General features: G+C 69.5%; 55 protein-coding genes (2 of these 55 cut by a window edge). 37 read left to right on the plus strand and 18 right to left on the minus strand.

Features of this window, described 5'->3' with window-relative positions; all coding sequences use genetic code 11:
* Together OG254_RS30965 and OG254_RS30970 are read left to right on the plus strand one after the other, a co-directional pair.
* Positions 1-586: the final stretch of a glycosyltransferase gene (locus OG254_RS30965; RefSeq protein WP_405588139.1), read on the plus strand. Its footprint begins 596 nt before the window's first position; 586 of the gene's 1,182 nt are visible here — the last part of the coding sequence; the start codon falls outside the window, past its left edge; it ends in the stop codon at positions 584-586.
* Positions 583-2,982, plus strand: coding sequence for a galactose oxidase-like domain-containing protein (locus tag OG254_RS30970; protein WP_405588141.1), 2,400 nt, complete (start codon positions 583-585; stop codon positions 2,980-2,982). Before OG254_RS30965 ends, OG254_RS30970 begins: the two co-directional genes overlap by 4 nt.
* Before the next feature lie 240 nt (positions 2,983-3,222).
* On the opposite strand, the gene OG254_RS30975 is transcribed toward OG254_RS30970, so the two are convergent.
* The 4 genes from OG254_RS30975 to OG254_RS30990 form a co-directional block, all read right to left on the minus strand.
* Entirely contained in the window at positions 3,223-3,951 is a 729-nt protein-coding gene (locus OG254_RS30975; protein ID WP_405588144.1) for a Mut7-C RNAse domain-containing protein, read from the minus strand.
* Between the two features lie 33 nt (positions 3,952-3,984).
* Positions 3,985-4,623: a TetR/AcrR family transcriptional regulator gene (locus tag OG254_RS30980; protein WP_405588146.1), complete on the minus strand. Its 639-nt coding sequence runs from the start codon at positions 4,621-4,623 to the stop codon at positions 3,985-3,987.
* Positions 4,620-6,191 carry an MFS transporter gene (locus OG254_RS30985; protein ID WP_405588149.1) on the minus strand — a complete coding sequence of 524 codons (1,572 nt, stop codon included), beginning with the start codon at positions 6,189-6,191 and terminating at the stop codon, positions 4,620-4,622. Before OG254_RS30985 ends, OG254_RS30980 begins: the two co-directional genes overlap by 4 nt.
* Before the next feature lie 113 nt (positions 6,192-6,304).
* Positions 6,305-7,051, minus strand: coding sequence for a hemolysin III family protein (locus OG254_RS30990; protein ID WP_405588151.1), 747 nt, complete (start codon positions 7,049-7,051; stop codon positions 6,305-6,307).
* Positions 7,052-7,393: 342 nt separating this feature from the next.
* On the opposite strand from OG254_RS30990, the gene OG254_RS30995 reads away from it, so the two are divergent.
* Complete coding sequence (locus tag OG254_RS30995) at positions 7,394-9,217, plus strand: phosphoenolpyruvate carboxykinase (GTP) (RefSeq protein ID WP_405588153.1); 1,824 nt, start codon at positions 7,394-7,396, stop codon at positions 9,215-9,217.
* A 327-nt stretch (positions 9,218-9,544) separates the two neighbouring features.
* Positions 9,545-11,278 carry an Ig-like domain repeat protein gene (locus OG254_RS31000; protein WP_405588155.1) on the plus strand — a complete coding sequence of 578 codons (1,734 nt, stop codon included), beginning with the start codon at positions 9,545-9,547 and terminating at the stop codon, positions 11,276-11,278.
* Here the strand turns inward: OG254_RS31000 and OG254_RS31005 are convergent.
* The 6 genes from OG254_RS31005 to OG254_RS31030 form a co-directional block, all read right to left on the minus strand.
* A complete protein-coding gene (locus OG254_RS31005) occupies positions 11,268-11,873 on the minus strand; it encodes a hypothetical protein (RefSeq protein WP_405595283.1) in 606 nt (201 codons plus the stop codon). The two genes, OG254_RS31000 and OG254_RS31005, sit on opposite strands and share 11 nt — an antisense overlap.
* Positions 11,874-11,892: 19 nt before the next feature.
* Positions 11,893-13,431: a substrate-binding and vWA domain-containing protein gene (locus OG254_RS31010; protein ID WP_405588157.1), complete on the minus strand. Its 1,539-nt coding sequence runs from the start codon at positions 13,429-13,431 to the stop codon at positions 11,893-11,895.
* Positions 13,428-14,597 (minus strand): toxic anion resistance protein, encoded by a 1,170-nt coding sequence (locus tag OG254_RS31015; protein ID WP_405588159.1) that lies wholly within the window; start codon positions 14,595-14,597, stop codon positions 13,428-13,430. Before OG254_RS31015 ends, OG254_RS31010 begins: the two co-directional genes overlap by 4 nt.
* Before the next feature lie 15 nt (positions 14,598-14,612).
* The gene (locus tag OG254_RS31020; RefSeq protein ID WP_405588161.1) at positions 14,613-15,677 is read right to left on the minus strand and encodes a hypothetical protein; all 1,065 of its coding nucleotides are present in this window, start codon (positions 15,675-15,677) and stop codon (positions 14,613-14,615) included.
* 263 nt (positions 15,678-15,940) lie between these two features.
* Positions 15,941-16,354, minus strand: a complete 414-nt coding sequence (locus OG254_RS31025; protein ID WP_405588163.1) for a hypothetical protein — start codon at positions 16,352-16,354, stop codon at positions 15,941-15,943.
* Between the two features lie 101 nt (positions 16,355-16,455).
* Positions 16,456-17,667: a pyridoxal phosphate-dependent aminotransferase gene (locus OG254_RS31030; protein WP_405588165.1), complete on the minus strand. Its 1,212-nt coding sequence runs from the start codon at positions 17,665-17,667 to the stop codon at positions 16,456-16,458.
* A 126-nt stretch (positions 17,668-17,793) separates the two neighbouring features.
* On the opposite strand from OG254_RS31030, the gene OG254_RS31035 reads away from it, so the two are divergent.
* Positions 17,794-18,630 (plus strand): hypothetical protein, encoded by an 837-nt coding sequence (locus OG254_RS31035; RefSeq protein WP_405588168.1) that lies wholly within the window; start codon positions 17,794-17,796, stop codon positions 18,628-18,630.
* Between the two features lie 231 nt (positions 18,631-18,861).
* Complete coding sequence (locus tag OG254_RS31040) at positions 18,862-19,791, plus strand: serine protease (protein WP_405588170.1); 930 nt, start codon at positions 18,862-18,864, stop codon at positions 19,789-19,791.
* A gap of 24 nt (positions 19,792-19,815) precedes the next feature.
* Here the strand turns inward: OG254_RS31040 and OG254_RS31045 are convergent, their stop codons facing one another.
* Both OG254_RS31045 and OG254_RS31050 read right to left on the minus strand, forming a co-directional pair.
* Positions 19,816-21,426, minus strand: a complete 1,611-nt coding sequence (locus tag OG254_RS31045) for an amidohydrolase family protein (protein WP_405588173.1) — start codon at positions 21,424-21,426, stop codon at positions 19,816-19,818.
* A 12-nt stretch (positions 21,427-21,438) separates the two neighbouring features.
* Positions 21,439-22,710 carry an amino acid deaminase gene (locus OG254_RS31050; RefSeq protein ID WP_405588175.1) on the minus strand — a complete coding sequence of 424 codons (1,272 nt, stop codon included), beginning with the start codon at positions 22,708-22,710 and terminating at the stop codon, positions 21,439-21,441.
* 139 nt (positions 22,711-22,849) lie between these two features.
* Here OG254_RS31050 and OG254_RS31055 point away from each other — a divergent pair, with 139 nt between their 5' ends.
* The 5 genes from OG254_RS31055 (at position 22,850) to OG254_RS31075 (ending at position 27,530) form a co-directional block, all read left to right on the plus strand.
* Complete coding sequence (locus OG254_RS31055; RefSeq protein WP_405588178.1) at positions 22,850-24,115, plus strand: sugar kinase; 1,266 nt, start codon at positions 22,850-22,852, stop codon at positions 24,113-24,115.
* Positions 24,112-24,873 carry an IclR family transcriptional regulator gene (locus tag OG254_RS31060; RefSeq protein WP_405588180.1) on the plus strand — a complete coding sequence of 254 codons (762 nt, stop codon included), beginning with the start codon at positions 24,112-24,114 and terminating at the stop codon, positions 24,871-24,873. The genes OG254_RS31055 and OG254_RS31060 overlap by 4 nt, the downstream gene beginning before the upstream one ends.
* Complete coding sequence (locus tag OG254_RS31065) at positions 24,870-25,280, plus strand: RidA family protein (protein ID WP_405588183.1); 411 nt, start codon at positions 24,870-24,872, stop codon at positions 25,278-25,280. Before OG254_RS31060 ends, OG254_RS31065 begins: the two co-directional genes overlap by 4 nt.
* 123 nt (positions 25,281-25,403) lie before the next feature.
* Entirely contained in the window at positions 25,404-26,882 is a 1,479-nt protein-coding gene (locus OG254_RS31070; protein ID WP_405595285.1) for a GntP family permease, read from the plus strand.
* 54 nt (positions 26,883-26,936) lie between these two features.
* The gene (locus OG254_RS31075; RefSeq protein ID WP_405588186.1) at positions 26,937-27,530 is read left to right on the plus strand and encodes a hypothetical protein; all 594 of its coding nucleotides are present in this window, start codon (positions 26,937-26,939) and stop codon (positions 27,528-27,530) included.
* Here OG254_RS31075 and OG254_RS31080 read toward each other — a convergent pair.
* Positions 27,527-28,876 carry a M14 family metallopeptidase gene (locus tag OG254_RS31080; RefSeq protein ID WP_405588189.1) on the minus strand — a complete coding sequence of 450 codons (1,350 nt, stop codon included), beginning with the start codon at positions 28,874-28,876 and terminating at the stop codon, positions 27,527-27,529. The two genes, OG254_RS31075 and OG254_RS31080, sit on opposite strands and share 4 nt — an antisense overlap.
* Before the next feature lie 354 nt (positions 28,877-29,230).
* Here OG254_RS31080 and OG254_RS31085 point away from each other — a divergent pair, with 354 nt between their 5' ends.
* The 5 genes from OG254_RS31085 to OG254_RS31105 all read left to right on the plus strand — a co-directional run bounded on the left by OG254_RS31085 (position 29,231) and on the right by OG254_RS31105 (position 35,796).
* Positions 29,231-31,612, plus strand: coding sequence for an ATP-binding protein (locus tag OG254_RS31085; RefSeq protein ID WP_405595287.1), 2,382 nt, complete (start codon positions 29,231-29,233; stop codon positions 31,610-31,612).
* 65 nt (positions 31,613-31,677) lie between these two features.
* Positions 31,678-32,601: an anti-sigma factor RsbA family regulatory protein gene (locus tag OG254_RS31090; RefSeq protein WP_405588192.1), complete on the plus strand. Its 924-nt coding sequence runs from the start codon at positions 31,678-31,680 to the stop codon at positions 32,599-32,601.
* 77 nt (positions 32,602-32,678) lie between these two features.
* Positions 32,679-33,029, plus strand: a complete 351-nt coding sequence (locus OG254_RS31095; RefSeq protein WP_147993421.1) for a hypothetical protein — start codon at positions 32,679-32,681, stop codon at positions 33,027-33,029.
* Between the two features lie 55 nt (positions 33,030-33,084).
* A complete protein-coding gene (locus tag OG254_RS31100; protein WP_405588195.1) occupies positions 33,085-34,407 on the plus strand; it encodes an Nramp family divalent metal transporter in 1,323 nt (440 codons plus the stop codon).
* A gap of 45 nt (positions 34,408-34,452) precedes the next feature.
* Complete coding sequence (locus OG254_RS31105; RefSeq protein WP_405580318.1) at positions 34,453-35,796, plus strand: IS630 family transposase; 1,344 nt, start codon at positions 34,453-34,455, stop codon at positions 35,794-35,796.
* 35 nt (positions 35,797-35,831) lie between these two features.
* Here OG254_RS31105 and OG254_RS31110 read toward each other — a convergent pair whose 3' ends face one another.
* The gene (locus OG254_RS31110; RefSeq protein ID WP_405588198.1) at positions 35,832-36,851 is read right to left on the minus strand and encodes a hypothetical protein; all 1,020 of its coding nucleotides are present in this window, start codon (positions 36,849-36,851) and stop codon (positions 35,832-35,834) included.
* 66 nt (positions 36,852-36,917) lie between these two features.
* Here OG254_RS31110 and OG254_RS31115 point away from each other — a divergent pair, with 66 nt between their 5' ends.
* Positions 36,918-37,313, plus strand: coding sequence for a hypothetical protein (locus OG254_RS31115; RefSeq protein WP_405588200.1), 396 nt, complete (start codon positions 36,918-36,920; stop codon positions 37,311-37,313).
* 1 nt (position 37,314) lies between these two features.
* On the opposite strand, the gene OG254_RS31120 is transcribed toward OG254_RS31115, so the two are convergent.
* Positions 37,315-39,018 (minus strand): chitinase, encoded by a 1,704-nt coding sequence (locus tag OG254_RS31120; protein WP_405588203.1) that lies wholly within the window; start codon positions 39,016-39,018, stop codon positions 37,315-37,317.
* 275 nt (positions 39,019-39,293) lie between these two features.
* Between OG254_RS31120 and OG254_RS31125 the strand changes: the two genes are divergently transcribed.
* The 17 genes from OG254_RS31125 (at position 39,294) to OG254_RS31205 (ending at position 52,711) form a co-directional block, all read left to right on the plus strand.
* Entirely contained in the window at positions 39,294-40,103 is an 810-nt protein-coding gene (locus tag OG254_RS31125) for a hypothetical protein (protein WP_351189573.1), read from the plus strand.
* 60 nt (positions 40,104-40,163) lie between these two features.
* Positions 40,164-40,871, plus strand: coding sequence for a Flp pilus assembly protein CpaB (gene cpaB, locus OG254_RS31130; RefSeq protein WP_405588205.1), 708 nt, complete (start codon positions 40,164-40,166; stop codon positions 40,869-40,871).
* A 9-nt stretch (positions 40,872-40,880) separates the two neighbouring features.
* Complete coding sequence (locus tag OG254_RS31135; protein ID WP_405588207.1) at positions 40,881-42,152, plus strand: CpaE family protein; 1,272 nt, start codon at positions 40,881-40,883, stop codon at positions 42,150-42,152.
* 50 nt (positions 42,153-42,202) lie between these two features.
* Positions 42,203-42,523, plus strand: coding sequence for a pilus assembly protein (locus OG254_RS31140; protein WP_405595290.1), 321 nt, complete (start codon positions 42,203-42,205; stop codon positions 42,521-42,523).
* A gap of 1 nt (position 42,524) precedes the next feature.
* Positions 42,525-42,908, plus strand: coding sequence for a TadE/TadG family type IV pilus assembly protein (locus tag OG254_RS31145; protein ID WP_405588210.1), 384 nt, complete (start codon positions 42,525-42,527; stop codon positions 42,906-42,908).
* Between the two features lie 12 nt (positions 42,909-42,920).
* Complete coding sequence (locus tag OG254_RS31150; RefSeq protein WP_405588213.1) at positions 42,921-44,258, plus strand: CpaF family protein; 1,338 nt, start codon at positions 42,921-42,923, stop codon at positions 44,256-44,258.
* Between the two features lie 33 nt (positions 44,259-44,291).
* Positions 44,292-45,239 carry a type II secretion system F family protein gene (locus tag OG254_RS31155; protein WP_405595293.1) on the plus strand — a complete coding sequence of 316 codons (948 nt, stop codon included), beginning with the start codon at positions 44,292-44,294 and terminating at the stop codon, positions 45,237-45,239.
* Between the two features lie 13 nt (positions 45,240-45,252).
* A complete protein-coding gene (locus OG254_RS31160; RefSeq protein WP_351189060.1) occupies positions 45,253-46,149 on the plus strand; it encodes a DUF5936 domain-containing protein in 897 nt (298 codons plus the stop codon).
* A gap of 21 nt (positions 46,150-46,170) precedes the next feature.
* Positions 46,171-47,544, plus strand: coding sequence for a sensor histidine kinase (locus tag OG254_RS31165; protein ID WP_405595295.1), 1,374 nt, complete (start codon positions 46,171-46,173; stop codon positions 47,542-47,544).
* Complete coding sequence (locus OG254_RS31170; RefSeq protein ID WP_405588215.1) at positions 47,541-48,290, plus strand: response regulator; 750 nt, start codon at positions 47,541-47,543, stop codon at positions 48,288-48,290. The genes OG254_RS31165 and OG254_RS31170 overlap by 4 nt, the downstream gene beginning before the upstream one ends.
* 133 nt (positions 48,291-48,423) lie before the next feature.
* Positions 48,424-48,621 (plus strand): Flp family type IVb pilin, encoded by a 198-nt coding sequence (locus OG254_RS31175; protein WP_405588218.1) that lies wholly within the window; start codon positions 48,424-48,426, stop codon positions 48,619-48,621.
* Positions 48,618-49,235 (plus strand): pilus assembly protein TadG-related protein, encoded by a 618-nt coding sequence (locus tag OG254_RS31180; RefSeq protein ID WP_405595297.1) that lies wholly within the window; start codon positions 48,618-48,620, stop codon positions 49,233-49,235. Before OG254_RS31175 ends, OG254_RS31180 begins: the two co-directional genes overlap by 4 nt.
* A 16-nt stretch (positions 49,236-49,251) precedes the next feature.
* The gene (locus OG254_RS31185) at positions 49,252-49,833 is read left to right on the plus strand and encodes a hypothetical protein (RefSeq protein ID WP_405588220.1); all 582 of its coding nucleotides are present in this window, start codon (positions 49,252-49,254) and stop codon (positions 49,831-49,833) included.
* A gap of 7 nt (positions 49,834-49,840) precedes the next feature.
* The gene (locus OG254_RS31190) at positions 49,841-50,464 is read left to right on the plus strand and encodes an OmpA family protein (protein WP_405588222.1); all 624 of its coding nucleotides are present in this window, start codon (positions 49,841-49,843) and stop codon (positions 50,462-50,464) included.
* A 141-nt stretch (positions 50,465-50,605) separates the two neighbouring features.
* Positions 50,606-51,556, plus strand: coding sequence for a sugar-binding transcriptional regulator (locus OG254_RS31195; RefSeq protein WP_405588225.1), 951 nt, complete (start codon positions 50,606-50,608; stop codon positions 51,554-51,556).
* Between the two features lie 263 nt (positions 51,557-51,819).
* Positions 51,820-52,182 carry an ATP-binding protein gene (locus OG254_RS31200; RefSeq protein WP_405588228.1) on the plus strand — a complete coding sequence of 121 codons (363 nt, stop codon included), beginning with the start codon at positions 51,820-51,822 and terminating at the stop codon, positions 52,180-52,182.
* 235 nt (positions 52,183-52,417) lie between these two features.
* Positions 52,418-52,711 (plus strand): hypothetical protein, encoded by a 294-nt coding sequence (locus OG254_RS31205; protein WP_405588230.1) that lies wholly within the window; start codon positions 52,418-52,420, stop codon positions 52,709-52,711.
* A 78-nt stretch (positions 52,712-52,789) separates the two neighbouring features.
* On the opposite strand, the gene OG254_RS31210 is transcribed toward OG254_RS31205, so the two are convergent.
* From OG254_RS31210 to OG254_RS31220, 3 genes are read right to left on the minus strand one after another with little or no spacing between them, the layout of a single operon-like run.
* Positions 52,790-53,227, minus strand: a complete 438-nt coding sequence (locus OG254_RS31210; protein ID WP_405588232.1) for a VOC family protein — start codon at positions 53,225-53,227, stop codon at positions 52,790-52,792.
* A 44-nt stretch (positions 53,228-53,271) separates the two neighbouring features.
* Positions 53,272-53,715, minus strand: a complete 444-nt coding sequence (locus OG254_RS31215) for a helix-turn-helix transcriptional regulator (RefSeq protein ID WP_405588235.1) — start codon at positions 53,713-53,715, stop codon at positions 53,272-53,274.
* Between the two features lie 7 nt (positions 53,716-53,722).
* Positions 53,723-54,151, minus strand: coding sequence for an ATP-binding protein (locus tag OG254_RS31220; protein WP_405588238.1), 429 nt, complete (start codon positions 54,149-54,151; stop codon positions 53,723-53,725).
* 261 nt (positions 54,152-54,412) lie between these two features.
* On the opposite strand from OG254_RS31220, the gene OG254_RS31225 reads away from it, so the two are divergent.
* From OG254_RS31225 to OG254_RS31235, 3 genes are all read left to right on the plus strand, one after another.
* The gene (locus tag OG254_RS31225) at positions 54,413-55,264 is read left to right on the plus strand and encodes a helix-turn-helix domain-containing protein (protein WP_405588241.1); all 852 of its coding nucleotides are present in this window, start codon (positions 54,413-54,415) and stop codon (positions 55,262-55,264) included.
* A gap of 11 nt (positions 55,265-55,275) precedes the next feature.
* The gene (locus OG254_RS31230) at positions 55,276-55,479 is read left to right on the plus strand and encodes a hypothetical protein (protein ID WP_405588244.1); all 204 of its coding nucleotides are present in this window, start codon (positions 55,276-55,278) and stop codon (positions 55,477-55,479) included.
* 265 nt (positions 55,480-55,744) lie between these two features.
* Positions 55,745-56,310, plus strand: partial view of a hypothetical protein gene (locus OG254_RS31235; RefSeq protein ID WP_405588247.1) — the 5' portion only. It continues 25 nt past the right edge of the window; only the first 566 of its 591 coding nucleotides appear in the window; its start codon is at positions 55,745-55,747; its stop codon lies off the right edge, out of view.

The raw sequence follows: 56,310 nt of genomic DNA on the forward strand, positions 1-56,310 counted from the left end.
TCAGGCCCTGAAGCCGCTCGGCTACAAGATCCTGCTGGAGCTGGCGGTGCGGAGCCGCCCGCGCGCGGTCACCGAGGTGCCGTTCGTGTTCCAGGAGCGGTTCGCGGGGGAGTCCAAGTCCACGGCGGCCGAGGGGCGGCGCTTCCTTCGGCACCTCGCCGGGCTGCGGACGGCCGACCCGCTGTCCCGGATGGTGGTGTTCGGGCTGATCGGGCTCACCGGGTTCGTGCCGAACCTGGGCGCGCTGTGGGCGATGACCGAGGCGGGGCTGCACTACCTGCCCGCCGAGATCGTCGCCAACCAGTTCGGCGTGGCCTGGAACTTCCTGCTCATCGAGAAGCTGCTGTTCCGCGACCGGCGGCAGCACCGCCACTGGGCCGACCGGACCGTACGGTTCGCGCTGCTCGCCAACGCCGACCTGGTGCTGCGCATCCCGCTGATCGCGCTGCTCGTCGGCCAGTTCGGGCTGGCCGTGCTGCCCGCCACCGCGCTGGCCCTGGTCATCACCTTCGTCCTGCGCTTCGTCGGTACCGAAGCGCTGGTCTATCTGCCGCGCAGGAGCCGCACAGCAAGGAGTACTGCATGAGATCGAGACCAAGAACGGCCTTGCTGGCCGTGTTGGGCCTCACCGGAGGTCTCCTCCTCACCTCGCCCCAGTCCGCCTCCGCCGCCAACCTCATCAAGAACCCCGGCTTCGAGACCGCCGGCACCGACGACATGCCCTACTGCTGGAAGAAGTCCGGCTGGGGCGACAACGACTTCACCTTCGAGACGACGGCGGATGCCCACAGCGGCTCCAAGGCGATGAAGGTGTCGCTCACCCGCCGCGTCGACGGCGACCGCAAGGCGCTCATCACCGAGTCCGCCGAGTGCGCGCCGGTCGTCACGCCGGGCAAGCAGTACGACCTGGGGCTCTGGTACAGGTCGACCACCCCCGACACCTCGGTCACCCTGTTCCGGCACGACGCCACGGCGGGCTGGCAGTACTGGACCGACCTCAAGACGCTGGAGATGGCGGGCAGTTGGACCGAGGCGACGGTCCGCACGCCCGAGGTCCCCGCAGGCACCGACCGGATCGCCTGGGGCGTCTCCGTCTACGGCACCGGCTCGGTCACCACCGACGACTACACGATGGACCAGGTCGCCGAGCCCGTCCCCGACCCGGTGTGCACGGGCACCGCCGAGGAGTGCGCGAACGGCCGCTGGGACGTGCTGCCCACCGAGAACCCGGTCCGCTCCATGCACTCCGTCGTCCTCAACAACGGCAAGGTGCTGCTGATCGCCGGCTCCGGCAACAGCGAGGAGATGTTCGAGGCGGGCACGTTCACCAGCGCGGTCTACGACCCCGAGAACGGCACGTACCAGCAGATCCCCACGCCCAAGGACATGTTCTGCGCCGGGCACGTCCAGCTCGACGACGGGCGGGTGCTCGTGATGAGCGGCAACAAGGCGTATCCGGTGCCGGGCGGGCACGGCTACGAGGGGTACAAGGACTCGTACATCTTCGACCCGGTCACCGAGACGTACAGCAAGACCAACGACATGAACGACGGCCACTGGTACCCGTCGGCCACCGTCCTCGGCAACGGTGACGTGATCTCCTTCGGCGGTCTGAAGGAGGACTCGACCGGTTCGGTGACCGCCGAGCTGTGGTCGGACGCCGAGCAGAAGTGGCTGGAGCTGTGGAAGGTCAACCAGACCTGGTCGTACTGGGGCCTGTACCCGTCGATGATCCTGATGCAGGACGGCCGCCTCTTCTACTCCGGCAGCCATGTCTTCGGCAACAACATCCCGGGCACCGGTTCGGCGGTCTACGACTACGACGCCAACACGGTCACCCAGATCCCGGGTCTGCAGAACAAGGACGAGCGCGACCAGTCCGCGAGCGTGCTGCTGCCCCCGGCCCAGGACCAGAAGGTCCTCACCATCGGCGGCGGCAACATCGACTCCAACCCGGACGCGAACCGCCTCACCGACCTCATCGACCTCAAGCAGCCGAGCCCCTCCTACGTCGCAGGACCGCCGCTCCCGCAGGGCACCGTCGACCTCGGAGGCGGCAAGGTCCCGCAGACCGGCAGCCAGGGCAAGATGTACGTCTCCGCCGTACTCCTGCCCGACGGCAAGGTCCTGGAGACCGGCGGCGCGCTGCACAACCGGGCCGACCCGGTGTACGAGTCGTCGCTCTACGACCCGGCGACCAACACCTTCGACCCGGTGGCGGCGGACCCGGAGGAGCGCGGCTACCACTCCTCGGCGTTCCTGCTGCCCGACGGCCGCGTGATGGCGACCGGCGACAACCCGGGCAACGGCTCCTGGAACCACGACGTGTCGATCTACACCCCGCCCTATCTCCTCAAGGGCGAGCGCCCGACGATCACCTCGGTCATCGACTCCGAGTGGACGTACGGCGACACGCAGCGGATCACCGTCGACCGGCCGATCGCCAAGGCCGAGCTGATCCGCCCGGCGGCGGTGACGCACTCGTCGGATCCCAACCAGCGGTTCGTGGATCTTCCGCTGTCCGTCGACGGCAACAACGTCGACCTGAACGTGACGAGCAACCCCAACCTGGCCCCGCCCGGCTGGTACATGCTCTTCGCGGTGGATGCCAATGGCGTGCCGTCGGTTGCCAAGTGGGTCCATCTGCAAGGCCCTTCGGCCCTGAGCGCCACGGACTCCTCCGCGCACGTCCACGACTTCGCGGACGACCTCAAGGGCAAGGTCACGGGCCCCGGCAAGAAGCGCACGTCACAGAAGGTCAGCCCGACCGTCTCCGGCTGCGACCGGCACTACGGCTCCGCCAACGTGTGCGTCCCGACGGACTTCCCGCCGACGGTGAAGCCGACGACGAAGTCCCGCTGCGACTGGCTGAAGAAGAACGACTACGGCCGTCTGAAGGTCAACGGCAGGGACGACCCGCTGCGGCTGGACACGAACAGGGACGGGGTCGCCTGCGGGAAGGGTGATGTGACCCGGCGCTAGGCCCTGTCGTTTGGATCAGGCCGGCTGTGAGGTGCAGTACCTTGCAGCCGACCCGAGCGGGGTCTGGTGCGTGCAGCTGCAAGGCGGAGGAGGAAGTCGACGCGGTGGGGGCACCTCCCGGCCGAAGGCTGGGGGACGTCGGCGAGTGACGACAACGCGGCTGGGGGTCCCCCCTGCTCGAAGAGCTTGGGGGAGTGCGTGCCAGGGCCCGCGACGCCGGGATGATCCAAACGACAGGGCCTAGTTCCCGTAATCCGCGAGGGCGCGCTCCACGATGGCCACCAGCTGCTCGTGGTGCGCGCCCTTCCAGTACGCGCGCTTGCAGTCGGTGCACTGCGCGAAGACGTCGTACGACCGCTGCGTCCCGCCCTGAAGCTGGTCCGCCACCTCTTCCTTCGTGGCCTCCTTGAGCAGGCCGTTGCAGGCGGTGCAGCGGGTCCAGGGACGCAGCTCGGGGCGGAACCGGTCGAGGATGTCGCGGAGTTGGTCCTCGGGGCGGGTGCTGTAGACATAGCCGCCGGCCCACAGCTCGCGCCGCCGCAGCAGCCCCCGGTCCCGGCTCAGCATGACCCGCTTCTCCGTGGCGGAGCGTGTCGCGAGCGCCGGGTCGCCGATGTCCGTCGACTCGTACGCCGTGTCCACGCCGAGCAGGCGCATCCGGCGGGCGAGGGTGCCGAGGTGGACGTCGAGCAGGAAGCGCAGGGGAGCGCCGGGCACCCGCTGGGGGCGTGCCACGGGCCGTACGGTTACGGACGCGCCCGCCGTCGGGATGTGCGACACCGGCACCTCGTGGCCGTCGGCGACAAGGGTGCCGACCTCGGTCAGCGGGACGCCGAGGGACTCGACGACATGGCCGAGGGTCGAGACACCGTCGGTGGTGACCTGGGCGGCGCCCGCCTCGCGCCGTCCGTTGGGGAGGAACAGGCGTAGCTCGGGGGCGAACTCGACGTGGATCGCGGGACCGTTCACCCGGCCAGGATGGCACGGCCCGGCGCTCGCGCCTCAGGTCTTTTTCGTGTGCAGGCCGTGCTCGATGACGTCCAGGGCACGGTCGAGGAGGTCGCCCAGGTCGTCCCGGAAGTCGTGCTCGGCCCAGTACAGGGAGATCTCCGAGAGGCCGCCGATGAGGGACATCGTGAAGACCCGCGCCTCGAAGCTGTCCCGGTCCAGGCCGGTGCGCTCGGCGACGGCCTCGGAGAGCATGCGGCCGGTGACCGACATGCTCTCCAGCATCCGGGAGCGCACCGCGGGGACCTGGACCAGCAGATGCGAGCGCAGCTTGATGGCCTCGGGTTCCTCCTGGGTCACGGCCGTGATGGCCAGCCGCATGACGTACCGCAGGGACTCCATCCACGGCTCGTCCGCCGGCCGCTTGCGCAGCTCGTCCAGCAGGATCGGGTCGTACTCGTCCGTGAGGACGATGTCCTCCTTGGTCGGGAAGTACCGGAAGACCGTGGACGGCGACACCTCGGCGCGCTCGGCGATCTGCTCGATCGTGGTCGCGTCGTAGCCCTGCTCCTTGATCAGTGCGTACGTCGCGTCGCGGATCGCCGTCCGGGTCTTGATCTTCTTCCGTTCACGAAGCCCCAGCTGGGGACGGTCGGTCAGGGGAGAGCGGCGTGCGGGGGTCATGGGGCTCATTGTCGGGCATCGGCCCGTTCCGCAGCCATGTCCGGGGTCCCCGGCTGCTCCGCATCGGGCGTGCCCGGCAGGAACGCGGCGGCCAGCAGCGCGGCGGCGAGCGCCGCGATGCCGCACACCAGCAGGGCGACGCCCATGCCGTGGACGTAGGCGCTGTTCGCGGAGGCCGCGAGCTCGGCGGAACCGGCCCGCTCGGCGACGATGTGCGCCGCGACCACGGACTCCCCGGCGGTGTCGGCGGCCTGCGCGGGCAGGCCGGTGACATCGAGCCGGTCCCGGAAGACACCGGAGAGCAGGCTACCGAGCAGCGCGATACCGATCGCACCGCCGACCTGACGCATGGTCATCAGCAGCCCGGAGCCGCTGCCGGCACGGTCGCGGGGCAGCGTGCCCAGGGCGTTGCTCATGGCCGGCATGAGCGAGAAGCCGAAGCCGAGACCGGTGAGGGAGAGCCACAGCGCGGTGAAGCCGTAGCCGGAGTCGACGGTCGTACGGCTGCCGAGGAACGCGGCGAAGGCCAGCACGACCAGGCCCGCGCTCACCGTGGCCCGCGCGCCGAACCGGGTGACGACCGGCGGGGCCGTCCGCGAGGCGACCAGGATGCCGCCCATCATCGGCAGCAGCCGGATACCGGTGCCGAGGGCGTCGTGGCCGAGGACCGCCTGGAGGTACGGCGGCAGGACGAACAGCAGGCCGGTCAGGACGAACATCACCATGGTCGCGGCGACGGTGTTGAAGAGGAAGCCGCGGTGGGCGAGCAGCTTCATGTCGAGCATGGGCCGCTCGACCCGGCGTTCGCGCAGCACCAGCGCGGCGATGAGGACGACCGAGGCCCCGAGCATGGCCAGGACTGGGGGTGCCCCCACGTCTTTAAGACTGTGGGGGAAGGTCGCCCAGCCGCGGGTGGGCGCCTCGATGATCGCGTAGATCAGAGCGCCGAGGCCGGTCGCGGTGAGCGCGGTGGAGACGATGTCGACCTTCGGGGAGGCGGGGTCCTTCGTCTCCGGGAGCAGGAAGACGCAGGCGGCGATGCCTATGCCGGCCATCGGGACGTTGACCAGGAAGACCGAGCCCCACCAGAAGTGGTTCAGCAGCCAGCCGCCGGTGATCGGGCCGAGCGGCAGGCCGAGCGCCGAGGCGGCGGAGATGATGCCGACGGCCTTGGTGCGCTCGTCCGGGCCGAAGAGCGAGGGCAGTACGGAGAGCGCGAGCGGGGTGACCAGGGCCGCTCCGACGCCCATCACGGCACGCGCGGCGATCACCGCGTTCACGTCGCCGGCCAGTGCGCCGACCAGCGACCCGGCGAGAAAGATCCCGAGCCCGACGATCAGCATCCGCCGTCGCCCGAAGCGGTCGCCGAGCAGGCCCGCGGGGAGCATCAGCGCCGCGAAGACGACGACGTACGCGTCCGCCATCCACTGCTGCTGGCCGGTGGTGGCGCCGAGGTCGGCGGCCATCGTCGGCAGCGCCACGTTGAGGATCGTCATGTCGAAGCCGAGGGTCAGCATGCTGGCGACCAGCGCGGCCAGGGCCCACCAACGGCGAGGATCTGGAGTGACAGTTTCCATGAAATGAGAGTAACTCTCAAAAGATGGGTACTGTCAATCGGTACTGTCAATCTCGTGGAGGTACGAAAAAGGGCCACGGCTCGGAAGCCGTGGCCCTTGCTGTGCTGGAGCGCTTATCCGTGCTGGTACGCGACCAGTGAGATCCCGACGTAGTGCACGACGAACGCGGCGAGGGTGAAGGAGTGGAACACCTCGTGGAAGCCGAACCAGCGGGGTGACGGGTTCGGGCGCTTGATGCCGTAGATCACGCCGCCCGCGCTGTAGAGGAGACCGCCGACGATCACCAGGACCAGTACCGCGATGCCGCCGGAGCGCATGAAGTCCGGCAGGAAGAAGACGGCCGCCCAGCCCATCGCGATGTAGCAGGGGGTGTAGAGCCAGCGCGGGGCGCCGACCCAGAACACCCGGAAGACGATCCCGGCCGCGGCCGCGGCCCAGATGCCCCACAGCAGCAACTGGCCCTTGGCTCCCGGGAGCAGCAGCATCGTCAGCGGCGTGTACGTGCCCGCGATGATCAGGAAGATGTTGGCGTGATCCAGCCGGCGCAGGATGCCGTCCATGCGCGGGCTCCAGTTGCCCCGGTGGTACAGCGCGCTCACGCCGAACAGCAGGCAGGCGGTGAGGGCGTAGATCCCGCAGGCGACACGCCCCCGGGGTGAGTCCGCGAGGGCGGTGAGCACCAGGCCCGCGACCAGCACGGCCGGAAACATGCCCAGATGCAGCCAGCCCCGGAGTCTGGGCTTGATCTCGTCCGTGAGGTGCTGGGCGTGGTGCGCGATCTGGTGCGGCAACGAGGGCGCGCCGGAATCGCGGCCGGCGGCCGGCGTGTCCGATGGCGCGTCGGGGACGGGCGCAGTCATGGGGGGCATCGTACCTACGGAACCGTAAGTTACGCGTCAGGGCGGCCAGATGGGCGCACGTAAGTGGCCATCGTCTCACGGGGTACCCGGAATGGGCGCACCCGGGGTGAAGCCGTGGTGACGCATCGAAAACATCTGGATGAGTGGCGATGCTCACGCCGCTCACCTGTGACGCCCTCTGGACATATGGGCAGACGCGTCGGATGATCAAATGAGTGCGGTCGGCACCGGATGAGCGCGGAAGATCGGAACAGCCGATCGGCCCGCGAAGCATTCGGGTCGTGGCCCCCACGGGGCACACAAGGGCATATTCAGGACAAAATCCCTCATTTAGGAGCAACCGTGGCGCGCGACATCGCGGCTCCCCCCGTCGTACCCACCAACCACCGCGAACTGGTCTCGTGGGTGAACGAGATCGCAGAACTGACCCAGCCGGACAGCGTGGTCTGGTGTGACGGATCCGAGGCCGAGTACGAGCGTCTGAGCGAGGAACTCGTCGCGAAGGGCACCTTCAAGAAGCTCGACCCGATCAAGCGCCCCAACTCGTACTACGCGGCCTCCGACCCGAGCGACGTCGCGCGCGTCGAGGACCGGACCTTCATCTGCTCCGAGAAGGAACAGGACGCGGGCCCGACGAACCACTGGATGGACCCCGCCGAGATGCGGGAGGTCTTCTCCGGTGAGAAGGGCGTCTTCCGTGGCTCGATGCGCGGCCGGACGATGTACGTCGTGCCGTTCTGCATGGGCCCGCTCGGCTCGAAGCTCTCCGCGATCGGCGTCGAGATCACCGACTCGGCCTACGTCGCCGTGTCCATGCGCACGATGACCCGCATGGGCCAGGCCGTCCTGGACGAGCTCGGCGACGACGGCTTCTTCGTGCGTGCCGTGCACACGCTCGGAGCGCCGCTGGAGGCGGGCGAGCAGGACGTGCCCTGGCCGTGCAACAGCACCAAGTACATCTCCCACTTCCCGGAGAGCCGCGAGATCTGGTCCTACGGCTCCGGCTACGGCGGCAACGCGCTGCTCGGCAAGAAGTGCTACGCCCTGCGCATCGCGTCCGTGATGGCCCGCGACGAGGGCTGGCTGGCCGAGCACATGCTGATCCTGAAGCTGACGCCGCCGCAGGGCGAGTCGAAGTACGTCGCCGCGGCCTTCCCGAGCGCCTGCGGCAAGACCAACCTCGCCATGCTGGAGCCCACGATCTCCGGCTGGACGGTCGAGACGATCGGCGACGACATCGCCTGGATGCGCTTCGGCGAGGACGGTCGGCTGTACGCCATCAACCCCGAGGCCGGCTTCTTCGGCGTCGCGCCCGGTACCGGTGAGCACACCAACGCCAACGCGATGAAGACGCTGTGGGGCAACTCGGTCTTCACCAACGTCGCCCTCACCGACGACAACGACATCTGGTGGGAGGGCATGACGGAGGAGACTCCGGCCCACCTGACGGACTGGAAGGGCAACGACTGGACGCCGTCCTCGGACGCCCCGGCCGCCCACCCCAACGCCCGCTTCACCGTCCCCGCCTCGCAGTGCCCGATCATCGCGCCCGAGTGGGAGGACCCCAAGGGCGTGCCGATCTCGGCGATCCTGTTCGGCGGCCGCCGTGCGACGGCCGTCCCCCTGGTCACCGAGTCCTTCGACTGGAACCACGGCGTGTTCCTCGGCGCCAACGTGGCCAGCGAGAAGACCGCCGCCGCCGAGGGCAAGGTCGGCGAGTTGCGCCGCGACCCGTTCGCGATGCTGCCCTTCTGCGGCTACAACATGGGCGACTACATGGCCCACTGGGTCGACGTGGCCAAGGACAAGGACCAGTCCAAGCTGCCGAAGATCTACTACGTCAACTGGTTCCGCAAGAACGACGAGGGCAAGTTCGTCTGGCCCGGCTTCGGCGAGAACAGCCGCGTGCTGAAGTGGATCGTCGAGCGCCTCGACGGCAAGGCCGAGGGTGTCGAGACCCCGATCGGCGTCCTGCCGGCCAAGGGCGCGCTGGACACCAACGGCCTCGAACTGGCCGAGTCCGACCTCGACTTCCTCCTCACCGTCGACAAGGAGATCTGGCGCGAGGAGGCCGCGCTCGTCCCCGACCACCTCAACACCTTCGGCGACCACACGCCGAAGGAGCTGTGGGACGAGTACAACGCGCTGGTGCAGCGCCTGGGCTGAGCACAGCCCCCCAAAGCGCCGCGGCCGGCTCCGATCGTGCCCTGACCAGCAAATCGTCACGGCCGGCCGCGGTGACAGCACCACGGACACCACAGTCCGGCGAGGTTCCGTACAACGGCGTACGGGGCTCTGGGCCTGTCGTCGCACCCTCCCGTCCGCCCCGACGGGAGGAACAACGCGACGACAGGCCCTCGCCTGTATCGAGTGCATCGGGCCCTTTTTGCGGTCGTGCCGCCTTGAACGCGCGATCTTCACGGCTGTTTCATATGCCTCACAGGAGCGTCACTGATCCCAGTGGGCGCTCAATTCAGCCTGTGGGGGGCACAGTTGAATACAGCACACCGTCCCAGACGTCTCGCGGCCACACTGCTCGCCGCCGCACTCGCCGGGACCGGCCTGACCGTCGCCGCCGCACCCGCGGCCCACGCGGCGGCCTCCGAGGCGGTGGCCAAGCTGCCGATCACCTCGTACTCCGCACTCGCGGTGGACTCCGCGCACCAGCGGGTCTACGTCGCCGACAGCAACATGGGCAGCTACAACAACCCCGGTCAGATCGCCGTCTACAACTTCCAGGGCGAGCGGATCACCACGATCCCGACCACCCAGCACATCTCCGGCCTCGCACTGAACGCCGACGGCTCCACGCTCTACGTCGGCGGCCGCGAGGTGATCTGGCGCTACGACACCAGCACCTACACCTCCAACGGCCTGTACGTCTCCACCGACACCTGCGGCCGCAGCCTCGCCTTCTCGGGCGGGCAGGTGTACTACACGACGCCGTACTCGTACTACACCGCGCAGTGCGACTCGACGCTGACCTACCTGGACTCCTACGCGCCGGCCACCAACACCTCCGCGCGCACCAACTGGCAGGACCACGGCAAGCTCCAGCTGGAGGCGGGCCCCGGCGACCGCATGCTGATGGGCCAGCCGCTCAACTCCGCGGCGACCAACCCGTTCCTGACGGTGTACGACGCCGGCGGTGACACCCTCGTCCGCAACGCCGCCCGTCGATTCGCCGACGCCGACGGCAAGGGCGCCCTGGACCTCAAGGACATGGCGCTGTCCGCCGACGGCAGCAAGGTCGCCGTGGCCGACGCGAGCGCCGGGACGCGGCTGCTGAACACCAGCGACCTGTCCGACGCGGCCGACGGCTACCAGGCCCTGCCCGGCGGAGCCTCGGCGAGCGCGGTCGCCTTCGGCGGCGACGGCAAGTACATCGCGCGCGGCGCCTCGGCCACCGGCTCCACGCCCGACCTGCTGGTGCAGCCCGCAGACCCGGCCGACGCGACGGCCCCGCTGGAGTTCGCCTTCGAGGGCAGCCTCGACGGAGACCGGGTCGCGGCGCGCGGCCTGGAGTGGGCGGCGGACGGCTCCCGGCTGTTCGCGGTCACCACCAACGCGGCCGGCAACCAGTACTGGCTGCACATCATCCAGCCCCCGGCCGTCCAGTACGACGCCCGCTTCACCGGCGGCCTCACCCACAGCCCCGCCCAGGCCGCCGCCGGCGAACCGCTCGCCGTACGCGGCAAGCTGGAGCAGGACGGCCCGGCGCCCGCCGAGCCCCTGAAGGTCAAGTCGACCCGCACCGACGCGAGCGGCACCCATGAGCTCGGCACCTTCACCGTCAAGGACGACGGCACCTTCACCGTCCTCGACGAGCCCGACCTCGTCGGCGACGCCACCTACACGGTCTCCTACCTCGGCGACCTGACCCACCGCCCCGCCGAGGACATCACCACCACGGTGTCCGTCGGCAAGGCACCCACCTCGATCGCGCTCACCGCGCCCGAGGAGGGCTCCCTGAGCACGGGCGTCGAGATCACCGGCACGTTCACCGCACAGGGCAAGTCGCTGCCCGACCGCGCGGTCCTCAAGGTCACCCGCAAGGACCGGCTCGGCACCGGCACGCTGTCGTCGGTGACGGTCGCCGCCGACGGCACGTTCACGATCAACGACCTGCCACGCACCCGGGGCGACGCGGACTACACGGTCAGCTGGCCGGGCGACGACCTGCACAGCGCGTCGTCCGCCTCGGCGACGGTGTACGTCAGGCGGTAAATCCGTCCGCGGTCCCGCCCCGGTCCTCCAGATATCGGGTGTGGGACTCCTGGCGGCGGGCCTCCACCTCGCGCAGGCCCGCCGCCAGCTTCTCGGCGTCCTTCTTCAACAGCCCGAGCTGGCGTTCCAGATGCAGCTCGGGCGACTCGGTGCCCGGCGACATCCGCGTCCACCACCGCGTCCGTACGAAGCTGTCGACGGCCTCGGGCAGATCGCGCCGCACGATCCGGGAGAGCACGTGCACGCCCTCCGGATCGTGGGCGAGCAGCTCGGCGACCCAGCCCCGGTCGAGCAACGCGGTCAGCAGCTCGGTCAGTTCCCGCAGCCGGGTGGCCGCCGTGACCGACAGCTCGACGTCCGTCAGATAGCCGCGCAGCTTCTCGAAGTCGCCCCGCAGCTCGTCCAGCTGGGCCGACGGATCCGGGAAGTCGGGCAGTGCGGGCCGCTCCGGCGGGGCGATCAGCGCGCCCGCGCCGTAGAGGCCGGCCACGACGACGGGCCAGTACGGTCCCGCCACCCCCGTGAAGGTCAGCACCAGGCCGAGCAGCCCGCACGCGCTCCCGGCGATGTTCTTGCGGGACTCCAGGTATGCCAGCGCCTTGCCCGGGGCCGACTTATTGGTAGCCACGGATCTCCTCGAAGGCGCCGTCCAGCGAGCCCTCCTGGGCGTCGAAGAGACGGCCGCCGGTCAGCTCGGCGATGTTCTCCAGCTCGGACTTGCTGGAGTCGCCGAAGAGGATGGGGAAGACGGGCGTCGCCCGCCGCTCGCGGTCCAGGCCGACGTAGAAGGCGTGGAAGCCGGCCGAGTCGGCGCCCGCGGTGTTCTCGCCGTCCGTCATCAGCACGATCGACGTGAAGGTGTCGCGCCCGGAGCCCAGCTGCTGGTACGCCGCCTCCAGCGAGGTGTAGATCGCGGTGTCGCCCTCGGCGGTGAGCGCGTCGGTGTCCTCGCGGATGCCCGCGAGCCCGGCCTTCGGGTCGGCCGGATCCACGACATGCGTGGCCACCGTCTTCACATCCGACCCGAACGGCATCAGCGTGACCTCCTCACGTTCGCGGAAGTCACCCGTGAGGTCGGCGAGCGCCTTCTTCAGCTGCTCCAGGCGGTCGCCCTCCATCGAGCCCGAGGTGTCGAGGACGTAGACCGTCCGGGACGGCCGGCGCAGCTCGTTCTCGTACGCGTCGAGCAGTCCGTCGGCGACGGAACGGGTGCCCGGGAAGGGCAGTTCGCGCCGCCGGCCGGTGTCGAGGCCGGACGCGGGCTCGACGGAGGCGACGACCGGGCGGCGGTGGGTGCGCTCGGTGATCATCCGCTGGACGTCCTCGGTGCGCAGGGCCTCGGTGAGGCGGCGGACGTCGTCGCGGGTCGCGGTGTTCGTCGACGCCAGCGAGGAGAGCGGGTAGTCGGCGGTGACGACGCCGTCCTTGGGGCGGATCACCGTCAGGCCCGGGATGCCCTTGAGGACGGACTCGTAGTTGAGCAGCGCGTCGACGTTCCCGCGCCGCTTGTACGCCGTCGCCAGCCAGCCCGACGAACCGGACGTCAGCTTCTGCCCCTTGAAGAACTCCTTCAGCCGGGGCGCGGCCTTGTCGACGTCCGCGTCCGTCAGCGCGGACTGGGCGCCGGACAGGGCCGAGGCGACGGAGACGAGGGTGGCGAAGCCGGAGTTGGAGCGGGCCGGGTCGGTCATGCCGTAGGTCAGCTTGCCGTCCTGCACGGCCTGTTCGACCTGCGACCAGGTCACGTCGTCCGGCTTCCAGCCCAGCGAGCCCAGCGTCGTCGACCTGACCCCGATGGCGACCGGGCTGGACATCACCGGCGTCTCCGAGACGACCTTCTTCGCCGCCGCGGGCCGCAGCCGCAGATAGTCGTTCGAGGACAGCCACAGGGCGTCGTACTGCCCGTCCGCCTTGCCCTTCGCCAGCAGTTCCACGGCGTCGAGGGTGCCCATGTAGGTGGGCCGGACCTCGATGCCGGTGTCGTCGGCTATCCGGTCGAGGACCGGCGCCATGTCGCTGAGCTCGCTGGAGGCGAGGACGCGCAGGGATCCGGGTCTCGGGGCGTTGTCGGGCTCATCGGTCGCCTTCTGCGAGGTGCAGGCGGTCAGAAGCGCCAGGGCGGCGAGTGCCGGCGCGAGCATGCGTGCTCTCATCCGAGGCCACCCTCCAGCGCGCCCTGCGAGCGGCTGCGCTCCAGGTAGCCGCTCGCGTGCTGCAGTTCGGCCGTCAGGTTCTCCACCGTCGCCGCCATGGCTTCGGTCGCCTGGACCTTGTAGCTGTCGATGGTGTCGAGGGTGCGGTAGATCTGCTGGAAGGCGTTACGCAGCGTCTCCGCTCCCACCGCCGGGTCGGCGGCGATGCGCTGGATCTCGCCGCTCTGCGTGGCGAGCATCTCGGCGTTGCCGCGAATGAGGTCCTCGGTGGTCCCGCGCAGGGCGTTGACCTGCTCGATGACCTTCTTCTGGTTGTCGAGCGCGGAGGCCAGCATCACGGAGATGCGCAGCGCCGACACGGTCGTGGTCGCGGCCCGGTCGACGCCCTTGATGAGCTCCTCGTTGTTACGCCGTACGACGTCCATGGCGAGGTATCCCTGCGCGCACACCGCGAGCTGGGTGAGCAGGTCCTGGTGCTTCTGCCGGACCGGGAAGAGGATGTCGGCGCGCAGACTGTCGGCCTGCTGCGGGTCCGGGACCTCCGTGATGTGCCGCTCCACGGCCGTGTCCAGAGCCTGAGTCAGCACGACGTACTCCTGGAGCTTGCCCATGGTCTCCCACAGCCGCACCCGCTCGGTCTGCAGCGCGGCGTTGTCCCGCCGCAGCTCGTCCTGCCCGCCCCGCAGCGACCCCACGATCTTGTTCAGGGTCCCTTGCGCGGAGGCGTACTTGGCGACGTGGTCGCGCAGCTTGTTGCCGCCGGGCAGCCTGGAGAGGAACTTGCGCCCCTTGGAGGCGGGCAGATCCCGCGGGTCCAGGTCCTCCACCACCCGCCGCAGCTCGACCAGCGAGCCCGCGACCTGCGACTGGGCGTCCCCGCCCTGGTCGGGCAGGCTCCGGATGGTCCGCTCCAGCATCCGGTTGGACTGCGCGGCAGCGGTGCGCATCTCCCCGGCCCCCAGGGCGGTGATCTCCCCGACCTTGCCGGCGAACTCGGGGGAGCGGGCGTCGAGCGTCGCGAGCCCGTCGACGTAGGCGGAGGCCTTGTTGGCCATCTCGGTACGGACGCCGTCGTCGACCGGGACGAGTCCGCCGGCCTTCTCGCGCGGCACGGCGGCCACGGGCTCGGGCGGGGTGAGGACGAAGGTGTCGTCGTTGGTGCTCATGTGCGGTGGCCCCCCTTATCCGCGCGCCCGCCCAGCCAGCTCGTGCAGCACCTTGGAGGTGGGCACGGCCGCCTGGTGGACGCCGGTCAGTTCCTGCTTGAGGTAGGTGGTGTCCGAGGTGAACTCACTGGCCTCGCCCTGCGGACGGAACCCGTGCCGGGCCTCCAGCTCGCGCAACTTCGGGTCCGAGGAGAGCAGTTCGGCGACGGCCTTGCCGTTCTCGGTCAGCGGTACGACGGTGTGGTCGCTGTTGACCGTGGTGTCCGGGTAGAGGACGACCAGGTCGTCGGGCTGCTGTCCCTGAGCCAGCAGCGAGGCGACCTGGGACTCGTAGACCACGACCAGCGGGTTGCCGGCACCGCTGACGAAGTCCCGGAACACGGCGTCACTGCCGGACTGCTGGGCGCCCTGCACGCTGACCAGCTTGTGCAGCAGCGGTGCGGTGCGGTCGACCTCGGCGTCGGAGGCGACGACCTTGCCGCCGTTCTCGACATAGGAGGCGGCGGCCAGATAGAGGGCGCCGGAGTTGGAGGTCTCGGGGTCGGTGCTGGACAGGTAGAGCGTGCCCGTCAACTCCCCGTACTTCTTGGCGCCCTTGAGCTGCTGCCAGGTGCGGTCGTCGCGGGCGGCGTCCAGATAGGCCGCCATCCTCAGCGTCCCGCGGTGGGCCTCGTCCAGCGTGGCGAGCCCGTTCGCCGCGAGCACCTCGGCGGCGTTCTTGTGCGCCACCACGACGAGGGGCGAGTAGAAGGGGCGGGGGAGAGTCCCCGTCACCTTGTACTTCGCGGCGAGTTCACGGGCGGGCGCCTGGCTCGACGGCAACGCGAGGTCGTAGCCCTTGAGGTCCAGCCCTTCCATGGCCCAGGACCCGGAGGTCTCGGCCTTGATGGTGTAGCCCTTGGCGGCGAGGGCCTTCACCACGTCGGGATCGGCGAAGAACTCGGCCTTCTCCGACCCGATCACTGCCTGCACGGTCTTCGTTGCCGTGCCGTTGTCCCCATTGCTGCGGCCCGCGACGACGGCGACCACCACGCCACCGATCAGCACCACCGCGAGGATGATTCCAGCGATTCGTCTCACGCCGGGGAGAGTGCTCCCGGAATCCAACGTTCCCGGTCAATGGGGATGAACGGCGGGTGTCATGCCGGTCCCGTTACAACACGGGGGACTGCAACGCCCTAAGGGGCGCGGGGAACTGCGCGACAAGCCACAACGAACGGGCAGCCGCGACACAACAGCAACCCTTATGGCGAGGGCGTAAGTCGCCCAAGCCAACGCAGTGCTGTGGCACCCGGTCCGCGCGTCGCTGCGGGTGCACGCGGACCGGGGCCGTTCAAGGGGTGTCAGCCGACGCCGGTCAGCTCCTGCGCAGCAGCGTGCGCGTCCATCCGCTCGGCGGCGAGAATCGCGGCAGCGGTGTCGGCCCGCGACGCGGCGACAACCAGCGCCCGCCCGGCAAGAGCGTGCGCCCGCCGATGCAGCGCCGCCACCTTCGGCTGACCGCCGGAAGAGGCGACGCGGGCCGGCTTACGACCTTCCCGCAGCCGAGCCACCTCGCCCGCTAGCCGCTCCGCCGCGGCGTCCAGGTCCTCCGACGGCGCCGTCACCCGCAGCTCGTCCGTGACGGCGAGCAGCGCGGCGAGGTGACCGGCGAGCTGGATGTCCAGCTCCTCCTCACGCGAGCGGTGAGGGAAGTCGGTGGTGGGGTTGCCGGCCATCGTGCTGTGGACCGACTTGGTTCGGATCGGTTCGTACATGGGGATGGCCTCCTGTGCTGACAGGAAACCATCCTAGCTTAGATTCTGTCTAAAGTTGAGCGGTTCACAAAACAGGACCGTCCGTACACACAGGGTGAGCGTCAGGGCTGGCCGTATCCGTCGAGGAACCGCCCGATCCGCCCCACCGCGTCCCGCAGGTCCGTGACCGTCGGCAGGGTCACCACCCGGAAGTGATCCGGCTCCGGCCAGTTGAAGCCCGAGCCCTGGACGACCATGATCTTCTCGCGCCGCAGCAGGTCCAGGACCATCTGGCGGTCGTCCTTGATCTTGAACACCTTGGGGTCGAGGCGCGGGAAGAGATACAGCGCCCCCTTCGGCCGTACGCATGAAACGCCGGGGATCTGCGTCAGCAGCTCGTAGGCGACATCCATCTGCTCCTTCAGCCGCCCGCCCGGCAGCACCAGGTCGTTGATGGTCTGCCGGCCGCTGAGCGCGGCCACGACCCCGTGCTGACCGGGCATGTTCGCGCACAGCCGCATGTTCGCGAGGATGGTGAGGCCCTCGATGTAGGAGTCGGCGTGGGCGCGCGGGCCGGAGATCGACATCCAGCCCACCCGGTACCCGGCGACCCGATAGGCCTTCGACATGCCGTTGAAGGTGAGGGTGAGCAGGTCGGGGGCGACGGCGGCGGTCGGGGTGTGCGTGGCGTCGTCGTACAGGATCTTGTCGTAGATCTCGTCGGAGCAGACGAGGAGGTTGTGCCGCCGGGCGATGTCCGTCAGCCCGCGCAGCATGGCCTCGTCGTACACGGCCCCCGTCGGGTTGTTCGGGTTGATGATGACGAGGGCCTTGGTGCGGTCGGTGACCTTGCGCTCGATGTCCGCGAGGTCGGGCATCCAGTCGGACTGCTCGTCGCAGCGGTAGTGGACGGCGGTGCCGCCGGACAGCGAGACGGCGGCGGTCCACAGCGGATAGTCAGGAGCCGGGACCAGGACCTCGTCCCCGTCGTCGAGCAGCCCCTGCATCGCCATGACGATCAGCTCGGACACGCCGTTGCCGATGAAGACGTGCTCGACGTCGGTCTCGACGCCCAGGGTCTGGTTGTGCATGACGACGGCCCTGCGTGCGGCCAGCAGGCCCTTCGCGTCGCCGTACCCATGGGCCGACGACACGTTGCGGAGGATGTCCTCCAGGATCTCGGGCGGGCACTCGAAGCCGAACGCGGCCGGATTGCCGGTGTTCAGCTTGAGGATCCGATGCCCCGCCGACTCGAGCCGCATCGCCTCCTCGAGCACCGGGCCCCGGATCTCGTAACAGACGTTGGCGAGCTTGGTCGACTGGATCACCTGCATGTCCAGGAGCTTACGGCCCGGTAACGCCGCTTGGGCCGTGTTTCCCGACACGTGAGACGCGGCGGTTTGGGCTGTTATCGGCGGTAGCTGTCCCGCGGGCCCCTCCCGTCTCTACAATGCGCGGTCATGTCCAAGCCGCCCGAGCACGAGAACGGAACGCACGGGGCGAATACCGCAAACGGTGCGCCCGGTGCGTACGACACCCATGGCGGGATCCAGTCGGCCGACGTGCCCGAGGCGTCGCCGAACGTGTACCACCCGCAGACCGAGCCGCCCCCGGTGTACGAGGAGTACGTCGACCCCGCGGCCGCCCACGGGTGGCAGAACGCGTACGACGAGACGACCGAGCTGCCTCCGGTGGTCGATGGGGCGGATGGTGCCCATGAGGCCCGCGGTGCCCGCGGTGCCCGCGGTGTCGACGGCGCCTCCGGTGCCAGTGGTGGCTACGACTACGTCTATGAGGATGGCTACGACTACGACGACGACTACGGCGACGGCGATGACGCGGGACGCGGCGGCCGTCGCAGCCACCGAGGCCGGCACCAGCCCCGCGTCTGGCTCACGCGGCGCGTCGCGGTGACCGCCGGTGTGGTGGGGGCGGTGTCGGTGGCGGCGCTGATCGCCGCCTTCGGGCTGTCCGGCTCGTCGTCCGGCCCGCAGGGCAACCCGGACCGCACCAACCCGACGGCAGGGGACCCCGCCTCCGCGGGCGGCGGCCCGGCCGCGTCCGCCGCGCCCGACGCCACCGGCCCCTCGCGTACGGAAGCCCCGGACCGGTCGGCGAGTCCCTCCGCGTCCGATGGCGCCGGCGAGGGCGGCAAGAGCGACGGGCCGTCACCCACCTCCTCCGCCACGAGTACGGCCCCGTCCACACCGACGGCCACGGCGACGGCCACGGAACCGGGCGGCGGCCCTGGCGGCAACCCCGGGCGGGGGCAGGGGAACACGAAGGGTCCCAAGTAGCCGGCCCTGCCGAAACGGCGCCGACTGTGGTGATCCCACCCCCCTCTCGTGAACGTCCTGCGCCGACGGGCCGGCACCCCGCAACCCCCGTGATAGGGAAACCCCTACGGCCTGAACTCGCCGGTAATCAACTCCTTGTCCACACCCCCCTCCTGCGTGAGAATGCGCATGACAAAAGTGCGGGTGGCCGGAGATCTTCCGGTCACCTTCCTCGTATGAGGGGACCCCCACATGAGAAAATCTCTCGGCGCCGCCCTCCTCGCCCTGGCGATAGCCGGGGCCGGCGCCGCACCCGCGGTCGCGGCTCCCGTGAACTCGGCCGATTCCTTCGGCAAGAGCGCGGACACGTCGTCCGTCACGTCCGTGGTCAATGAGGCCGTGGCGTCCACGACGGAGACCCTCGGCCAGGTCCTGACCCCCAAGGCCAAGGCCGTCAATTTCGCGGGTACCGTCGCGCTCAGCAACTGCTCCGGCTCCGTCGTCCGGTTCTCGGACTCGGAGGACAACGACCCCGCGCTGGTCATGTCCAACGGCCACTGTCTGGAGACCGGCATGCCGGGACCCGGCGAGGTCGTCGTCGACCGGGCGTCCAGCAGGACCTTCAGTCTGCTCAACGCCTCCGGCAGCCGGGTCGCCACGCTGCGCGCCAGCAAGATCGCGTACGGGACGATGACCGACACGGACGTGTCGATCTATCAGCTCACCACCACGTACGGGCAGATCAAGAGCTCGTACGGCATCAACGCCCTCACCATGGCGGACACCCACCCCGTCGCCGGTACCGCCATCACCGTGGCCTCCGGTTACTGGAAGCGCCTGTACAGCTGCAACATCGACGGGTTCGCCTACCGCCTCAAGGAAGGCGACTGGACCTTCAAGGACTCGGTCCGCTACACCTCCGCCTGCAACACCATCGGCGGCACCTCCGGCTCCCCCGTCATCGACCAGGCCACCAACAAGGTCGTCGCCGTCAACAACACCGGCAACGAGGACGGCCAGCGCTGCACGGTCAACAACCCGTGCGAGGTCGACGAGAGCGGCAACGTGACCGTCCACCAGGGCATCAACTACGCCCAGGAGACGTACCAGATCTCCGCCTGCTTCGGCGTCGACAACAAGCTCGACCTGAACGCAAGCGGGTGCGTGCTGCCCAAGCCGTAACACCTCGCGGCGGGCGGTTCGAAGTCACCGAGTCGTCCTGCGGACCGCCCGCCCCGCCAGTACGTCCGTCCTGCGCCCGTCCTCGATCACGAAACGGCCGTCGACGAGGACGTACGGAATGCCCGTCGGGAGCCTCCTCGGTTCCTCGAACGTCGAACCCGCCGCCACCGTCCGCGGGTCGAACAGCACCAGGTCCGCCCGGTAGCCCTCGCGGACAAGACCCCGGTCCGGCAGCCGCAGCCGCGCCGCCGGGCGCGAGGTCAGATGGGCCACGCACTCCTCCAGGGACAGCACCCCCAACTCCCGCACATAGTGGCCCAGGTAGTGCGGGAACGTTCCGTACGCCCTCGGATGCGGCTTCGTTCCCTGCAGGATGCCGTCCGAGCCGCCCGTGTGGACGGGGTGCCGCATGATCGTGCGCACGTTCTCCTCGTGTCCCACGTGCTGGAGGATCGTCGAGCCCAGCCGGTCCTGGAGGAGCAGCCGCCGGGCCGTCACCCAGGGGGCCTCGCCGCGCGCGTCCGCCGACTGCCGGACCGTCCGGCCGACGTGGTCCCCGAGCGCCGCCTCGCTCACGCCCGAGATCTCGATCGTGTCCCACTCGATGGGCACGCCGTGGCAGCCGTCCGCGCCGTTGACCTCCATGTGGTGGCGGATGCGCTCGGCCGTGTCGTCGTCCGCGAGGCGGGCCAGGATCGCCTCCGGGCCGCCCTCGCTCGCCCAGCTCGGCAGCATCGCGACGAGGGTCGTGCAGCCGGGCGTGTAGGGGTACGTGTCGAGGCTGATGTCGGCCCCTGAGGCAAGCGCCTCGTCCAGGAGCTTCAGCAGCTCGGGCGCCCGGCCCTTGTTCACGCCGAAGTTCATGGTGGCGTGGGCCAGGTGGAGCGCGCAGCCCGCCTCCCTGGTCAGGGCCACCATCTCCTCGTACGCCTCCAGGGCCCCGGCCCCGTAGGAGCGGTGGTGCGGGCAGTAGTAGCCGCCGTACCGCGCCACCACCCGGCACAGCTCGGTCAGTTCCGCGTCCTTGGCGTACATGCCGGGCGTGTACGTCAGCCCCGACGACAGGCCGACCGCGCCCTGCTCCAGGCCCTGCGCGACCAACTGCCGCATCCGGTCCAGCTCGTCCGGCGTCGCCTCGCGGTCCTCCCAGCCGACGGCGAGCGCGCGGACCGTGCCCTGGGGGATGAGGTAGGCGGCGTTCACGGCAATGCCGCGATCCAAGCGGTCCAGGTACTCGCCCACCGTCCGCCAGTCGAAGTCGATGTCGTCGCCGTGGCCGTTCCAGCCGGTGATCGCGCGGCGGACCTCGGCGAGCGTGCGGTCGTCGACGGGTGCGTACGACAGGCCGTCCTGGCCGATGACCTCCAGGGTGACACCCTGCGCGGCCTTCGCGCTGTGGTCGGGGTCCCGCAGCAGCGCGAGGTCGCTGTGGGCGTGCATGTCGACGAAGCCGGGGGACAGGACCAGGCCCCCCGCGTCCAGCTCCCGGCGCGCCTCGGGGCGTTGGCAGCCGGCCGCGGCAGCCTCCTGCACGATCGACACGATCCTGCCGCCGTCCACGACCACGTCGGCGCGGTAGGAGGGACCGCCGCTGCCGTCGACGACCTCCGCGTCCCGGATGACCAGCTCTTCCACGACCGCCACCTCCTAGAAGAACGTGCGGATGTAGTCGACGACCGTCCCGTCCGCCTCGGCGACCGGGATCAGCTGCCACTTGTCGAACGACGTGCACGGGTGGGACAGCCCCATCCCGACCCAGTCACCGACCTCAAGGTCCGCCTCCCCGGTCGTCGCCAGCCACGCGTGCTGGTCGGACAGGGCCGTCACCGAGATGCCGGTGGCCGGGCGCTCGGCGCCGTCCCGGCGGACCACCTGGGCGAACGGTAGGTCGAGGTCGTAGGCCGCGTCGCGCTTGCCCGCGTTGACGAAGGCCTGGTCGGGGGAGGGGCGGGAGACGACCTGGGCCCACAGCCGGAAGGCGGGTTCGAGGGCGCCCTCCTGCGGGACCCGGTTGAAGGGGGTCAGCTTGCGGTAGTGGCCGTCGTCGTGCGAGACGTACGCGCCCGAGCGCAGCAACTTCAGCACGGGCAGGGAGAGTTCGGGGATCTCGGCGAACTCGTCCGCGACCGCGTCGAACCATGCGCTGCCGCCCGCGCTGACGACGATCTCGTCCAGCCCCGCGAAACGGCCCGCCTTGTCGAAGTCGGCGGCGAGGGCGACCAGCCGCCGCAGCCAGGCGTGCACCCGCTCGGGGGTCGCGTTCGGCACCTCGCCCTCGTACCCGGCGACGCCGACCAGCCGCAGCGTCGGTACGGCGGCCACCGCGTCCGCGATCGCCGCGCACTCCGCCTCCGTACGGACGCCGGTACGGGCACCGTCGCCGGCCGCCAGCTCGACGACGACGTCCACGGGACGGGTCGACCCGGCGTCGCGCAGCGCCTCGTCCATCAGCTCCACGCCGCGCACGGAGTCGACGTAACAGACGAGCCGGAAGTCCGGGTCGGCGGCCAGTTCGGCGGCGATCCAGCGCAGGGCAGCCGCGTCCACCAGCTCGTTGGCGAGGAAGATCCGCTCGATGCCGTACGCCCGCGCCACCCGCACCTGGTGCGGCACGGCGAGCGTGATGCCCCAGGCGCCGTGCTCGATCTGCCGCTGGAACAGCTGGGGCGCCATGGAGGTCTTGCCGTGCGGGGCGAAGGCGAGGCCGTGGCGGGTGGCGTACGTCTCCATGAGGTCGAGGTTGTGCTCCAGGCGCTCGGCGGAGAGCGCGAGCACGGGAGTGGCGAAACCGTCGGTGAAGAGGTTGCGGCGCTGGGCGGCCAACTCGGCCACGGTCAGGCCGTCGGCGTCCGGGGGGAGGCCCTTGAAGCGGTGGTCGACGCGTTCCTCGGCCAGACGGGCCAGCGCCTCGTTGCTCATGGAACCTCCCTGATCTGTGATGTTGCAGTGTCTGCAACATCCGTTGCGTATATCGCTTACCGCTGTCTAACATCTCGGCCAACCGGGGGTCAACGGAGCCGCCGATCCATCCACCACAAGGTCTGGAGCTACGACGATCGTGACCCTCACCGGACCTTGCAATGCCCCCGACGGCGTGGACGTCGTCGCGCTCGGCGAGTCCATGGTCACGTTCCTGCCCTCCCGCCCCGGACGCCTCGCCGACGTGCCGTCGTTCGAGCGCGGGATCGGCGGCGCGGAGTCCAACGTCGTGTGCGGGCTCGCCGCCGCGGGGCACGCCGTGCGGTGGGTGAGCCGGGTCGGGGCGGATGGGTTCGGGGACCATCTGGTGGAAGCGATCGGGGGGTACGGCGTGGACGTCTCGGCCGTACGCCGGGACCCGGTGCGCCCGACGGGCGTGTACTTCCGCACGGCCGGCGACCGGGCCACGGACGCGCACGAGGTGGCGTACTACCGGGCGGGTTCGGCGGCGTCGGCGATGTCCGCGGCCAACGTGGACCTGCGGGCGGTGCGTTCGGGGCGGGTGCTGCATCTTTCGGGGATCACGGCGGCCTTGTCGGATGACTGTCTCGGCCTGATGCGGGAGCTGACGGCTCCGCGTCCGGGGCGCCCTCTTGTGTCCTTCGACGTGAATCACCGATCGGGGCTGTGGCGTGACGCCGACGGTCCGCGGGTGCTGCTGGAACTGGCGCGTGGTGCCGATGTCGTGTTCGTGGGGGAGGACGAGGCGGAGGAGGCCTGGGGGATCACGGGGGGACCGGACGCAGTGCGTGCCGTCTTGCCCGAGCCGCATGTGTTGGTGGTGAAGCAAGGAGGAGTGGGGGCTACAGCATTCGTGTCGGCTGCGGGTTCGTCGTGGCTGGTCGCGCAGTTCCCCGCGCCCCTTGGGTCGGCCGACAACCCCCCGTCGCAAGCCGTGGACGGTGCTTCGCCAAGCCGCCTCGCCCAAGCTGCGGGCAATCGTGCCGCTGGGGCGGCGCCCGTCCCACAGAAGGGCGGCACCCCGCAAGCGCCGGGCCGCGCGACCCACCCCCGCCCGGCGTCAACCCCGGGCACCTCACAGCCGACCGTCTTCGTCCCCGCCCCCACGGTCAAGGTCGCGGCAGCGACTGGCGCCGGTGACGCCTTCGCCGCCGGTTTCCTCTCCGCAACCCTCCGTGAACTGCCCCTTCGCGACCGCCTTCGCCACGGCCACCTCTGGGCCGCCGCCACCCTCACCGCCCCCGGCGACTTGGCCGCACCCCCGGCCCGCGACACCGCCGACCGCCTCGCCGCCCTTGATGACACCGCGTGGGGGAAACTTCGACTCGGCCCCGGCTGGACGCAAGCCACTGAGCGGGCCGCCGAGGAGGTACGTACGCCATGAGCCAGACCGTCGACCGCGCACTCAGCATCCTGCCGCTGCTCGCCGAGGGCCCCGCCGACCTGGGCCAGGTCGCCGACCGTCTCGGCGTCCACAAGTCCACCGCGCTGCGGCTGCTGCGCACCCTGCACGAGCACGGCATGGTCTACCGCCAGTCCGACCAGCGCTACCGCCTCGGCGCCCGCCTCATCGCCCTCGCCCAGGAGGCGATGGAGAACCTCGACATCCGCGAGATCGCCCACCCCCACCTCGTACGGCTGAACGAGCAGTGCGGGCACACCGTGCACCTCGCCGTCTACGAGGAGGACGAGGTGCTGTACATCGACAAGGTCGAGAGCCGCTACCCGGTGCGGATGTACTCGCGGATCGGCAAACCCGTGGCCATCACCGTCGCCGCCGTGGCGAAGCTGCTGCTCGCCGATCAGCCCGAGCACGAGCGCCGCGTCCTTGCCGAGAAGCTCGACTACCCCATGTACACGGCCCGTTCGACGCCGAACCCGGATGCCTTCCTCAAGGAACTGGGCAAGGTGCGCGAACAGGGCTGGGCCACCGACCTCGGCGGCCACGAGGAGTCCATCAACTGCGTCGCCGCACCGATCCGCGGCGCCGACGGCCGGGTCGTCGCCGCGATGTCGGTCTCCGCGCCGAACGTCGTCGTCACCGCCGACGAACTTCTCACCCTGCTCCCGCTGGTGCGCCGCACGGCCGATGACATCAGCGGAGAGTACTCCGGCAGAACCTCAGCGAAGGGCACCGTATGACCGACAAAATCGCACTCACCCCGAAGACCCACACCGCGCCGCCCGCGAAGTTCTCGCACGGCGTGAAGAAGGGGAACATCCTCCAGGTCGCCGGCCAGGTCGGCTTCCTGCCGGCCGAGGAGGGCAAGCCCCCGACGCCCGCCGGTCCCACCCTGCGTGCGCAGACCCTCCAGACCCTCGCCAACGTCAAGGCGATCCTGGAGGAGGGCGACGCCTCCTGGGACGACGTGATGATGATCCGCGTCTATCTGACGGACGTCGCCCACTTCGCCGAGATGAACGACATCTACAACACCTACTTCGAGGAGCAGGGGCTCACCCAGCCGCCCGCCGCCCGCACGACCGTCTACGTCGGTCTGCCCGCGGGGCTGCTCATCGAGATCGACGCGCTGGCCGTACTCGGCTGACGCCCGACGCAACTCCCGCACGCCGCACACGGCATGGTGTCCGTCACCCCTGGGACGCCATGCCGCGATCCCCCCTGCCCGAAAGCAGTATGTACTTACGCAGAGGACCCCCAATTGTCCCCGATATCCTTCCCCCTCGCCGCATCGGCCCCCGCCGAGACCCCACCCCACACCGGCGGCCTGCTCCTCCTCATCGACGGTACGGCCGGACTGCTCACGGTCGCCGCCATCGGCATAGCGCTCCTGCTGTTCCTGATCATCAAGACGCGTCTGCAGCCCTTCGTGGCGCTCCTCGCCGTCTCCATAGTCGTCGGCCTGATGGCCGGCCTCTCCGTCACCGAACTCTTCGGCACGGTCCAGCGAAGCGACGCCGTGTCCACCATCGAGTCCGGCATGGGCGGCATCCTCGGCCATGTCGCGATCATCATCGGCCTGGGCACCATGCTCGGCGCGATCCTCGAAGTGAGCGGCGGAGCGGAGGTGTTGGCGTCCCGGCTGCTGAACCTCTTCGGCGAGAAGCGCGCCCCGCTCGCCATGGGCCTGACCGGCCTCATCTTCGGTATCCCGGTCTTCTTCGACGTCGGCATCTTCGTCCTCGCGCCGATCGTGTACGCCGCCGCCAAGCGCTCCGGCAAGTCCGTCCTGCTCTACTGCCTGCCGCTGCTGGCAGGCCTGTCGATGACCCACGCCTTCCTGCCCCCGCACCCCGGCCCGGTCGCGGCGGCCGGCCTCCTGCACGTCGAGCTGGGCTGGGTCATCCTCATGGGTGTCGTCTGCGGCATCCCGGCGGTGCTGGCCGCGTGGGTGTACTCGGCGTGGATCGGCAAGCGCATCTTCGTCGCCGTGCCGCAGGACATGGTCGAGGCGGCGGCCGAGGCGAAGCTCGCGGTCATCAACGAGCAGCGGGAGGCCGGGGTCGAGCCCCAGGAGAAGCCGGTCCCGCTCGGCACGGTCCTCGGCATCATCGGTACGCCCCTGGTGCTGATCCTGGCCGCCACGTTCTCCTCGATCGCCCTGGACCCCTCCACCGCCCGCTCGGTGATCGAGTTCTTCGGCAACCCGTTCGTGGCCCTGACGATCGCCCTGCTGCTCGCGTACTACCTGCTGGGCATCCGTCGCGGCTGGTCCCGCAAGTCCCTGGAGACGGTGTCGACCTCGTCGCTCAAGCCCGTCGGCAACATCCTGCTGGTGGTCGGCGCGGGCGGTGTCTTCGGCGCCATCCTCAAGGCCAGCGGTGTGGCCCAGGCCCTCTCCGACACCTTCAACGACGTGGGCCTGCCCGTCATCGTCCTGTCGTACCTGATCTCGCTGGTGTTGCGGGTCGCCCAGGGCTCCGCGACGGTCGCGATCGTCACGACGGCCGGCATCGTCGCCCCGCTCCTCACCGAGGGCGACCACTCGCAGGCCTTCATCGCCCTCGTCATCATGGCCATCTCGGCGGGCTCGATCTTCGCCTCGCACGTGAATGACGGCGGCTTCTGGATCGTCGCCAAGTACTTCGGCATCAGCGAGCGTGACACGTTGAAGACGTGGACCGTGCTGGAGAGTGTCCTGTCGGTGGCCGGCTTCGTGATGGCGGCGGTGTTGAGCCTCTTCGTATAACGATGCGGGGGCTGGTTGCGCGGGACACAGGGTTGTCGACCATACTGCTCGGCTGTGGAGCAGCGCATAGGTTCAGGCAGCCAGCCCCTGGAGGGCGCCGGGTTCGACCCGGCCTTCATCCCCGGTCTCACCTCGCCCGCGTCCGTGGCGCCCAAGGGCGCGAAGGAGGACGAGGAGTCGGCGGGCGAGGAGAGAGACTCCGAGGAGTCGGTCCTCGAGACCGCCGACGAGCCCGAGGCGGAGGTCGGCGACCTCGACGAGGTGGGTGAAGACACCACCGATGACGACGAGGCCGATGACGACGCCGACGACGAGGCCGATGAGGAGGCCGACGGCGAGGCCGATGAGGACGAGGCCCCGGCCGACGGCCCCGTCTTCGAGGCCGCCGATCGCCGGGCCCGTATCGTCGCCGACCACAAGGGTGTTCGGCTCACCCTGGACGACCAGGAGTGCGAGTTCCGCTGGGACGAGCTCGCCGCGATCGAGACCGAGGCCCCGCGGTTCGGGAAGCGTTTCACCGTCACGGTGCACACTCCTGACCGCCGCTGGTACCCGATCGAGATCGAGGCGACGGCCAGGAGCCGCTTCAAGGAGTGGGAGTCAGAACTCGACGCGGTTCTGGACACCTACTTCGAGGAGACCCACTAGCTGCAGTACTGGGCTTCCTTCCCGATCGACCGGTACATGCAGTCGGCGTTCTCCAGCAACTGCAGCACCGCGTCCCTGTTCCGGGCAGTCTCCCGCTCGATCACCTCGTCGGGCGGGTAGAACCCCCCACCCCCGGACCGCGGGTACATCTCGAACGTGTACGAGAAGATCTTCTGGTTGCCCCACAGCCAGTCGTCGATCGAGCCGTCGGTGATGTACAGATCACTGGCCTGCTCGGCCGTGTAGCCGTTGCTGGCCGCCATCTTCTGCCCGACCGCGGCGAACGCGTTGCGGTCGTCGGCCGTCATCCCGGTCGTGGTGTCGGAGTACGTGTACCCGAACGGCCACAGCACCAGCTCGCTGTAGGTGTGGAAGTCGATCCCGGCCGTGATCTGCTGCTTGCCTCCGACGACCCGGCTGCGCACGAAGTTCGCGACGACCTTCACCTCGGGCGCCGACTCGGCGGACGCGCCCCGGTAGGTGTCCGAGGACGTCGAGCCCGACGAACCGCCGCAGCAGCCCCAGCGATAGTTCCAGTTCCGGTTGAGGTCGGTGCCGACCGCCGACGAACCGGAGTTGGACTGGCGGTTCTTGCGCCACGACCGGTAGGAGCCGGTGGCGATGTCGTACTCGCCGCCGTCCGGGTTGAGGTCGGGCACGATCCAGATCTCCCGGTTGTTCACCAGGCCGGTGACGCGGGAGTCGCTGCCGTAGTCGGAGGTCAGCTCGCGCAGCAGATACAGCGCCATCTCGACGGTGAGGTGCTCCCGGGCGTGCTGGTGATGGGTGAACAGCACCTCCGGCTCGGCCTCGTCGCTGCCGACGTTGTCGCTGATCTTGATGGCGGTGATGTTCCGGCCCTGGTACGACGTACCGATCACGCGCTGGCTCGCGATGGAGGGGTTGGCCGAGATGATCGAGTTGATCTCGCTCGTCATCTCCGCGTAGTTGTGATAGCGCGAGTCGCCGGACGGGAAGTCGTTGAGGCGGATGTCGTCCTCACCGGCGGACCGGTCGGGGACCGTGCCGAGCGGGGTGACGTCGTAGCCGAGCGTCTTCAGTTTCTTGATCTGGTCCGCGCGGCCGGAGACGACGACGCCGTGGTCGTCGCTCGCGTCCACGGTCACGCCGGCCCGCTGAAGTGCCGTGCGGTCCTTGGCGGTTGCGTGCAGACGGACCTCGTACTGCCGGATGTCGTCGGCCGAGGGGGCCGCCTTGGCGGCGCTGTCGGCGCTGGCGGACACGTTCGCCGAGATCGGCGCCGCGAGCGCGAGGGCGAGCAGGGTGGCGAGTGCGGCGGTACGTCTGCCGCTACGGCCTCCTGAGCCGCGTATGCGAAGTCGCATGAATTCTCCTTGTGGGGGGTGGGGTTCAGTGCGACGTACGTGGTGCGGGTGTGGCGCTCATGGTGACGGCGGTGGCATGGACAGGTCAATGGCAAGCAGGTCGCCGATGGCGTAAACCATCCGAAAATCAGCCGCGCAGTGTACGCGCGCGGCCTGCGGGCGGAGCGGTCCCGGGGCAAGTCCACTCGGCGGTGTGATCCAGGCGTGCGGGGCGGTGCGGGCCGGGAGGAGTGTGGTGATCCGCGCAAGGGGGGAGCGGTGGGAGCGCCGGCAGGCGGGGACCGGCGCACCCACCGCCTCCCCGGCCGTGGACTTTCCGGCTCCCTGCGACCTCACCCGGAGGAACGGCTGATCATGGGCGGATCAGCGCCACGACGGGATCAGCAGCTGCCGGTCGAGACGACCAGCTTCGTCGACCGGCGCGACGAACTTGCCGTCGGCCGCGAGCTGTTGGCCAGGGCCCGGCTCGTCACCCTGACCGGGCCCGGCGGCGTCGGCAAGACCCGCCTCGCGGCACGCATCGCCGCCGGCGTACGGCGCACCTTCCCGGACGGCGTGCGCTTCGTGCCCCTCTCCGGCCTGGACGACCCCGCGCTCGTCCCGCTCGCCGCCGCCGACGCGCTCGACCTGCACGACCACTCCGCGCGGCCGCCGCTCCAGGCCCTGGTGGAACACCTGCGGGACCGTCGGCTGCTCCTGCTGGTCGACAACTGCGAGCACCTGCTTCAGGCCTGCGCCGAACTCGCCGCTGCCCTGCTGCACGGCACGACCGGCGTGCGGATCCTCGCCACCAGCCGCCACCGCCTGGGCCTGACCGAGGAACACCTCCTGGACGTACGGCCACTGCCGGTCCCCGACCCGGACGGCGACCTGTCCTCGCCCGAGGGGTGCCCGGCGCTCGCCCTGTTCTCCGACCGGGCCGCCGCCGTGGTCCCCGGCTTCCGCCTGACCGCCGCCAACCGGGCCGCCGTCGCCCGGCTGTGCCGCCGCCTCGACGGCCTTCCCCTCGCCATCGAACTCGCCGCCGTCCGGATGCGCGTCCTCGACGTCGACCAGCTCCTCGACCGCCTCGACGACCGCTACCGCCTCCTCACCGGCGGCAGCCCCGCGGCCCTGCCCCGCCACCAGACCCTGCGCGCGGCCGTCGACTGGAGCCACGAACTGTGCACCGACCGCGAGCAGTTGGCGTGGGCCCGGCTGTCGGTGCTGGCGGGAAGCTTCGACCTGGAGACGGCGGAGGCGGTGTGCGCGGGGTCGCAGCCCCGGGTGACCCCGGGCGAAGGGGCCGCGCCGCTTCAAGGCCACGACGTCCTCGACGCCGTCACCGGCCTCGTCGACAAGTCCGTACTGTCCCGGGAGCCCGGCCCCGACGGCATCCGCTACCGGCTCCTCGACATCCTCCGCCACTACGGCCTGGACCGCCTGCGCCGCCTGCCCGGCGAGGAACCCGCCGCGCGCAGACGCCAGCGCGACTGGATGCTGCGCCGCGCCACCGCCTGCGAGCGGGCCTGGTTCGGACCCGGGCAGCGCGAGATCGTCGCCCGGCTGCGAGCCGACCAGGACAACCTCCGCACCGCCCTCGACTTCAGCCTCACCACCCCGGACGAACGCCTCACGGGCCTGCGCCTGGCCGGCACCCTCTGGTTCCACTGGCACGCCTGCGGCGCCGCGCGCGAGGGCCGCCACTGGCTCGACCGCGCCCTCGCCGCCAACCCGGAACCCACCCGGGAAAGGGCCCGCGGCCTGTGGATCGCCGGACTCCTCGCCGCCGCCACCCACGCCCTCACCGCGGGCCTCGCCCTCGCCCGCGAGGCCCACGCCCTGGCCCAGGACCTCGGCGACGCGGCGGAGGCGGCGCACGCCGAGTACGTCATCGGCGTCATCACCCTGTTCATGGACGACCTGCCGACCGCGCTCGGGCACTTCGAGGCGAGCGTCGCCCGCGGCCCCGTCCCCGGCCAGCACCTCAGCCTGCACGGCCTCGACCAGGTCGAACTCGCCTGCGCCCTGGGCTTCCTGGGCGAGGCCGAGCGCGCCGTCGAGGTCTGCGAGCGGGCCCGCCGGATGTGCGAACGGCACGGTGAGGAGTGGGTGCACTCCTACGTCCTGCGGATGCTCGCCCTCGCCCACACCGTGCAGCGCGACTGGCCCCGGGCCGAACACCACGCCCGCCAGGCCCTGCGCCTCAAGCTCGCCGTGCACGACGTCATCGGCATCGCCCTCACCCTCGACCTCCTGGCCCGCACCGCCACCGAACAGGGCGCCCACGAGCGCGCGGCCGTCCTGCTCGGCGCCGCCGACCGCACCTGGGCCGCCATCGACCGCGACCGCTGGGGATCGGCGACCCTCAAGTCCGCCCGCCGCGAGAGCGAGACCCGGGCACGCGAGGCCCTCGGCCCACCCGACTACGAGCGGGCCCACGAACGCGGCGCCGCACTCGACCTCACCCGGACCGTCGAGTACGCCGTCGGCGACACGGTCCGGCCCCGACCGCCCACGGCCACCCGCGAGGGGAACGGCCGCCACAGATCCGACCGGCCGACGACCGGCGTCCGCCTCACCCGCCGGGAGAGCGAGGTCGCCGAACTCGTCGCCCAGGGGCTCGCCAACCAGCAGATCGCCGACCGCCTGGTCATCGCCCGCCGCACGGCCGAGGGCCACGTCGAACGCGTCCTGCGCAAGCTCGGCTTCAGCAACCGCAGCCAGATCGCCGCCTGGGTGGCGGCGCAGAGCTGAGACCCCCGGCCGGCCCGCCGTCCGGCCCACCACCATCGACTCGCACCCGAGGGGAGTCCGCACCCATGACCACCCGACCCGTCCCGCCCACCCCGCCCCAGGACCGCTTCGACCACCGCATGACGGTCTTCCGCAGCGACGAGGAGTTCCTCGCCGCCGCCCTGCCCTTCCTCACCGAAGCCCTCGCGGCGACCGGCGAACCCCCGCCCGTGGCCATCGCCGCCCCCGCCAACCTGGACCTCCTGCGCGACGCCCTCGGCAGCGACGCGCAGCACGTCGGCCTCGTCCCGCACACCGAGTGGTACACCGGCTCCGCCGCCAACGCGATCGCCCGGGGCGCCGGTTACCTCACCGAGAACGCCGGCCCCGGCGGCCGTGTCCATCTGCTCATGGAACCCGTCTGGGGCGGACGCGCCGGCCGCTCGCCGCGCGAGACCGCCGAGTGGATCCGCTACGAGGCGCTCGCCAACCTCCTCTTCGCCCCGCTCGCCACCACCGCCCTGTGCGCCTACGACTCCCGCGTCGCCGGCCACGCCATCGTCGCCGCCGCCCGCCGCGCCCACCCCGACACCGGCGTGTACGTGGACCCGGTCCGGCTCGCCGCCGAACTCGACGCCGTACCGCTGCCCGCGCCGCCCGCCGACGCCGAGCGGCTCCCCGGCCCGGCCCCCAGCGCCGACGCCGTACGCACCTGGGGCACCGTCCAGGGGCTGCCCGCCGCGGACGTGGAACTGTTCGCCACGGCCGTCACCGAGGCGGCCCGCGCCCTCGGCCCGCTCGACGACACGCTGCTGTGGGGCGACGCCGAGGCCTGCGTCTGCGAACTGCGCATCGACCGCCGCGTCGACGACCCGCTGGCCGGCTTCGTACCGCCGCCGAGAGTGGAACCGGAACCCGGGCAGGGGCTGTGGTTCGCCCGCCAGGTGTGCGCGTACGTCGATGTCCGCGACGAGGGGGAGAGGGCGAGCGTACGGCTGCAGTACGGGTAGCGCGATCCCCGGCGCAGGTATGGAATCGGGTATTTCTCCCCATGTGGCCGTCCTCCCGTACCCGTCACTCTGGACCCATGCTGTACGGCTCGTATCCCCAACCGCCCCTGGGAGCAGGCCACCTGAGCGTCGAGTACGACCCCCGTCCCTCCGCGGTCGGCGAGGCCCGCGCCGAGGTGCGCCGGCAGCTGGAGGTATGGGGGCTCGCGGATCTCGACGACCTGGTGGACATGACCGAGCGCCTGGTGAGCGACCTCGCCACGAACGCCGTGCGGCGGGCGGCGAGACGGTTCCGGCTCACGCTGTCCGCCGCACACGGCATTCTGCGGTGCGAGGTGCGGGACGGGGCCGGTAAGACGGTGTGGTTCGAGCTCGGCACCTGCCGGTGCGCGCCGGGCCTGGTCGTCGGCGGATCGTTCTGCGGGTAGCCGGTCCGCTCCCGCCCCCTTGTCGGCTCGGCCTCTTTACGGTTTCTTGATCTGCATGGCGGACACCACAGGTAACCCCACGTCCACTGAGGCATCCACCGGCAGTAACCCCCCACCCGACAGGTCCCGTTGGCGCTACATCGGCCCTGGCATCGTCGTCGCCGCGACCGGCGTAGGAGCCGGCGATCTGGTCGCCACCCTCATCGCGGGCAGCAACTTCGGCTACACCCTCCTCTGGGCCGCGATCATCGGCTGCCTGGTCAAGATCTCCCTCGCGGAGGCGGCCGGACGCTGGCATCTGTCCACCGGCCGCACCCTCTTCGACGGCTGGGCGAGCCTCGGCCGCTGGACCACCTGGTTCTTCGTCGTCTACGTCGTGATCTGGGGCTTCGTCTACGGTGCGGCCGCGATGTCGTCCAGCGCGCTGCCGCTGCAGGCGCTGTTCCCGGAGGTGATGGACCTGGAGTGGTGGGCCATCGCGTGCGGTCTGGTCGGCCTGGTCTTCGTCTGGTTCAACAAGTACGCCGTCTTCGAGAAGGTCATGACGGTCCTGGTGGGCGTCATGTTCGTGGTGACGGTGTATCTGGCGATCCGGGTCACGCCGAACCTCGGCGACGCCTTCGCCGGACTGCTGCCCGTCCTGCCCGACGAGAAGGACTCGATCCTCAACACCCTCGGCCTGATCGGCGGCGTCGGCGGCACCATCACGCTTGCCGCGTACGGCTACTGGGTCAACGCCAAGGGCTGGACCAACACCGGCTGGATGAAGGTCATGCGGCTCGACAACCGTGTCGCGTACGCCACGACCGGCATCTTCGTCGTCGCCATGCTGTTCGTCGGCGCGGAGATGTTGCACTCGGCGAACGTCGCCATCGCGAGCGGCGACAAGGGCCTGCTGCAGCTCAGCGACATCCTGGAGGCGGAGTACGGCACCGCAACGGCCAAGTTCTTCCTGATCGGCTTCTTCGCCACCTCCTTCACCTCCCTCATCGGCGTCTGGCACGGCGTGAGCCTGATGTTCGCCGACTTCGTCGCCCGCTACCGGGGGCAGGGCGAGCGGAAGGGCGAGGAGGTCGCGTCCGGCGCCCGCGAACGCTCCTGGCCGTTCCGCGCGTACCTGCTGTGGCTGACCTTCCCGCCCATCGTCCTGCTCTTCCAGGACGAACCCTTCCGCCTGATCATCATCTACGGCGTCCTGGGAGCGGCCTTCCTGCCGTTCCTCGCCGGCACCCTGATCTGGCTCCTCAACTCCTCGCGAACGCCGAGTCAGTGGCGCAACGGCCCGGTGAGCAACGCGATGCTCGCGATCGCCGGGCTGCTGTTCCTGGTGCTGTGCCTGAAGCAGGTCTGGGACCAGCCGTGGGCGGAGTTCTTCTAGTGTGATGCGCCAGAAATCCTGAGGTTAAGTCGCTAGCCTGATTTCATGTCGCCGGGTCCTCCAGCTGTTGAAGTCACTCTGTCCGCTCAGGAGCGGGCGGAGTTGTCCCGTTGGGTAAGTGGGGTGGTGGCGCCGCGTTTTGTGGAGCGGGCGCGCATTGTGCTGGCGTGCGCGGACGGTGCGCCGAATGCTCGTGTGGCGGCAGAGGTCGGCGTGACGGTGGCGACGGTGAGGAAGTGGCGCGGGAAGTTCGCCGCTGAGCGGCTGGCCGGGCTTGAGGATGCCGCTCGTATCGGTCGGCCGAAGGCTGACCTGGTCCTGAGTAGGGCTGAGCGGGATCAGCTCACCCGGTGGGCGAGGCGGGCGAAGACCGCCCAGTATCTGGCGTTGCGCGCAAAGATCGTGCTGCGCTGCGCGGAGGGCGGGACCAACAGGCAGGCCGCGATCGACCTCGGTGTTGACGAGTCGACGGTGGAACGCTGGCGGGCCAGGTTCGTCGCGAAACGCCTCGACGGCTTGTCCGACGAACCCCGGGTGGGAAGGCCGCCCTCGATCCTGCTCGAACAGGTCGAGGACGTCATCGTGGCGACATTGGAGTCCAGTCCGGGCAAGGACACGCACTGGTCGCGGGCCTCGATGGCCGAGCGGACCGGCCTGTCGAAATCGACGATCGGGCGGATCTGGAAGCGGTTTGACCTCAAGCCACACCTTCAGGATTCCTTCAAGCTCTCCACCGATCCGCAGTTCGTCGCCAAGGTCGTCGATGTCGTCGGCCTGTATCACCACCCGCCTGAGAAGGCGGTGGTGTTGTGCGTGGACGAGAAGTCCCAGATTCAGGCTCTGGACCGGTCACAGCTGGTGCTGCCCATAATGCCCGGCATGCCCGAGCGGCGTACCCACGACTACTACCGGCACGGCATCACCAGCCTGTTCGCGGCCTTCAACATCGCCGACGGCACGGTCATATCGGCACTGCACCGCCGCCACCGGGCCATCGAGTTCAAGAAGTTCCTGGTCACGATCGACAAAGCGGTGCCGGCCGAACTCGACGTCCATCTGGTCTGTGACAACTACGCCACCCACAACACCGCCGAGATCAAGACGTGGCTGGGCAAGCACCCCCGCTTCCACGTCCACTTCACCCCGACCGGCTCCTCCTGGATGAACCAAGTCGAGCGGTGGTTCGGCCTGTTGACCGACAAGCTCATCCGACGGGGCGTCCACACATCGGTCAAGGCCCTGGAGGACGACATCACCGCGTGGATCGACACCTGGAACGAGAACCCACGGCCCTTCACCTGGACCAAGACCGCCGACGAAATCCTCCACTCCCTCGCCGACTACCTCACCAAGGTCGGAACCGGCAGCCAGAAAACAGAGCATAACTAACCCTCAGGATTTCTGGCGCATCACACTAGAGCCCCTCAGCGGAACCGGTCCCACTTCGGGCTGAGCGCGATCTCCCGTAGCTGCTCCATCGTCAGATTCGGGGTCGGGCGGGCCGGAACGCCACGGCTGCCGGGGTTGTACGCACTGATCACCACACGGAGACCGTCCGTCCGCATGGTGTCGACGGTCCACATCACGCTCTCCTCGACGCCCTTGTCGCCCGGCCCCCGGCGGGTGGCGACCTTGGTGCCGTCGGGCAGGGTCTCGGCGTCGGCGCCGTACAACTCGTCGGCGACCTCGGACGCGGTGTGCTGCTGGACGTCGAGCAGGACCGTGGTCTCGATCGGGATGATGTTCTTGGCTTTGGCGTCGAAGACATCGACGTACGGGTAGTCGGAGCGCGTTTCGAAGACTTGGCGGTCCTTGGGGAGGAGCGCAGCGAGGGTGTCGTTGACCGCCTCCACGGTGGGCCCCTCGCCCTCGCTCGGCGTGGGTGTCTGCGCCCAGCCCCTGCGCTCGTCGACGACGGCGTCTACGATCCGCCGCCACACCCCGGCCGTGACCAGCTCTTTCAACTGCGTTCCGGACAGGGGAGGTTCGGCCCGACTGATGGGAGCACCCGACGGGGCGGAGGAGTTCCATTCCGAGACGCTGACGTACTGCCCGCTGGAGGTGAGCAGCTGGGCCGACCACACCTTGGTGTCCAGGCGTCGGTCATCTTGGAATGCGTACGTTTTGAGCAGCGTTACGCGCGAGTGGTCGGGCAGCGAAGTGGTGACGCAGTTGTCGTCCTCCGACTGGGCCGTGGTCGGACAGCCGATGGTCATCTCGCCCTGCATGTCGTTCGGCACATAGCGGTAGAAGCTGAGGCCGATGGCCGCCGGTCCCTTGCCGTCGTCGTAGACGATCTCCGCGTCATACGGACTGCTTTCTGCGCCCAGTCTGCTTGGCTCGGTGATCTTGCCCTCGGGCAGCATTTGCCTGAGTGTGGAGACCAGGTCGGCCCTGGAGTTGGGGGCGGGGGCGTGCGATTCGTCGCCGGGGAAGAATGTCACCGCAGCACCGAGAAGTTCACATTGAGCACAGCTCGCACAGCGAGCATTGGACCAAGGACCCGACGGATGACCCAGCAGCCACCACCACCCCCCATGCCGGGCTTCGGCCCACCCCCACCGCAGTACGCGCCCGCGCCGCCCGCCTACGCCCCGGTCCCGCCCCAACCCGCTCCGGTACCGGCCGGCCCGGAGTTCCTGGCCGTCGACAAGCGCAACGCGATCGTCGTCGACGCGTCCGGTGTCGTCTTCGAGATGTCCGGGCACACGCTGGAGTTCCGCTGGCCCGAGATCCACGGCGTCCACTACAAGGCGAGCCCGGACGGCAAGGCCCTGATGGTCGCCGTGGTCTACCCGGACGGCCGGTTCTACGAGTGCGCGGTGGAGGCCAAGCCCCGGGCCCGGCTGCAGGAGTGGTTCCCGCAGCTGGCCTGGGTGCTTGGCCACTACCGTCCGGCGGGGTGACCTACGGCAGCGCGTGCACGTGCGGCCCCACCGCGTTCGACCACGCGTTGCCCGCCGTCGCGTCCCAGTTCGTCGACCAGGTCATCGCGCCCCGCAGGTCGGGATAGGTCCGCGAGGGCTTGAAGGAACCGCACCCCGTGCCCTTGGCCAGGCAGTCCAGGGCGTTGTTCACGACGGACGGGTCGACGTACCCGCTGCCCGCGCCCCGGGTCGAGGCCGGCAGACCGAGGCCGACCTGGGACGGGGCGAGGCCGCCCTCCAGCTGGATGCAGGCCAGGGCGGTGAGGAAGTCCACCGAGCCCTGGCTGTAGACCTTGCCGTCGCAGCCCAGCATGGAACCGCTGTTGTAGTACTGCATGTTGACGACCGTGAGGATGTCCTTGATGTTCAGGGCCGTCTGGAAGTAGGAGTTCGACGTCGACTGCATGTCGATGGTCTGCGGCGCCATCGTGATGACCAGCGACGAGCCCGCCTTCCCCGACAGGGAGCGCAGCGCCTGCGTCATGTAGGTGGCGTTGAGGCCGTTCTCCAGGTCGATGTCGACGCCGTCGAAGCCGTACTCCTGCATGACGGAGTACACCGAGTTCGCGAAGTTCGTCGCGGACGTGGAGTCATTCACGGACACCGTGCCGCGCTCACCGCCCACCGAGACGATGACCTTCTTCCCGGCGGCCTGCTTCGCCCTGATGTCCGCCTTGAACTGGTCGACGGTGTACCCGCCAAGACCGGCCGAGTCCAGGTTGAAGGTCACCGCGCCCGGCGTCGTGGTCGCGTCCGCGAAGGCGACGGCGATGATGTCGTACTGGGACTGGACGTCGGCGAGCTTCTGCACGGTGGCGCCGTTGTTGAAGTTCTGCCAGTAGCCGGTCACCGCGTGCTTGGGCAGGGCCGGACCCACCGGGCCCGCCGTGGTCGTCCCCGTCACCGTCGCCGACTTCGGCGACTCACCGGCCGCGTTGGTCGCCGTGACCTGGAAGGAGTACGACGTGGAGGCCGCGAGCCCGGTCACGGTCGCGGAGGTGCCGGTCACCGCGGTCACCTTGGTGCCGTTCCGGTAGACGTTGTAGCCGGTCGCGCCCGAGACGGTGTTCCAGGCCAGGGAGACCGACGACGAGGACGTCCCGGACACCGCGAGCCCGCTCGGCGCCCCGGGGATCGTGGGGGTCGGGTCGGTGCCCCCGCCGCCGTCGGGGCCGAACACCGAGACGTCGTCGGCGAAGTACGCCGCCTGCCCGTACCAGCCGTGCGTGTAGACCGTCACGGAGGTCGTCGAGGCGCCGGTGGTGAACGTGGTCGACAGCTGCTTCCAGGCGGAGGAGTCCGGCGTCCAGGTCGAGACGTCGGTCGTGCCCGTGCCCGTCGCGCCGAGGTAGGCGTAGCCACCCTGCACCCAGGCGCTCAGCGTGTACGTCGAGTTGGGCTTCACCGCCACGGACTGGGTGCACCGGGCGTTGTCCTGCCCGGCCGGGGTCGCCTTCAGGGCCGTCGCGCCGCCGTGCACCGGGGAGGTGACGGTCGCGCCGCTGTTCGCGGAGCAGGTCCAGTTGGTCAGGCCGGACTCGAAGCCGGCGTTCTTGGCGTTGTTGACGTCCGCCGCGGACGCGTGGCCCGCGCTGAGGAGGGTGAGGGAGAGGGCGGAGGTGACGGCTGCCGCCCAGAGGCGTGCCGGTCGGCCGCGACGCCCCTGTCGTCTGTGTATGAACATGTCAACCAAGTTGGTCCAGACCAATCCGAGTGTCAAGGGATTCCGGTCATGGAGAATTGGTGTGCGCAACCTGCCCCGTTTTGGTGTGAGTTGTGCGAGCAGAGTTCCTTCCCCGCTACACAAACGCTGTTCTCCGGTCATCGAGCCGTGGATACAGTGCTGAGATAGTCACGCAATGAAGTCATCTCGGTGCACCGGAGTAACACCCGTGCACCGGACCGGGCGGGAACGGGGAGCGACGCGTGCCAACTGCCATTGCCGTGACCAGCGCCGACATGGCGCTGCCGGCGCAGGATGAGCGAACCGTGCCCGCCGTCGTGCTCCAGGACCTCGACCGGGAGCCGCTGGAGCAGTCGCTCGCGGGCATGCAGACCCTGATCGAGCAGCACGGCCATGTCATCGTCGTCTGCTCGCAGGCCGCCCCCCGGGCCGTGCGGCAACGGCTGCACACCGTACGGTCCCTGCTGGAGAGCGACCGGATCGCCGTGTTCTGCCCCGAACTGCCCCCGCTCGGACTCGCCGTCCTCGCCCGCCAGCTGCGCCAGCTCGCCTCCTGCGACCTCAGCCCCGGCGTCCTCGCCTCGGCCGGCCGGCTGCTCACCCACTACCTCCACGCCGGCGCGCTCCTCGGCTCCGTCACCCGGCTCGACCGCGTCCCCGTCGACCTCAAGTCGCACGCCAAGTCCTGGATGCCCGGCAGCCAGTTCGGCGTCATCGCCCACCCCGCCCCGCAGCTCGTGCGCATGGCACCCGGAGTCACCCTGCCCGGCCCGGAGTTCGGCACCTCGATGCTGGTCGCGCAGGGGCAGCTGCAGTCCGACTGGGTCACCGCGACCCTGGCCAAGTCCTGGAACGCGCAGGGCCTGCGCGAGGTGGTCCTGCCCGCCGAGTCGGCCACCTGGTGGGGGACGGCCAAGCTGATCGAGTTCTGCGCCTATCTGCCCGACCTGTCGGTGCTTTACCAGCTCGTCACCTCCGTAAGACAGAACTCCTGTCACTGGTGCGGCATCGACGTCATCGGCGACCGCTGCGTCTTCTGCTCCGCCACCCCGCCCACCCACGAGCAACCGGCCCGCGCAGGCTGACCGAAGCCGAGCCCGATCCGACCGCCCCCGACCGATTCCCCCAATGAGGTTGCACGGTTCATGAACTCCCGTCAGCGCCGCGGCGTGATACTCCTGCTCCTGTCGGTCCTGTGCGCCCTCGGCGCCTTCGCCGGCGTCCTGTCCGTCATCAACGACGTGAAGTCCAAGGTCGGGCCCGAAGTCACCGCATACCGGCTCAAGCGGAACGTGGAGCCCTACACCCCGCTCAGCGCGGCCCAGTTCGAGAAGATCGAGATGCCCGAGCGGTGGCTGTCCGAGAACGCGGTCACCAGCCTCCGTGAGGTCCGGGGCAAGATCGCCGTCACCAAACTGCTCAAGGGCTCCCTGCTCCAGAGCGACATGATCGTCGACCAGCCCGCCCTCCAGTCGGGCGAGCAGGAGATCGCCATCATGATCGACGCGGCGACCGGCGTGGCCGGCAAGATCACCCCGGGCTCCAAGGTCAACGTCTACGCCACCTTCGAGGGCTCTCGCGACTCCGACCCCGACCAGTCCCGGCTCATCGTGGAGAACGCCCGGGTCATCGACGTGGGCAAGCTGACCTCGCTGCAGCCCGACGACAACGACAACGGCCGCCGGCCCACCGAGGCCGTCCCGATCACCTTCGCGCTCCTGCCGATCGACGCCCAGCGCCTCACGTACGCCGAGTCGTTCGCCGACGAGGTCCGGCTCGCCCTGGTGGCACCCGGCGAGGACTCCGACATCCCCGCGACGAACCGCTCGTACGAACTCGCCAAGGACAAGTGAGAGGCCCCTATGCCCACGAGGATCCTCCCGGCCGTCGGCGACGCGGACGCGGTCCGGTCCCTCACGACGCTGCTCAGCCAGCTCCCCGACGCCGAGCCGGTCGCCCCGGTGACCGACTCCACCCAGCTCGTCGACACTCTCGCCCGCCTGTCCGCCGAGTCCATCGACGAACTCCCCGAGGTCGTCGTCGTCCACGAACGCATCGGCCCGGTCCCGGCCCTGGAACTCATTCGCGAGGTCGCCCTGCGCTTCCCCGCCGTCGGCGTCATCCTCGTCACCTCCGACGCGAGCCCCGGCCTCTTCCAGGCCGCCATGGACTACGGCGCGCGGGGCCTGGTGGCCCTGCCCCTGAGCTACGAGGAGCTGGCCAGCCGGGTCAACGCGGTCGCCCAGTGGTCCATGGGCGTACGACGCCATCTGGGCGCCGGAAGCGACGTGTTCAGCGGCGTCGGCGGCACGGTCGTCACGGTGAGCGGCGCCAAGGGAGGCGTGGGGGCGACCCTCACGGCCATCCAGCTGGCCCTGGCCGCCCAGGCGTCGGGCCGCAGCGCCGCGCTCCTCGACATGGACCTCCAGACCGGCGACATCGCGTCCTACCTCGACATCCAGTTCCGCCGCTCGGTCGTCGACCTGGCCGCCATCAACGACATCACGCCCCGCGTGCTGGCCGACGCGGTGTTCCGGCACGACACGGGCGTGGCGCTGCTGCTCGCCCCCGGCGACGGCGAACGCGGCGAGGAGGTCACCGACCGCGCCGCCCGCCACATCGTCAGCGCCCTGCGCTCCCGCTACGAGGTCGTCGTCATCGACAGCGGCTCCCAGCTGTCGGGCGCGAGCGCGGCCGCCGTGGAGATGGCCGACACCGCACTCCTCGTCACTACTCCGGACGTGGTCTCGGTGCGCGGCGCCAAGCGCACGGTGCGGATGTGGGACCGGCTCCAGATCCGCAAGGCCGAGGAGACCATGATCGTCGTCAACCGCCACACGCGCGGTGCGGAGATCCAGCCCGCCCTGATCCAGCGCATCACCGGCACGAGCATCGCCGCCACCGCGATCCCCGCCAACTTCAAGGAACTCCAGGGCGCGGTCGACGCCGGCCGGGTGCACGAACTGGACGGCAAGAGCACGGTGAAGCAGGCGCTTTGGGCGCTCGCGGGGGAGCTGGGGCTGGTCAAGGGCACGGAGGGGGCCGTAGCCGTACAGCGCCGCAATGGCAGGGCGCGGGGCGGTGGCGAGCGGGCGGCGCTGACCTTCCGGCGGCGGAAGGAAATAGGGCGGTGAGGCGGCGGGCACGGGGGGACAAGGGACAGGTGGCGATCGAGTTCCTCGGGATGATGCCGCTGATCATCATCACCCTGGTGCTGCTGTGGCAGTGCGTGCTGGTGGGGTACACGTTCACCCTCGCGGGGAATGCTGCGGACGAGGCGGTGCGGGCGGGGACGGCGTCGGAGGGGCAGTCGGCCTGCCAGGAGGCGGGGCTGGAGCACCTTCCCGACTCATGGCAGGGGGATGCCGGAGTGGAGTGCGGTGCGGGCGGCGGTTTCGTCACGGCGGACGTGACGCTCCGGGTGCCCGTGCTCTTCCCGGGCGCGATCGGCTTCCCGTTCACGGTCGAGGGCCACGCGGGGGCCGTACAGGAGGAGAAGGACTGAGATGTCGTACCGACTCCTTCCTCGCCGCCGGGACGGCCGCGGCCGTGACCGTGACCGTGACCGCGGCCAGGTCGCCATCGAGTACCTCGGGTTCATCCCGATCCTGATCCTCGTCGCCATGGCCGGCATCCAGGTCGGGCTCATCGCCTACACCGCCCAGCAGGCCGGTACGGCGGCCAGGGCGGGGGCGCGGGCCGCCTCGCTGGACGAGAGCGCGCAGGACGGCTGTGCGAACGCGATCAGCGACTGGCTGACCGTCACCTGCATCCCCGCGGAAGGCGGCGACCAGGTCACCGTCACCGCCACCGTCGACATCCCGTCCATCGTCCCCGGCTGGAACTTCGACCCCGCCCAGAAGACCGCGACCATGCCGCTAGACCACTGAACGAGGATCCACATGAGCCTGAGGTCCCGCATCAACACCCCGGAGGAGAACAGCAGCCGGGGCGAGGACGGACATCTGGTCTCCTCCTACCGGGCCAAGCTCCTGGAGGAGATCGACCTCGCCGAGATGAGCTCGCTGGCCGCGGCCGAACGCCGGGCCCGCCTGGAGCGGGTGCTCGGCCACATCATCAGCCGTGAGGGCCCGGTGCTGTCGACGGTCGAGCGCTCGCAGCTGATCCGCCGGGTGGTCGACGAGGCGCTGGGCCTAGGGATCCTGGAGCCCCTGCTCGAAGACGCGTCGATCACCGAGATCATGGTGAACGGCCCCGACGCGATCTTCGTCGAACGAGGGGGCCGCGTCGAGCAGTTGCCGCTCCGCTTCCCCTCCCACGACCAGCTGATGCAGACCATCGAGCGGATTGTCTCGACGGTGAACCGGCGCGTGGATGAATCCAATCCGATGGTGGACGCGCGGCTGCCGTCCGGCGAGCGCGTGAACGTCATCATCCCGCCGCTGTCCCTGACCGGCGCGACCCTGACGATCCGCCGCTTCCCGCGCTCCTTCACCCTGCACGAGATGACCGGCCTCGGATCGCTGGACGAGCCCATGGTGTATCTGCTGGCCGGGCTGGTGCAGGCCAAGTTCAACATCATCGTCTCGGGCGCGACGGGCACGGGCAAGACGACCCTGCTGAACGCTCTGTCGGGGCTGATCCCCGAGACCGAGCGCATCATCACCATCGAGGACTCGGCCGAACTCCAGCTCCAGCAGTCGCATGTGATCCGTCTGGAGTCCAGGCCCCCCAACGTCGAGGGCAAGGGCCAGGTCACCATCCGCGACCTGGTCCGCAACTCCCTGCGCATGCGCCCCGACCGGATCGTCGTCGGTGAGGTCCGCGGCGGCGAGTCCCTCGACATGCTCCAGGCCATGTCGACCGGCCATGACGGCTCGCTGGCCACCGTGCACGCCAACAGCGCCGAGGACGCTCTGATGCGCCTGAAGACGCTGGCGTCCATGTCCGACGTCACGGTCCCCTTCGAGGCACTGCACGACCAGATCAACAGCGCGGTGGACGTGCTCATCCAGCTGACCCGGTTCCCGGACGGCGCCCGCAGGATCACCGAGATCGCGATCCTGGACAGTCACGGGGCGGAGCCGTACCGCCTGGTGACGGTGGCCCGCTTCAACGCCCGGCCCATGACGCCGGACGGCCGTGTCCACGGCGCCTTCGCCTACTTCCCGCTCCCGCGCCGCACCGCCGACCGCCTCTACATGGCGAGCCAGCCGATACCGCAGGCCTTCGGCGTCGCCCAGACCCCGCTCGAGCTCGCCACCCGAGAAGCCAGGTAGGAACCCGTCGCCATGGAACCCCACACCCTCGCCGTGGACCTCCAGACCCGCATCACGCTCACCACCGGCGTCGCGCTGCTGACCTGCGCGCTCGCCGTGGTGGGCGTCCACGCCTACGCCGCCGGACGGGCCCAGCGCCAGGCCCTGGTCGACCGGCTGTCCGCCACCGGCCAGCTCACCGGGGCCGGCGGTCGCCGACGCCGCTTCGCCGACCTGGACCGCCGCCTGCGCCGCACCAAGCTGGGCAAGCAACTGGAACTGCGCCTCGCGGCGACGGGCCTGGACGTCACGCCGGGCGAGTTCTTCGTCTACATGCTGGCGACGGTGGCGGGCCTGTGGCTGATCGGCCAGGCGACCCTGGCACCCTTCTTCGGCCCGATCGCGGGCCTGCTGGGCGTGTGGGCGGCGGTGCAGTTCCTCAACTGGCAGCGCCAGAAGCGGATCGAGAGGTTCATCAACCAACTCCCCGAAATGGCCCGCATCCTGGCGAACGCGGCTCACGCGGGCCTGGCCATGCGTACGGCCATCGGCCTGGCGGCGGAGGAACTGGAAGCGCCGGCGGGCGAGGAACTGGCCAAGGTGTCCAACCAGCTGGCGCTCGGCGCCTCGATGGACGACGCCCTGGGCGAGCTGGCGGAACGCCTCCCGTCCCGCGAACTGGTCGTCCTGGTCACCACCTTGGTGCTGTCCAACCGGGCCGGCGGCCAGGTGGTGAGCGCGCTGCGCAACCTCACGGAGACGCTGGAGGAGCGCAAGGAGACCCGGCGGGAGGTCCGTACGCAGCTCTCGCAGGTGAGCATGACGTCGTACGCCGTCCCGGTGCTGGGTGTGGGTTCGCTGTTCCTGATGAACGGGGTGAAGGACGGAGCCTTGGACCGGATGACGGGGTCGCCGCTGGGACAGGCGGCGGTGCTGATCGCCTTCGGCCTGTACGCAGTGGGGTTTGTGTTGATCCGCCGCATGTCGCGGATCGACGTCTGAGGGGCGGGGGACGATGACGGGAATCGGAATCCTGCTGGCCACGGTGATGGCCCTCGGCGTGTGGGGAGTCTTCGCCGCGATCCGCATGTACCGCGCGGAGACCAAACTGCCCAGCGACCTGGCACTCGCCCTGGAGATCGGCGCCACCCGCACCGGTGCCGTGGACTCGTTGATCGACCGCATGGGCATGCGCTATGCCCCCGCCGTACTGCGCGTGATGGGCCCGAAGCTGGTCGCCAAGTACCGCCGCAGGATCGACCTCGCGGGCAACCCCGGCGGCCTGACCATCGACCGCTACGCCGCCCGGCGCGCGGTGTACGGCTTCCTGGGCGCGGTCGGCTTCCTGGTGTTCCTGCTGCGGGGACAGTTCCTGGTGGCGTTGCTGCTGCTGGCCTTCGGCGCCTTCTGGACGGAGGTCGGCATCTGGTCGGCGATCCGGATCAGGAAGGACGAGATCGAGCGCACCCTGCCGGACTTCCTGGACGTCCTGGCCGTGGTGGTGAGCGCGGGCCTGGGCTTCCGCCAGGCACTGGACCGGGTCGCCTCGAAATACGAGGGCCCCTGGGCGGACGAACTGCGCATCACCCTGCGCCAGATGGACCTCGGCATGAGCCGCCGCCAGGCCTTCGCGGAGCTACGGCGCCGGAACGACTCCGAGCAGGTGGCGATGTTCGTGACGGCGTTGCAGCAGGGGGAGGAGCTGGGCGCGCCGATCGTCGACACGCTGGTGGCTCTGGCGAAGGACATGCGCAGGACTGATGCGCAGAACGCCCGCCGCAAGGCGGCGAGGGCGGTGCCCAGGGCCACGCTGATGATCACGACGTTCATGGTTCCGGCGACGATGATCCTGCTGGGGGCGGGGCTGCTGCTGGGGTCGGGGACGGACTTCGGATCGCTGACGGGGGAGTAGGGGGGAGGGGCCGTGGCGGGGATGCCGTTGAGGGTGAGGTCGGGGGCGCGGGGGGCGCGGGGGGCGAGGTTCGGCCTCGGGCGGCTCGGGCGGCTCGGGCAGCTTCACAGCAGCCGACCGGCTGCGGGCAGCTCGGGCGAGCGGTACCGGTCCGCGCGGATACCGCTCCAGGTCAACGCCCTCCAGGCGATGTGCCGCCAGGTCTTCGGCTTCCGGCTCGCCATGATCGCCCTCGCGGCACCCGGGGCCCTGCTGGGCGCGGCGCCGGGACTGGGCACGCGGCTGGTGGGCGCGGCGGTGGTCGTCACGTTCATGGTCTCGTACGCCCTGTTCCGCGACTGGGAACGCTTCGGCCCTCTCCTCCTGCGCCACCCCACCCTCTTGGCGGCGGACACCCTCTTCACGTCCCTGCTTCTCGTCTCGGCGGGCCCGGACACGACGCTGGCCTACGTGAGCGTTTGCACTCCCCTGCTCGCCGGCATCGTGTACGGCTACCGGGGCGCGGCGGTGTTCGCGAGCGCGCAGTCCCTGATCCTGTTCCTGGCCTACGCGATCAACACGGACGCCCGCTCGACGGGCCTGACGGACAAGCTGCTGTTGCCGGGCCTGTGCGTCATAACAGGTGCGCTGGGTTCGTCCCTCCGTAACCTCATGCTCCGTTTCGGTACGGCCACCGAGGCCCTGACGACGGTTCGGGCGCGCCTCGCGGTCACGGAGGCGGTAAGCGCGGAACGGGCCCGGCTGGCCCGCGAGATGCACGACTCGGTGGCGAAGACGCTGCATGGCGTGGCGCTGGCGGCGGACGGGCTGGCGGTCTCGGCGGCTTCACCCTCGATGGACCCGGCCCGGGTCAAGGAGCAGGCGGAACTGGTGGCCCGCTCGGCCCGCAGAGCGGCGGCGGAGTCCCGGGAACTCCTGGCGGACCTGCGTCGGGAGTCGGACCCGGAACGGATGACGGACGTCACCCCTGAACTCGCAGAGCAAGCAAGGGACTTCAGCGCCAGAACTGGCGTACCGACGACATACGACTCCACGGGCGACGCCCCGGCACCCCCCGTCCCGCCCGCCGTGGCCCGCCAGCTCCTCACCATCACGGCCGAGGCCATGGAGAACGCTCACCGCCACGCGAACGCCACCCGCGTCGACGTACGGGCCGGCGTGCGGGGCGAGGTGCTGTGCCTCACGGTCCGGGACGACGGCCGGGGCCTGCCGCCCGGCACCACGCTCGACCACCTGCGCCGAACCGGCCACTTCGGCCTGCTCGGCATGGCCGAACGAGCCGCGTCGATAGGCGCCCGCATCGACTTCGGCAAGGGCACCCACGCCCGTGGCACGGAGGTCCGCCTTGAACTGCCGCTGGCGGCCCTGACGACGACGAAGGCGACGACCTCATGACCAAGTCGCAAGCACCCGGCCCCGCCACGCCGCTGCGCCTGGTGGTGGCCGACGACAACCCGGTGGTCCGGGCCGGCCTGACGGCCCTGCTCTCCAGCCACGCGGACATACGGGTGGTGGCCGAGGCGACGAACGGCCACGAGGCCCACGAGGCGGCCCGCCGCCACCGCCCGGACGTGATCCTCCTGGACGTGCGGATGCCGGGCATGGACGGCATCGCGGCACTTCCGCACCTTGTGCGCATCGCTCCGGTGATGATGCTGACGTACAGCGGGGAGTCGGAGACGGTGCGGGAGGCGCTGCGGCGAGGGGCATCCGGCTACCTGATCCACGGTGAGTTCAATACGGACGAACTGGTGGAGGCCGTACGGGAGATCAGGCGGGGAGGCTCGCGTCTCACGCCCACGGCGGCGGCTGCGGCAATGGCGCCGCTCGCGCAAGCAAACGATGAACTCCCAACTGTTACAGGGAATTCGGTGGAATCGCTTTCGCAAGTGCAACCAAACATGGGACAGTCTTCGTCGTATAGGTCACGGTTCCGGCTGAGCAGGAGGGAGGCGGAGATCATGGACTTCATCGCGGCGGGCATGAACAACCAGCAGATCGCCGCCACCTGCTTCATCAGCGAGAAGACGGTCAAGAACCACATCAACCGGATCTTCGCCAAACTCCACAGCACCAGCCGCGCGGAGGCAGCCGCCAAGTGGCTGGGCACGGCTCCGGGTTCCCACCCAGGACGGAGCTGACCGGCGATGACTGAGCAATGGTTTTCGGCCGTGGCCCGGAATTGGGTCCAGGGACCCTCTGGTGTTTCGGGCAATCCGGCTTACGTTTCTCCCGAGAGCGCTGAACGATCGCCGGACATCGGAGGGGAACACCATGAACAACTGGATCAACATCACCGTCGAGTTCCTGCGTTCCCGCGTCGCCCGGGACGACAAGGGGCAGACGGCGGTGGAGTATCTGGGGATCATCGCGGTGGTCGTGGCGATCGTGCTGGCCATCACGGGGACGGACATCGGCAGCACGATCTACGACGCGATCACCGAGCAGATCGCGGAGGTCACCGGCGGCTGAGGCCGACCCGAAGGTTCGGCGACGCAGGGCAGGCCTTCCCCATCTACATCACGGTGGTGGGGGGCCTGCTCATGCTTGCGTTCGTTTACCTGGCGGTCGGCCAAGCAGCGGCGAACCGGAACGGCGCCCAGACGGCAGCGGACGCGGCAGCGCTCGCGGCGGCCCTGGACACGCGGGACAAGCTCACGAACGAGTGGGTGGAGAACGTACTCGACCCGACGCAGTGGCAGGACATCTTCGACGGCGAGGGCGTGGGATTCGACGGATGCGGTCGCGCGAGCCAACTGGCGGCACAGAACGACGCCACCGTCGACTGCACGCAGACGTTCGGACTGCCCCCCGGCTACCACGTCGAGGTCCGGACCACCGAGCCCGTCGGCGACTCCATTGTGCCCGGCACCGAGGACATGCACTCGACGGCGACAGCCATGGCCGTGATCGAGCCGCTCTGCGAATTCGAGCTACCCGGTGAGGATGCCGGGGACGACGTACTGCCGCAGCTCACTTGCAAGGACAGGGACTGGACCCTGGACCCGGAGGACCTCGACGATCTCCCTGGACCCGAGGACCTCTTCGACGTCCATCTGGCCGACGGGCAAGCGAATGACGAGTGATGAAGGAAGCGGAGTGATGAGCATTCGGTTCACGGCGAAGGGCCGCAGGGGGATGGTCGCGTTGGCGCTCGCGGCCGGTCTGACCGTCGGTGTATCCGGCTGCGGTGCAGGGAGCGACGACGACAAGAAGCCGGAAACATCGGCATCGGCGACCGAGAGCGACCGGTCCGGACCGAGCCCTCAGGAGGGGCAGTCGGATACGCCCCTTGCCGAACTGAAGGGGTCCGACGGTCTGCTCCTCCAGATCACGTCCGCCGAGCGGGACTCCGGCGGCTTCCTCACGGTGAACGGCAGTCTGCAGAACGAGGGCGACAAGAGCGTCACCGTCCCCTCGCAGGTGCGGGGCGACGAGACGGAGATCGTCCGGCACGGCAGGTCACTGGGGGGTGCCACGCTCGTCGACTCCAAGAGCAAGAAGCGGTACTACGTGCTGCGCGACACCGACGGTCGCCCCCTGACGACCACGGGCTTCTCGATTCTCAAGTCCGGTGAGAGCCTCGCCGTGTTCATGCAGTTCCCGGCACCGCCGGCGGACACGACCGAGGTGGAGTTCCAACTGCCGACGTTCGCCTCCGCGCCCATCGAGATCGCTGGGTGAGGCCCAAATGACCCGCTCCCCCCGCCTCTCCCTAACCCTCACCGCAGCCACCCTCATGGTCGCCGCCAACATCCTCGGCGCCACCACGGCCGACGCGGCCGACGACCCCAGCGTCCCGCCCGGCACCGAGGCGACGGCCACCGCACCCGTCGAGGTGGACGCCAACGACCCCGACCTGAAGCTCCCCGAGGGCGGCACCCTCGCCGAGCCCAAGGTCCTGGACATCAAGCAGGTCGTGGAGGACCAGAGCGGCGAGGAACGCCGCGAAGACACCAACGCGGACGTGAAGTTCGCCCTCCAGGCCGAGGTCCTGTTCCCCAAGGACAGCGCGAAGCTGACCGGCGAGGCGAAGGCCCGTATCGCCTCGATCGCGGAGGAGATCAACAAGCAGAACGCCACCCGGATCCGCGTCTTCGGCTTCACCGACAACCTGGGCTCCTCGGCCCACGGCGACGTCCTGTCCAGGCAGCGCGCGAACGCCGTACAGGGCGTCCTGGAGTCGGAGCTGAACGACTCCACGGTCACGTACGAGGTGCGGGGCTACGGCGAGGAGTACCCGATCTCCTCGAACGCGTCGGAGGAGGGCCGTAAGAAGAACCGACGGGTGGAGGTGTCGTTCCCGCGCTCGTAGAGCTGACGCGCTCTTCTCCCAGTAAGCGACACGCGTTGACAGGCCCCTTCATGGAGCTTTAATGGGAGAAACAGCGCATATGAGACCCACCTGCTCATCCGAGCGGCGACGCCAAGCGCCCTCCCGAAAGGCCAGGCTGCCATGCGCGCACATCAGGCCGGCCCGGAATACCTGGTGCAGACCGCGGCGATGGCTCGACGATTCTATCTCGAAGGCAAGTCCAAGATGGAGATCGCCGAGGAATTCGGCATCAGCCGGTTCAAGGTGGCCCGAACTCTGGAATCGGCCCTGCGTGACGGTCTGATCCGGTTGGAGATTCGCATCCCGGCCGAACTCGACGCCGATCTCTCCGACGCTCTGCGCACGCGCTACGACCTGCGGCATTCCATCGTCATCGACGACCGCCGCGATGTTCTGGAAGACACCGTGCAGGCCACTCGCCGCCTCGGCGCGGTCACCGCCGACCTGCTTGCCGAAATCGTCACGGAAAACGATGTCCTCGGAATGGTCTGGGGTCCCGAGATCGAGGCTGTCGGCCTCGGGCTGACCACGCTCGCCCGGTGCACGGTGGTCCAGTTGTGCGGAGCGACCCCGCTGCGCCCCGTGGACGCGACGGCCGTGGAGGCGGTGCGCAGGGCCGCCACCATTTCACGGGGAGTCGTCTATCCCATCTATGCGCCATTGCTGCTGCCCGATGCCACGGCAGCCCGGATGTTGCGGGAACAGCCCGGAATCGTCGATGCGGTAAGCCGCTTCGGTCAGGTGACCAAGGCCGTGGTCACCGTCGGCGGATGGGGACCGGGGTTGTCCACCGTATTCGACGCACTGGGCGAGGCCGAGCGGGAGGAATACCGGAGCCGGGGCGTGTGTGCTGAAGTCGCCGGCCAACTGCTCGACGCCGAAGGGCGCATCATCGCCCCGGAACTCACCGAGCGGGTCATCGCCATCAGCTTTGAAGAACTGCGCAAGGTGCCGGAAGTACTCCTCTTGGCCGATGGCGTGCAACGGGCGGCCGCCACCGCGGCGGCCCTTGAAACGGGCCTCTTCAACGGAATCGTCACGGACGCCGGGGTTGCCGAGACCCTGCTCTGACGCGGGATTGCCACCGGACGTCATGCGGTGAGTACGCGATGTCACCGTGGGCAGGTGTCACTTGCTCGTCTGAGCAGAGACTGCTCATGTTTTCCTTGGGTATCCCGATGCCTATTGACATCGCCTTTTATGAATCTTTAATGGAGTGCAATGAACGCATATGAGCTGTAGCTGCTCATCCGAGCGAAAGCCGTAATGCAATGGCTGCTACGACGGAAATCGCTATCCCCCGGGTTGCCGAGCCGGCCTCCGCTTCGCTCACGTTGCCGGCAGCTCTGACCTCCGCCCGGAAGGCGCGGACCTTCACGGCACAGGCCATGCGCCTGTGGGGCGAAGCCGAGGAACTCGTCGAAGCCGCCGTACTGATCGTCTGTGAGCTGGCCACGAACGCCATTCGCCACGGAAGCGGGCTGGTCACGCTCCGGCTGCTGCTGGAGCCCCACGCACTCCATATCGAGGTGCACGACGGATCCGCGATGCCCCCGGTACAGCGGACGGCCGGTCGTGACGAGGACCGCGGACGCGGCATGCTGATCGTCGACGCACTCGCCGAGACCTGGTCCTGTGGAACGGCCCCCGAGGGCGGCAAGTGGGTCCGCGCAACCGTCGCCCGCGTAGCAGGCTGAAGCGAGGTCGGGACCCGGCCTGAATCTGCATGATGAGGGTCCGCCCGGCGACCGTATCCACCACCCGTACACAGCTCTGCTGCGGCTGTCCCGCGAGACCCCCTCACGGAGAGCGCGGCTGTGTGCCATGCCGCCACCGGTGGCAACCCCGCTCTGCTCGATGCGGCGGCTGGTGCCTTGTCCGTGGACAATCCGATCCGGCGCGTGGTGCTCCTGGAGTGCGAGGATCGGGGACATGGGCACCGAGAAGCGCTGGGTGTACCGGGTCGACGAGCCGCACGGTTCGCGGGGCTGGCTCCCTTACGGCGCCCGCCCTGAGCGGTGGCGGGGAACCGTCATGACCGACGATCCCGAAGAGACCGCCGAGTACGTCGCCGCCCTCGTCGTCACCGACCTGGTGACCGAGTGGGAGGCGGCAGGCGCCGCGCGGAGGCATGTTCGCGTGATCGTCTGGGAGGACAAGGAAGGCGACGGTCCCGAGGACGCGGCCTTCACTGTGGAGATCCGGCCTGACGTCGACGCGGAGTGACCGGTCCGGCGGTGGGGGACGGCTTGGCGCGCTTCGGTGTCGGCGAGGCCGCCGATGTCCGCGCGTTGCGGAATGGGGTCAGTGCCATTCCGGATCGAACTCCAGCACCTGCGTGAGCCGGATGTTGTTGCCTGACGGATCCCGGAACGAAGTGTCGATCCCGTACGGCTGCGCCGTCGGCGGATCGTTGAACTGGACCCCGCGGGCGGACAGCTCGTCGTACGCGGCCTTGCAGTCGTCGGTCTCCAGAAACAGCGTGCCGCCCGCACCCTTGGCTACCAGCTCCGACAGCTGGACACTGTTCGCGTCGTCCAGCATCGGCGGCCCAGGTACCGGCATCAGCACGAGCGCGGGACCGTCCCCGCCGGGCGGACCGACGCACAGCCACCGAAAGCTCCATGCCTCCATCGTCACGTCCGCCCGGACCTCCCAGCCGAGCGTCTTCGTATAGAAGTCAAGCGCCGCATCCTGGTCGTGCACCCAGAACTGCGCATTGGCGATCTTGATAGTTGTCATGGCCCGCTCCCTGCCGCTCCTTGGTCGGTTACCTGAATCCGACGCTAAGCAGCCGGCACGCCTGTGTCTTCTCGAAACGTGCGGTTCCGCGGCCGCCCATAGGCCATCGCCACACAGCGGGGGATGCGCACATGCCGTGCCGCGGGAGGGTGCGCATCCCGGTACGCCTGTGGCGTCATCCCGTACATCCTGCGGAAGCTCGTCGTGAACGAACCGATGCTCCGCACACCGACGGCGACGCCGACCGCGGCCACCGTCCAGTCGGTGGCAAGCAGCAGGTCGGCGGCCCGCTCCAGGCGCCGGGTCAGCAGGTACTGGTGCGGTGACTCGCCGAAGGCGGCCTTGAAGCAACGGCTGAAGTGGGCCGGGGACAACGCGGCGGCCTCGGCCAGGTCCGCCACGGTGAGTGCCTCGGAGTAGCGGGCGTCGGCGAGATCCTTGGCGCGGAGGAGGTGACGAGCGATCGGAACAGGGGCCACGGACCCCATTGTGCCGTTACGAGTGACGGCATTCCGGTACGGCATCCGACAGCTCGAACCAGACCACCTTCCAGCCGGGCGTGCGGCAGTGACCGATCACCGGGTAGCGACCCCACGCGTCCGCCAGCACGTCCACCAGATACAGACCACGCCCGAAGTCCTGGTCCGGCGTACAGGCCAAAGGGTCGGGGAGCTCCGGGTGGTTGTCCATGACTCCGATGCGTACGGCGTCGGGGCGGGAACGGAGTCTGACGGTGACCGGGCCGTCCGAGTGCTTTACGGAGTTGGACACCAGCTCCGAGGTCAACAGTTCGGCGGTATCGGTGAGTTCAGGGGTGTGGGCGTGGCCGAGGAGTGCGGTGCGGATGGTGTGGCGGGCGATGTGGGGGGCTCTGTGGTCGTTGGTGAGGTGGAGGTGGCACTGCCAGGTGGCGGATTCGGGCATGGGGGCGTTCCTCGGGGGCGTGAGGTGGATGGTGAGCAGCCGGTGGCTCGTCTCCCTGGCGCGAGCCCACCCCTCCCAGGGGAAGGAGGGTGCGGGCAGGCTTGCGCGATGCACTGCCAACTGCTCTGAGTTGCTTGCGTGTTACTGAATGTAGAGCGAACAATGGTTATATTGCCACTTGCTTGAAGAAATTGACCCGTCCGTGGTCGGTCTCCGCTCGAAGGCGGCAGACTGCACAGGACCACTCCCGGAAGGAACGGCATGCCACCGAGGGCGACCCCCACAGAGCGTCAGAGGCGACTTGGCGGCGAGCTACGCAAGATGCGAACGGCCGCCGGGATGTCAGCGGACCAGGCCGCCGGACTGCTGGGGCTGGACCGCGCGAAAATTTCCAACATCGAGACGGGCATCCGCACCATCAATCCAGAGCGTCTCCGCACCCTGGCCTGCAACTGTGACTGCTCCGACCAGGAGTACGTGGAAGCCCTGGTGAGCATGGCTCGCCCCAACGGGCGGGGCTGGTGGGAGCGCTACCGAGGGTCCCTGGCCCCCGGCCTCCTGGACATCGCCGAGTTGGAGTCATACGCGGTGCGCATGCGTACGGCCCATACAGCGCACATCCCCGGCCTGTTTCAGACCAGCGACCACGCCCTTGAGCTCTTCCGGGCCGTACTTCCGCCCTTGCCCGACCATGAAGTCGCTCTGCGTCTGGCATACCGCGTGGAGCGCCAGCAGGTGTTGGAAGGCGAGAATCCTCCCGAATACGTCGGCGTCGTTCACGAGGCAGCGCTGCGGATGCAGTTCGGCGGACGCAAGGTGGCCCGCGCCCAGTTGGAGCATCTACTGACCGTGTCCGAGCGCCCCTCGGTCCGCCTCGCGGTCATCCCTTTCGCGGCCGGTACATTTCCCGGCGCGGGGCAGACCGTTAACTACCTCGAAGGGCCCGTCCCGCAGCTGGACACAGCTCAGGTCGACAGCTCACACGGGCCGGAATTCCTGAGCAGCGAAGCGCAGTTGGCCAAGTACCGTGCCCATCTGGACTGGATGGTGCGCATCGCTCTGTCGCCGGTGGAGTCGCGCGACTTCATCCGGAGGATCGCCAACGAACTGTAGGGAGACGCCCGATGGACGAGAGCTCGAACACGATCACTTGGGAGGAGCCGTTCTGCGGGGAGGGAGCCAGCTGCTTCCGCCTCGGAACCGACCCCGACGGCAACGCCTACATCGCCATAGCCGGCGCCGAGGATGCGTACGTCACGGACACGCACGAAGCGCTCCGCGCGCTCATCCTCGACATCAAGGCAGGGAAGGTGGACCACCTGCTCTGAGGCCCAGGTATTCGCATCACGAAAGCGCCGCACCGTGATCGATAGCACCCATCCCCTGGTGGGCCTCGGGGCTTACAGTGGCGTTTTCGGCCATATGCGGCGCCGATGACCGGTACGGCCGTCACGAACTCGTGACGTTCAGTTGCGACCGATGCGCCCAACTTGCCCACTTGTGCGCTTACTTGCATCCGCAAAGAAGCTAGGTGAATTGTCAGTGCCCGTAGCTAAAGTGAAACCTGACGCTTTGGCTAACGGGGAGGATGCTGTGGCGGACGACGTGCCGATCGACGCGCCTGTGGCGGACCCAGCCGCATGGGCGGCGGGTCATTTGGGGGGAGCAGCAGCATCGCTGGGCGCAGCCGCGTTCGGCGTCGAGGGAGCCTTCAAGTCAGCCGTTTCGACTGCTGGCGACGTCATCACCGAGCTGCAGTCCTTCACGAAGTTCCGAGACCGCATCGACGCGCTCCTGCGTGACCTGCGGGAAGGCCCGGCCGGCCAGAAGCAGGTGGGCCAGGACGCGATGTCGCGAGCCAACTTCGGCGGCGGATCAGGCGGCTGGGCCGAGGCAACCAACCTCTTCTCCTCGTACGAGACAGTGATCACGGAGCTGGAGAAGCTCTCCAAGCTTCTCACCGACTCCATCGAGGGCATGAGCATCGCGGTCCTGGCCTCGCACAAGGGCTACGAGAACGTGGACGCGGATGTCCGCCGGCGCATGCTGGCGATCAGCAAGGACACGACCGAGCGCTACGGCGGAAGCTACGAGCCGCAGGTTCCGGTTGCGCCGGGTGGGGAGACCACGAAGCCCGGCGATACCTCCGGAGGCGGCGA

It is taken from the genome of Streptomyces sp. NBC_01092, from assembly GCF_045039535.1.
Lineage (GTDB): Bacteria > Actinomycetota > Actinomycetes > Streptomycetales > Streptomycetaceae > Streptomyces.

What these genes read in the sequence shown, in the direction of transcription:
- OG254_RS30970 (WP_405588141.1), top strand. Translation starts at nt 583, where the DNA reads ATGAGATCGAGACCAAGAACGGCCTTGCTGGCCGTGTTGGGCCTCACC.
- OG254_RS30980 (WP_405588146.1), bottom strand. Translation starts at nt 4,623, where the DNA reads ATGAGCCCCATGACCCCCGCACGCCGCTCTCCCCTGACCGACCGTCCC.
- OG254_RS30985 (WP_405588149.1), bottom strand. Translation starts at nt 6,191, where the DNA reads ATGGAAACTGTCACTCCAGATCCTCGCCGTTGGTGGGCCCTGGCCGCG.
- OG254_RS30990 (WP_405588151.1), bottom strand. Translation starts at nt 7,051, where the DNA reads ATGACTGCGCCCGTCCCCGACGCGCCATCGGACACGCCGGCCGCCGGC.
- OG254_RS31010 (WP_405588157.1), bottom strand. Translation starts at nt 13,431, where the DNA reads ATGAGAGCACGCATGCTCGCGCCGGCACTCGCCGCCCTGGCGCTTCTG.
- OG254_RS31015 (WP_405588159.1), bottom strand. Translation starts at nt 14,597, where the DNA reads ATGAGCACCAACGACGACACCTTCGTCCTCACCCCGCCCGAGCCCGTG.
- OG254_RS31025 (WP_405588163.1), bottom strand. Translation starts at nt 16,354, where the DNA reads ATGTACGAACCGATCCGAACCAAGTCGGTCCACAGCACGATGGCCGGC.
- OG254_RS31030 (WP_405588165.1), bottom strand. Translation starts at nt 17,667, where the DNA reads ATGCAGGTGATCCAGTCGACCAAGCTCGCCAACGTCTGTTACGAGATC.
- OG254_RS31035 (WP_405588168.1), top strand. Translation starts at nt 17,794, where the DNA reads ATGTCCAAGCCGCCCGAGCACGAGAACGGAACGCACGGGGCGAATACC.
- OG254_RS31040 (WP_405588170.1), top strand. Translation starts at nt 18,862, where the DNA reads ATGAGAAAATCTCTCGGCGCCGCCCTCCTCGCCCTGGCGATAGCCGGG.
- OG254_RS31050 (WP_405588175.1), bottom strand. Translation starts at nt 22,710, where the DNA reads ATGAGCAACGAGGCGCTGGCCCGTCTGGCCGAGGAACGCGTCGACCAC.
- OG254_RS31060 (WP_405588180.1), top strand. Translation starts at nt 24,112, where the DNA reads ATGAGCCAGACCGTCGACCGCGCACTCAGCATCCTGCCGCTGCTCGCC.
- OG254_RS31065 (WP_405588183.1), top strand. Translation starts at nt 24,870, where the DNA reads ATGACCGACAAAATCGCACTCACCCCGAAGACCCACACCGCGCCGCCC.
- OG254_RS31080 (WP_405588189.1), bottom strand. Translation starts at nt 28,876, where the DNA reads ATGCGACTTCGCATACGCGGCTCAGGAGGCCGTAGCGGCAGACGTACC.
- OG254_RS31085 (WP_405595287.1), top strand. Translation starts at nt 29,231, where the DNA reads ATGGGCGGATCAGCGCCACGACGGGATCAGCAGCTGCCGGTCGAGACG.
- OG254_RS31090 (WP_405588192.1), top strand. Translation starts at nt 31,678, where the DNA reads ATGACCACCCGACCCGTCCCGCCCACCCCGCCCCAGGACCGCTTCGAC.
- OG254_RS31095 (WP_147993421.1), top strand. Translation starts at nt 32,679, where the DNA reads ATGCTGTACGGCTCGTATCCCCAACCGCCCCTGGGAGCAGGCCACCTG.
- OG254_RS31100 (WP_405588195.1), top strand. Translation starts at nt 33,085, where the DNA reads ATGGCGGACACCACAGGTAACCCCACGTCCACTGAGGCATCCACCGGC.
- OG254_RS31105 (WP_405580318.1), top strand. Translation starts at nt 34,453, where the DNA reads ATGTCGCCGGGTCCTCCAGCTGTTGAAGTCACTCTGTCCGCTCAGGAG.
- OG254_RS31115 (WP_405588200.1), top strand. Translation starts at nt 36,918, where the DNA reads ATGACCCAGCAGCCACCACCACCCCCCATGCCGGGCTTCGGCCCACCC.
- OG254_RS31120 (WP_405588203.1), bottom strand. Translation starts at nt 39,018, where the DNA reads ATGTTCATACACAGACGACAGGGGCGTCGCGGCCGACCGGCACGCCTC.
- OG254_RS31125 (WP_351189573.1), top strand. Translation starts at nt 39,294, where the DNA reads ATGGCGCTGCCGGCGCAGGATGAGCGAACCGTGCCCGCCGTCGTGCTC.
- cpaB (WP_405588205.1), top strand. Translation starts at nt 40,164, where the DNA reads ATGAACTCCCGTCAGCGCCGCGGCGTGATACTCCTGCTCCTGTCGGTC.
- OG254_RS31135 (WP_405588207.1), top strand. Translation starts at nt 40,881, where the DNA reads ATGCCCACGAGGATCCTCCCGGCCGTCGGCGACGCGGACGCGGTCCGG.
- OG254_RS31140 (WP_405595290.1), top strand. Translation starts at nt 42,203, where the DNA reads ATGATGCCGCTGATCATCATCACCCTGGTGCTGCTGTGGCAGTGCGTG.
- OG254_RS31145 (WP_405588210.1), top strand. Translation starts at nt 42,525, where the DNA reads ATGTCGTACCGACTCCTTCCTCGCCGCCGGGACGGCCGCGGCCGTGAC.
- OG254_RS31150 (WP_405588213.1), top strand. Translation starts at nt 42,921, where the DNA reads ATGAGCCTGAGGTCCCGCATCAACACCCCGGAGGAGAACAGCAGCCGG.
- OG254_RS31160 (WP_351189060.1), top strand. Translation starts at nt 45,253, where the DNA reads ATGACGGGAATCGGAATCCTGCTGGCCACGGTGATGGCCCTCGGCGTG.
- OG254_RS31165 (WP_405595295.1), top strand. Translation starts at nt 46,171, where the DNA reads ATGCCGTTGAGGGTGAGGTCGGGGGCGCGGGGGGCGCGGGGGGCGAGG.
- OG254_RS31170 (WP_405588215.1), top strand. Translation starts at nt 47,541, where the DNA reads ATGACCAAGTCGCAAGCACCCGGCCCCGCCACGCCGCTGCGCCTGGTG.
- OG254_RS31175 (WP_405588218.1), top strand. Translation starts at nt 48,424, where the DNA reads ATGAACAACTGGATCAACATCACCGTCGAGTTCCTGCGTTCCCGCGTC.
- OG254_RS31185 (WP_405588220.1), top strand. Translation starts at nt 49,252, where the DNA reads ATGAGCATTCGGTTCACGGCGAAGGGCCGCAGGGGGATGGTCGCGTTG.
- OG254_RS31190 (WP_405588222.1), top strand. Translation starts at nt 49,841, where the DNA reads ATGACCCGCTCCCCCCGCCTCTCCCTAACCCTCACCGCAGCCACCCTC.
- OG254_RS31195 (WP_405588225.1), top strand. Translation starts at nt 50,606, where the DNA reads ATGCGCGCACATCAGGCCGGCCCGGAATACCTGGTGCAGACCGCGGCG.
- OG254_RS31205 (WP_405588230.1), top strand. Translation starts at nt 52,418, where the DNA reads ATGGGCACCGAGAAGCGCTGGGTGTACCGGGTCGACGAGCCGCACGGT.
- OG254_RS31210 (WP_405588232.1), bottom strand. Translation starts at nt 53,227, where the DNA reads ATGACAACTATCAAGATCGCCAATGCGCAGTTCTGGGTGCACGACCAG.
- OG254_RS31215 (WP_405588235.1), bottom strand. Translation starts at nt 53,715, where the DNA reads ATGGGGTCCGTGGCCCCTGTTCCGATCGCTCGTCACCTCCTCCGCGCC.
- OG254_RS31220 (WP_405588238.1), bottom strand. Translation starts at nt 54,151, where the DNA reads ATGCCCGAATCCGCCACCTGGCAGTGCCACCTCCACCTCACCAACGAC.
- OG254_RS31225 (WP_405588241.1), top strand. Translation starts at nt 54,413, where the DNA reads ATGCCACCGAGGGCGACCCCCACAGAGCGTCAGAGGCGACTTGGCGGC.
- OG254_RS31230 (WP_405588244.1), top strand. Translation starts at nt 55,276, where the DNA reads ATGGACGAGAGCTCGAACACGATCACTTGGGAGGAGCCGTTCTGCGGG.